Genomic DNA, 56,747 nt, shown 5'->3' with positions numbered 1-56,747 from the left:
TGCGCTCGGCGGGCGTGCCGCTGCTGATCCACCAGCCGTCCTACTCGATGCTCAACCGCTGGATCGAGACCGACCTGCTCGACGCGCTGGGCGAGCTGGGCGTCGGCTGCATCGCGTTCTCGCCGCTGGCGCAGGGCATGCTGACCGACAAGTACCTGCACGGCGTGCCGGCGGGCTCACGCGTCACGCAGGGCAAGTCGCTGTCCGAGGACCTGCTCAGCGAGGCGAACCTGGCGCACGTGCGGGCCCTGGACGAGATCGCGGCGTCCCGCGGCCAGTCGCTCGCGCAGCTCGCGCTGACCTGGGCGTTGCGCGACGACCGGGTCACGTCGGTGCTCATCGGCGCGAGCGGCGTCGAGCAGTTGGAGGCGAACGTGGCCGCGCTGGACGGCCCGCCGCTGACCGACGACGAGCTGGAGCGGATCGACGTGCACGCGGTCGACTCGGGCATCGACCTGTGGGCCGAGTCGTCCAACGCCGGCTAGCGCGGCAACGTCACGGTGAACGCGGTGGAGCCCGGCCGGCTGGTCAGCTCCACCGTGCCGCCGTGCGCGGCGACCAGCGAGTGCACCACCGCCAGCCCCAGCCCGCTGCCGCCGCGGTCGCGCGTGCGCGAGTCGTCCACGCGGTAGAACCGGTCGAAGATCCGGGACCGGTCGGCGGCCGGGATGCCGGGCCCGGTGTCGGCCACCCGCAGCACGGCCGACCCGTCGCGCACCGACACCGAGACGGACACCGCCGTGCCCGGCGGGGTGTGCACGGCGGCGTTGGTGAGCAGGTTGTCCACCACCTGCCGCAGCCGCAGCGGGTCGAACGCCGACCGCACCGGCTCGTCCGGCACGGTCACCGTCAGCGGGTGCCCGGGGTGCGCCGCCCGGAACGCGTCCGCCGCCTCCCGCGCCAACGCCGCCAGGTCGCCGTCGGCGATCCGCAACGGCGTCTCCACCTCCGCCGAGTCCAGCCGGGCGAGCAGCAGCAGGTCGTCCAGCAGCACGCTCATCCGCGCCGCCTCCGACCGCAGCTTCTCCAGGTGCGCCTCCCGCTCCCGCGGCGCGTTCGCCGCCGCGTACCGGAACAGGTCCGCGTAACCCCGGATCGACGTCAACGGGGTGCGCAGCTCGTGCGAGGCGTCCGCGATGAACCGCCGCAACCGCTGCTCGGCGGCGGTCCGCGCGGCCAGCGACGTGTCGATGTGGTCCAGCATCGTGTTGAACGCCGTGCGCAGCTCCTCGACCTCCACACCGCCGCTGCCGCCCTCCGCCCGCACCGGCAGCCGGGCCGAGTCGGTCAGGTCGTGCGACGTGATGTCGTGCGCGGTCCGCGCCATGTCGCTCAACGGCTGCAACCCGCGCCGCAGCACCGCCCGCCCGATCACCACGAACGCGATCAGCGCCAGCAGGAACGCGGCCACCTCGACGATCACGAGCTGCCGCACCGTGGTGGTGATGTCGTTCATCGGCGCCGCGCTCACCAGCACCACCCCGTCGGACACCACGCAGCCGCGCAGCCGGTACGTGCCGTCGCCGTGCAGGTACTCGGTCCGGTACACCGGGGCGCGGCCGTCGACCTCCAGCGCCACGGCGGACAGCTCGTCGGCGTCGGCGGGCAGGTCCTCCCGGTTCTTCGGCGTCGCCGTGCCGTCGCGCACGTCGTAGACGATCGAGTACCAGCCGTACGCCTTGCCCTTGACCGTGCCGTTCTTGGCGAAGTCCTTCTTCAGCGAAACCTGCGTGCTCTCCATGGACGCGTCGAGCCGGTGCTCCAGGTACTCCTGCATGCTCCGCGCCATCACCGTGCCGACGACCGCGAACACCGCCAGCGCCAACGCGCCCAGGCCCAGTGCCAGGCGCGTGCCCAGGCGCAGCCGGCGGCGCGTCACCGAGCGGCTCGCCGCAGCACGTACCCCACGCCGCGCACGGTGTGGATCAGCGGCTCGCCGCCGTCGTCCAGCTTGCGGCGCAGGTGCGAGACGACCAGCTCGACCACGTTGGACCGGCCGCCGAAGTCGTACTCCCACACGTGGTCGAGGATCTGCGCCTTGGTCAGCACGGCGGGGGAGCGGCGCATCAGGTAGCGCAGCAGCTCGTACTCGGTGGGCGTGAGCGTGATCAACCGGCCGCCGCGGCGCACCTCGCGGGTGTCCTCGTCCAGGGCCAGGTCGGACACCTTCAGCACGGACCGCTTCCACGTCGGCCCGGTCGACCGCCGCAGCACGGCCCGCAGCCGCGCCATCAGCTCCTCCACCGAGAACGGCTTGACCAGGTAGTCGTCACCGCCGCGGGTCAGGCCCGCGACCCGGTCGGCCGTGCCGTCACGGGCGGTGAGGAACACCACCGGCACCATCGCCCCGACCGCGCGCAGGCGGTCCAGCACGGTGAAGCCGTCCAGGTCGGGCAGCATCAGGTCGAGCACCACGATGTCCGGGTGGAAGTCGGCCGCGGCCCGCAACGCGTCCTCACCGCTGCCCGCGGTCACCGCCTGCCACCCCTCGTACCGCGCCACCGTCGCCACGAGGTCCGCGATGTGCGGCTCGTCGTCCACCACGAGCAGTCGAACCGAAGTGCCCTTGTCCACGCGTCCATGGTGCGGCAGCCCCGCGCGCCGAGCCGGGCGATGGTCCGGTCGACAGCGAGTCGACAGGTTCCCGACAGCTCGCGCAGCGCGCTCCACGTCCCGTTAGGACAAAGGGGTGGGCCGGGTGTGATGACTCACATGCTCTCTGCTACGGTTCCGCCACGGGTTTTCCCGCTCCACGGCCAGGTCAGCCGGGTTCCGCGCTCGGGGCGTGTCCCTGCGCAGACCGCGTGGAGAGCCGGCCTCGGTCGCACGCTTTCGGGAACGTGCGTGCCGAGGCCGGCTTCACTTCTCCTCAGGAGTACCGGCCGAAGTCGAAGTCCTGCCCGGTGACCGAGCGGCCCAGGTCGGCGCCCAGCTCGGTGAGCAGGTCCACCAGTTCCAGGCCCGCCAGCCAGTCGCGGGGCAGTGCCGAGGTGCCGTGCATCGCGCCCAGGACGTTGCCCGTCAACGCCGCCGTGGCGTCGCTGCCGCCCGAGTGGTTCGCCGCCGCGCGCAGGGCGTCCACGAACTGCGCCCGCTTCGGGTACACCAGCACCGTGTGCACGGCGATGGCCAGCGCCTCCGGGCCCGTCCAGCCGCTGCCCAGCCGGTCGACCCGGACCGAGTCGAAGCCCAGCGCCCGGTGCTCGTCGGCGAAGACGACGGCCCGGTTGAGCGTGTTCGCCGTGTACGGGTCGTCGCGCAGCACCCGCCCGATGACCTGGTCCACGGCCTCCCGGATCGGCCGCCCGCGCACCGCCAGCAGGTGGATGAGCAGGGCGAACGCCCCGCCGGACACCCAGCCGCCGGTGCCGCCATGGGTCAGTGCGGCGAACCGGCAACCCAGGTCGTAGGCGATCTCGGCGCTCGGCGCGAAGCCCGCGGGCGCGGTCCGCGTGACGCCGTTGCAGCCGGACGACTCGTTGTGCGGTTCCTCGGGCGTCGGCGGGGTGTCGGCGGCCAGGGCGCGCAGGCACGTCAGGCCCGGCGACCGGCTGGAGTACAGCCGCTCGTCGCCGACGAGCCCGACGGCGTCGGGCTCGGGCGCGGCGACCTGCTGGGTGATCAACCACCGCCGGTAGCTCTGCCAGACGACCTCGACCGGGTCCCACTCGCCGGTGGTCCGACCGCGCACCCACGCCCGCAGGTAGCCGTCGGCGGTGAACAGGGTGAGCTGCGTGTCGTCGGTGACCAGCGCCGGGCGCGGCGGCGCGAGCACGCCCTCCGGGCCGTGGTCGCGCTGGATGTCGGCCCACCCGAGGTACTGGATGGGCGCGCCCAGGGCGTCACCCAGGGCTCCGCCCAGCAGGCAAGCCGAGCCACGGTCGACCACGGTCATCGGCTCGCGCGGCACTTGCCCTCCTGCACTCGCCCAGAACTCGGCCGGGACGTCCGGGGCCAAAACCCTAGCCGTCGGACGCCCGTCCGGTCATGCGAGCACGACTAGTTGAGCAAGCAACATCTACTCACAGGTATCCAACGGGCCCTCCGCCGCACCTGATCCAGTGACCGAGCCGTAGCGCACGAGGCGGGGGAGGGGCATGGCTGACCGGGGCAAGAACGGCCTGGAGTTCGGCGTCCTCGGACCGTTGCAGGTGCTCGCGGACGGCCGGCAGCTCGTCATCGGCCGCAAGGGGATGCGCGGACTGCTCGCCATGCTGGTGCTGGAGGCCAACCGGGTCGTCCCGATCGACGAGATCGTGGACAGCCTGTGGGCCGACGAACCGCCCGCCACGGCCAGGACCATCGTGCACGGCTACGTGTCGCGGCTGCGCCGGATGCTGGAGGAGGCCGACCCGGCCGGCTCGGCACGCATCCTCACCACGCCGCCCGGCTACCAGCTGTCGGTGGACCCGTGGCGGCTGGACTTCCACCGGGCCCGGCAGCTCGTGTCGAGCGCGCGCGGCAAGCCGGCCCCGATCCGGGCGCAGCTCCTGCGCGAGTCGCTGGGCCTGTGGCGGGGCCCGGTGCTGGCCGACGTGCCGGGCGACCCGGTGACCTCCGACCTGGAGGAGCTTCGGCTTGCCGCAGTCGAGGAGCGCATCGAGGCCGAGCTGGAGCTGGGCCGGCACCTGGAGCTGGTCGGCGAGCTGCGCCAGCTCGTCAACGAGTACCCGTTCCGGGAACGCCTGGTCGGGCACATGATGCGCGCCCTGTACCGGTCGGGTCAGCGCGCCGACGCCCTGGACGCCTACCAGCGCTTCCACCGGCGGGTCGTGGACGAGCTGGGCATCGACCCCGGCCCCGGCCTGCGCGTGCTGCACGAGCAGGTGCTGCGCGACGACCCGGCCCTCAGCTCGCCGCGCCCGGCCGAACCGGCGCCCGTGCCGCCGCGCCCCGGCGTCGTCGTCCCCGCCCAACTGCCCGCCGCGGCCAGCGGCTTCATCGGCCGCGACGAGGAGCTGGCCTGGTTGGACCGCCTGTGCGACTCGCGCGACCTGGCCACGACCACCATCGCCGTGGTCGACGGCGCGGCCGGCATCGGCAAGAGCGAGCTGGCCGTCACGTGGGGCCACCGGCGGGCCGAGCAGTTCCCGGACGGCCTGCTGTTCGCCTCCCTGAACGGCTTCGCCCCCGACCGCGACCCGGTCGAGCCCGCCGAGGTCCTGGCCCGGTTCCTGGTGGCGCTGGGCGTGCCCGCCGACGGCGTCCCCCGCGACCTGGACGACCGCGTCGGCCTGTTCCGCTCGGTGCTCGCCAAGCGGCGCGTCCTGGTCGTCCTGGACGACGCGTGGGACCCCGAGCACGTCCGCCTGCTGCTGCCGCCCGGAGCCGGCTCGGTCGTCCTGGTGACCAGCCGGCGGCGCCTCGGGTCGCTGGTGGTCAGCAACGGGGCGCGCATGCTCACGCTGGACACGCTGTCCGACGACGAGGCCACCCGCCTGGTCGACGAGGTCGCCGGCAAACCCCTGTCCGACCAGGAACCGGCCGCCGTCCGCAAGTTGGTGGAGCTGTGCGGCAACCTGCCCCTGGCCCTGCGGATCGCCGCCGCCAAGCTCGTCTTCAGTCCCGAGTGGACGGTGGAGGCGCTGGTCGCCCAGCTCTCCGACGACGCCGCCCGCCTGCGCACCCTCGACCTGCCCGACACCGGCGTCGGCGTCGAACGCGCCCTCGCCGTCTCCTACCGCAACCTCCCACCGGACCTGGCCGAGACCTTCCGCGCCGCCGGCCTCGTGCCCGGCCGGTGGGTCAGCCCACACGCCATCGCCGCCGTCTGCGGCATCGACCTGGGCACCGCCGCCGCCCGCCTGGCCGACCTGGCCGACGCCCACCTGCTGGTGGAGCAGTGGCGCGGCGGCTTCGTCCTGCACGACCTGGTGCGCCTCTACGCGCGCGGCGTGGTCGAGAACCGGGAGTGCGGCCTGCGCCGCCTGCTGGCCCACTACCTCGCCGCCTGCGACCACGCGCGCCGCCTGGTCAGACCGGTGTCCGACGGCCTGGACTTCCCGGGCGACGCCACCGCACCCCGACCCGCCACCTCGGCGCAGGCGCTGTCCTGGTTCGACAAGGAGTGGCCCAACCTCATCGCGCTGGTGCACGCGGGCGCGGAAGCCGGCCTGCACGAACAGGTTTGGCAACTGGTCCGCCTGGTCCACACCTACTGCGTGACCAGGCTCGTCAGCCGCGAGTGGCACGGCATCGCCGAGTTCGGCCTGGCCTCCGCCCGCGTCATCGGCGACCGCCGGGGCGAGATGCTCGTGCTGCACGCCGTGCACGACATCAACAACCGCGCCGGCACCCTGCGCGGCACCCTCGACCAAGCCCGCCTGGCCCACCGCACAGCCCTGGACCTGGGCGAACCGCGCTACCTCGTGATGACCCTCAACCAACTGGCCCTGGCCCTGACCGCCGAGGGTCGCGTGGACGAAGCCCTGGGCCACCACCGGGAAGCCGTCGACCTGGCCCGGAGGGACGGCGACGCCCTGGGCGAAGCCACCGCCCTCAACAACCTGGCCCAGGCGGAACAACGGCTGGGCCACCGCGAGACGGCCGCCCAGCACCAATTGCTCGCAATGGAGATATACCACCGCAACGGCGACGAGCGCTCCTACGCCGTAGCGATGAACAACCTGGCCGAGCTCTACGCCGAACTGGGGCTGCTCACCGAGGCCGAGGAACACGCCCGGCAAGGCGTGGAACTGGCCCGCGGCGGCTCGATGCAGTTCGAAGAGGCATTCGGCCGACAAGTGCTCGGCACCGTGCTGGCGAAACGCGGAGAACGCGTCGCCGCGCAAGCGGAGCTCGCGGAATCACTTCGGTTGTTCGTACGCCTGGGTTCACCCCGCTCGATGTTGGTCCGAACGGCTCTTGAAGCCTTGACCACCGAGGTTTAGCCGCTGTTTAGCTCGACCCGGCGAAGTCGTGGGAACTTGGAGTCGCGCTGATCACCGAGTCGCGTCAGCGCACGGGTGGCTCTTGGTAGGGGGAACCAGGGGGGAAAGCCACCCAACCCCGGCTGGCCGGCGTTCGGGGGAGAGCGCCGGCCAGCTCTGTTGAATTGCGCCGCCTCGGGCGTCGCGGGCGAGGTCGCCGGGAAGTCGACCGCTCGCGCCTGATTTTTCGACGAAGATCGAAAAGCGTGATCGCCGAAAAATCAGACGCGAACGATCGACGCGACCTCGTGCCAACTGGACCCGGAACGTGCACGACGAACCCGCAGATCCGCCACGCCACGAGCACCAACCGGGCTACAACGGATCGGACAGTGGCCGGACCTGAGGGGCGCCCCGCCTCCCAGCCTCCCGGCTACTCGCACACCGGCAGCAGCTCAGGCCGCTTCGGCGCCAGGCCGTCACCCATCGACTCACCCCGCAACTGCCGCGCGATCCACGGCACCACGTGCTCCCGCGCCCACTTCAGGTCGTGCCGCCGCTGCGTCATCCAATCCTCGTCCAGCAACGGCGGCCAAGGGGTGTTCCACGCCTCGCTCGTCCCGACCCCGAGCACCTCGGCCGCCCGCAACGCCACCCGCCGATGCCCCTCCGGCGACAGGTGCAACCGGTCCTCGCTCCACGCGCGCCGGTCGTGCAGCACGGTCATCGACCACAGGTCCACCACCTTGCAGTGGTAGCGCTCGGCCACCGACCACAGGTGGCTGTTGTAGATCGCGATCTTCCCGCGCAACGACCGCAACAACGGCGTGTGCTTCGGGTCGAACCCGGTGAAGATCAGCACCTCCGAGCCCGCCGCCCGCAGGTCGGCCACCGCGATCTCGTACACCTCGGCCACCGCGTCCGGGTCGCTGCCCGGCACCAGGATGTCGTTGCCGCCGCCGCACAGCGTCACCAGCTTCGGCTTCAACGCCGCCGCCAGCGGGACCTGCTCGTCCACGATCTCCTGCAGCATCTTGCCCCGGATCGCGAGGTTCGCGTACCGGAAGCCCCGCTGCTCCGCCGAGATCATCGCGGCCAGCCGGTCGGCCCACCCCACGTACGTCCCGTTCGGCGCCGGGTCGTCCATCCCCTCGGTGAAGCTGTCACCGACCGCGACGAAACTGTCCAATCCCTCCATAGGTCCCCCTCCGCTCCGTGCGTCACCCCCACGACCGCGCAGAACAGCATGCAACGCCAAGTCGGCCCGACGCCACCGCCCCTTGGCAACGCCGTTACCAAGGTGTCACCCGCTGGTGCGAGCCGGTGTCCGCATTGCGCGTTTCACCCGCGTTCACCCCGACCGGGTGAGGTTCAGATCACGCGCGTAAGCCGCGCGCAGCCTCGACTCGGCCCCCGGTGACGCCCCCACCGCGTCCAGCCCCAGCAACGCCGCCCCCACCACGGGCGGCACGTCCACGACCCGCACCCGTGCCGCCGGCGCGGCCTCGCCCAACCGCGCCGCCACCGCGTCGACCACCACCCCGCCGGTACCGGTCAGCACCCCGCCGCCCAGCACCACGTCCACCGCCTCGTCCAGCAGGCCCAACCGCGTCAACGACACCCGGGCCAGCACCACGACCTCCTCCACCAGCCGCTCGACCACCGACCGGGCCACCGCGTCACCACCTGCCGCGACCTCGAACAGCAACGGGCACAGGGCGTGCGGGTCGAACTCGACCTCCTCGAAGTGCAGCCGCTGCACCGCCTCGGCCACGCTCGGCGTCCCGTAGTGCGCGCGCACCGCGTCCAGCAACGCGGTCGGCTCGCCACGCCCGTCCTCGGCCCGCACCGCGTGCCACAACGCCTCCGACCCGATGTGCCCGCCGCCGCCCCAGTCACCGGAGATCCGCCCCAGCGCCGGGAACCGGTGCGTCCGCCCGTCCGGCGCGACCGCGACGCAGTTGATGCCCGCCCCGCACACCACGGCCACCCCGATGCCGTCCGCCGTGCCCGCCCTGAGCAGTGCGAACGTGTCGTTCCCGACCACGGTCGTGGCCGACCACCCCCGCGCCTCGATGGCGACGCGCAGGTCCTCTTCCTCCTTCGGCAGGTCCGCACCGGCCAGGTAGGCTGCCGTGTGGACGGCGACCGCGTCGCCGTCCGCCAGCCCCGCCGCCCGCGCGGCCTCCCGCACCAGCCCGTCGAACACCTCCAGGCTCCGCGCCAGCCCCACGTTCTGCGGTGACGCCCCCGGTCCGCGCACCCGGGCGAGGAGCCGCCCGTCGGTGTCCACCAGCGCCACGGCCGTCTTGCTGTTCCCGCCGTCGATGGCGAGCACCCGGTCGGTCACGCGGTGCCCCTCGCCCACGGCAGGAAGTCGGCGTTGCGCGCCACGAGCTCGTCGGCCAGCCGCTCGGCCACCGCGTGCTGACCGACCAGCGGGTGCGCGAGCAGCGCGTCCGCGACCCGGTCGCGCCCGCCGCGCACGGCCGCGTCCAGCGCCAGGTGCTCGTAGCCCGTGACGTGCGCGATCAACCCGGCAACCGACGGCGGCACCGCGGGCACCGGCAGCGGGGTCGCGCCGTCGCCGCCCACCACCGCCGGCACCTCGATGACCGCGTCCGCGGGCAGGAACGGCAGCGTGCCGCCGTTGCGGACGTTCACCACGTGCTGCTCCGCGCCCACGCCACCGGTCAGCGCGTGCACGAGCTGCACGGCCGCCTCCGAGTAGTACGCGCCGCCGCGCTGCGAGAGCTGCGCCGGCTTGGTCACCACGGCCACGTCCCCGTACAAGTCCAGCAGCTCCTTCTCCACCGCCGCGACCACCTCGGCCCGCGGCGGTTCGGTCTTCTGCTTCCGCACGACCTCGTCGTGGTCGTAGAAGTACTTCAGGTAGTACGACGGCACCATCCCGAGCCGCCGCATCAACGACGCGGGCAGCCCGATGTGCCCGGCCAGCGCGTCACCGTGCCGGTCCAGCAGCTCGGGCAGGCGGTCGACGCCGTCCACGAACACGCCGGTCTCCCAGCTGAGGTGGTTGAGCCCGACGTGCTCCAGCCGGACCGACTCCGGCTCCACCCCGAGCAGCGCCGACGTCCACCGCTGGAACGTGATCGCCACGTTGCACAGCCCGACCGCACGGTGCCCCTCGGCCAGCAGCGCCCGCGTCACGATCCCCACCGGGTTGGTGAAGTTCACGATCCACGCGTCCTCGCCCGCGACCTCCCGCACCCGCCGGGCGATGTCGAGCACCACCGGCACGGTCCGCAGCGCCTTGGCCAGCCCGCCCGCGCCGGTCGTCTCCTGCCCGACGCAGTCGCACGCCAGCGGGAACGTCTCGTCGGACGCCCGTGCCGCCTGACCGCCCACCCTGAGCTGCAACAACACGGCCGACGCGCCGTCGACCCCGCGTTCCAGACCGGTCGTGGTCGTGACCCGGGCCGGGTGTCCGGCGTGCGCCAGCAGCCGCTGCGCGAACGCGCCCACGACCTCCAGCCGGGCCGGGTCCGGGTCCACCAGCGCGATCTCGTCCACGTCGAGGCTGGTCCGCCGCCCCGCGATCCCGTCGACCAGCTCCGGCGTGTAGGTCGACCCGCCACCGACAACGGTGAGCTTCACCCTTTGACCCCCGTGAATGTGATGCCCTTGACGAACGAGCGCTGCGCGAACGCGAACAGCACGACCGCCGGGACCATGATCAGCAGCGTGACGGCCATCGCCAGGTTCCACTGCACGTGGTGCATGCCCTTGAACGACGACAGCGCCAGCGACAGCGTCCACCGGTCCGGCTTCTCACTGGTGTAGAGCAGCGGTCCGAAGTAGTCGTTCCACGTGTAGAGGAAGCAGAACAGCGCGGTCGCCGCGATGCCCGGCCGCGCCATCGGCACGACGACCCGCACCAGCGCCCGGAACTCGCCGCACCCGTCCACCCGGGCCGCGTCCACGTAGGACTGCGGGATGGTCAGGATGAACTGGCGCAGCAGGAAGATGCTGAACGCGTCGAACAGGAAGTACGGCGCGATCAGCGGCCACAGCGTCCCGGTCAGCCCGAGGCTCGACCACGTGTCGTACAGCGGCACGGCCACGACCTGCGGCGGCAGCATCATCGCGCCCACCACCAGCAGGAACACGACGTTGCGCCCGCGCCACCTGAGCTTGGCCAGCGCGTACGCGGCCGGGATCGAGGAGAGCAGCATCCCGGCCGTCGCCAGCAGCGAGTACAGCAGGCTGTTGCCCAGGTACCCCAGCAGCGGCGCCTTGTCGAACACCTCCACGAAGTTGCCCCAGTGCCACTCGCGGGGCCACAGGTCCGCCGTGAACGCCTGGCTGTCCGACATCACCGCGGTCAGCAGGACGAACACGACCGGCAGCGTGAACATCAGCCCCAGCGCCAACCCGAGGCTGTGCACCGCGACCCAGTCGAGCGTCCTGCGCCACGCGAAGGGCTTGCGCGCCCCGACCGCCGCCGTCATGACTCCTCCTGGTGCGTGGCCTTGCGCATCCGCTGCACCAGCAACGCGGTCGCGGCGAACGAGATCACGAACAGCACCGTCGCCATCGCCGCCGCGTAGCCCATGTCGAAGTACCGGAAGCCCTGCGTGTAGAGCCACATCGGGAACGTCAGCGTGGAGTTCTCCGGGTACCCGAGCACCTTGGTCGCCCCGGTCACCTCCGCCGACCCGCTGGCCGCCGACCCCGCCACCACGGCCTGCGTGAACAGCTGCAACGCCAGGATGATGGAGTTGACCACGCCGAACACGAGCACCGGCGAGATCGTCGGCAGCGTCACGTGCCACCACCGCCGCACCGGTCCGGCGCCGTCCAGCTCGGCGGCCTCGTACTGCTCCTGCGGCACGTCCAGGATCGCCGCCAGGATGATGATCATCAGGTCGCCGGACACCCACAGCACCACCGCGGCGATGCCCGGCTTGGCCCACACCGGGTCGGCGAACCACAGCGGCCCGTCGAGGCCGAACCACCCGAGGAACGCGTCCAGCGGGCCCTCGTTCGGCCGCAGGACCAGGAAGAACACCAGCGTGGCGGCCACCGGCGGTGCCAGCGACGGCAGGTAGCACAACGTGCGCACCAGCCCCACGCCCGACTTCAACCGGGCGATCACCGACGCCACGCCCAACGCGAACACGACGCGTGCGGCGGTCAGCACGACCACGAACCACAGCGTGTTGTGGACGGCGGTGCGGAACAGCTCGTCGGAGAACATGTAGGCGTAGTTCTCCCAGCCGATCCACTCCGGCGGGTTGATCAGGTCGTACCTCGTGAACGAGAACCCGATCGTGGCGACCAGCGGGTAGCCGAAGAACAGCGCGAACCCGAGGATCGCGGGCGCCAGGAACGCCAGCACGGTCAGGCGGTGGCGGACGCGGGCGCGGGACCGCCCCCGGGCCGGGGCGGTCCGCGCCACGTCCACGCGCTCCAGCGTGGCCGTCATCCCTACTTGCCGCTCTTCGCGATCCGGTCGTCGATCTGCCGGTCGACGTCGGCCAGCCCCGCCATCAGGTCCGGCACCGCGCCCGACTGCCACGACGTGGCGAAGTCGCTGATCGCCTTGATGTGCGCGTCACCGATGGGCGTGACCGGGTTGCCCTGGAGCTTGTCCGAAGCGGCCAGGTCGAGGAACGTCTTGAAGTTCTCGTCCACCTCCAGGCGCGGGTCGGTCAGCGCGGCCTTCGTGCTGGGGATGTTCTTGATCCCGTTGGCCAGGTCGACGATGGTCGGGGTGTCGAACGACAGGTGCTTGATCAGCTCCCAGGCCGCGCCGGGGTTCTTCGCGCCCTTCGGGATGCCCATGATCGTGCCGGCGGTGAACCCGGTGCCGTACAGCTCCGGCTTGCTCGTCGGGAACGGCGCGGTGCCGAACCGCACGTCCGGCGCCTGGTCCTCGAGGAACGCCGTGCGGTACTCGCCGTCGATCATCATGGCGATCTTGCGCTGGTGGAACGCGTGGTCGGCGGAGTACTGCTGGCCGAGCCCGGCGCGGAACCGCTCCAGGGCGTCGTGGCCGTAGAAGTCCACCAGCTCCTTCTGGAACGTCAGCATCTCCGCCCACTCCGGCGACGCCAGGCCGGACCCGCCGTCCGGCTTCTCCCACTTCGCGCCGAAGTGCGGCGCCCAGATCTGCGGGTTGTTGGCGTAGAACGGCATGCTCGGCAGGAAGCCCGCGACCTCGATCGAGCCGTCCGCGGCCTTCTTGGTGGTGCGCTTGGCGAAGTCCAGCAGCTCGGCCGTCGTCCTCGGTGGCGACGTGATGCCGGCCTCGGCGAGCATGTCCTTGTTGTAGTACAGCCCGTACACGTCGCTGAGCAGCGGCATCGCGCAGCGGTTGCCCTTGTACTCGGTGTAGGAGCGCACCGCGTCCGTGATCTGGCCGAGGTCCACGTCGTCGCGCGCGAGGTAGGGCTTGAGGTCGGAGAACGAGCCGCTGGAGCAGAACTGGCCGATGTTGTCGGTGGTGAACGACAGGGCCACGTCCGGCGGGTTGCCGCCGCGGATGCCCGCGGTGATCTTGTCGTCGTCCTGGCTGCCCTGGTGCTCGATCTCGGCGTGGGGGAACTTCGCCTTGAAGCTCTCCAGGGCCTTGGTGACCTCGTCCTGCTCACGTCCGGAGTAGTTGCTCCAGACGGTCAGCGAGAACCTGTCCTCCTTGCCCGGCGCCGCCGCCGGTCCCGACTGCTCGGCCTGCCTGCCGGAGCCCGCCGCGCAAGCGGTCAGGGACACCGCCGCGGCCACGCACAACAACGCTGCGCGGTGGAGCTTGCGCATGTGCTCTCCTTCATGTCGACGTGCTCGGAGCGGTCGCGTCCTGGCGGTTCGGACCGCGGAAGGGCTCGGTCGTGGCGGCGGGCAGACCGAACACCTGTTCCCTGGCGACCGAGAGCGCCGCGTGCAGCGCGCCGGAGCGCACCGGCTTCCCGGTGACCAGGGCGAGTCGGACGGGGGTGCGGGGCACCACCAGGCGGCGCAGCTCGGCCGCGACGAGGTCGGCGAGCGTCGTGCCGCCCGCGTGCGCGATGTCGCCGGAGAGCAGCACCAGTTCGGGGTCGAGCACGGCGACGACGTTCGCCACGCCGGTCGCGATGCGGCGGGCCAGGTCGACCAGGAACTCGCGGCCGGCGGTGCCCTCGCTCAGCGCCTTCTCCACGGCGACCCGGCCGGTGCGGGCGGACACGCCGTGCGCGCGGGCCAGGCGGGCGATGCCGGGGCTGTCGAGCAGGTCGCCGTAGCGGCTGCCGGTGCGGTCGGTGCCCGTGTCGGCGTGCGCGTGGTCGGGGACGCGCATGGCGTCGATCTCGCCCGCGCCGCCGGTCGCGCCGCGCAGCAGCACGCCGTTGACGACGACGGCCGCGCCCACCGCGTCGGCGGGCCACAGCAGCACGAAGTCCTTCACCCCCACGGCCCGGCCCGCGACCATCTCCTCCAGCGCGACCAGGTTGACGTCGTTCTCGACCGTGACGGAGGTGTCGAGGAGGGCGGCCAGCTCCGCGGGGATGTCCTTGTCCGCCCAGCCCGGCATGTGGGGCGCGTAGTTGAGGCGGCCGGTGGCCGTGTCGACCGCGCCGGGGCTGCCGACGACGACGTGGTGCAGGGCGTCGGTGGTGAGGCCGGCCTGGGCCGCGGCCTTGGTGACCGCGCCGCGGAACGCCTCCAGCACGTCGGTCTTCGGCATCGGGGCGCGGTGCTCGGTGAGCGTGGCGCCGGAGATGTCGGCGATGGCGACGTCGATCGCGTCGGGCGTGAGGTCGACGGCGGCGACGTGGGCCAGCGCGCCGTTGACCGTCCACAGTTGCGCCCGCGGGCCGCGTCCGCCGCCGCGCAGGCCGTTGCGCAGCACCGTGCCCTCGTCTTCGAGGCGGGTCAGGAGCTGCGCGGTGGCCGGTTTGGACAGACCGATGATGCCTTCCAGCTCCGCCCTGGTCAGCGGGCCGTTGCGGAGCAACGCCTCGATCGCGGCGCGGTCGTTGATCTCGCGCAGCAGCCTGGGGCTCCCGGCTCGCATGGCCTCTCCTGTCCGTGGGGAGTGGTCCTGTCTGTTAACTTTCCAGACGATTTCGCCGAGACGTTAGTGACGGGCCTCACGGGGGTCAATGCCCCGAGACGGGTCCGTTACCTGGGTTAGGTTGGCCTAAGGCACCCTGGAGGTATGACCGACACGCGTCAGGAGTCGCTGGCCGCACTGCTGGGCGGGCGGGGCGGTGCGCTGGACGCCTCGCTGCCGCCGGCGGCGTTCGTCGTGGGGTGGTTGCTGGGCGGGCACTCCGTCGCGGTCGGCGCCGCGTCGGCGGTGGCCGTGGGCGTGGTCGTCGGTGTCGTGCGGGTGCTGCGGGGCGGCCGTCCCCGCGCCCTGCTGGCCTCGGTCGCCCTGGTCGTGCTGGCCGCGTACATCGCGTTGCAGACCGGGCGCGCCGAGGACTTCTTCCTGCTGCAGATCTTCCTGAACGCCGCGTCGGCGTTGGTCTGGGCCGCGTCCATCGTGCTGCGGTGGCCCCTCCTGGGCGTCGTGGTCGGCCTGGTCACGGGCCAGAAGTTCCGCTGGCGACGTGACCCGGACCTGCTCCGCGCGTACCGCTACGCCTCCTGGCCGTGGGTGGGCCAGTACCTCCTCCGCGTCCTCGTCTTCGGCGCTCTGTGGCTGGCCGGCGAGGTCGTCCTGCTGGGCGTCATGCGCGTCGCCCTGACCTGGCCCCTGCAGGTCGCGTGCATCGCCGCCAGCTGGTGGGTCCTCCGCCGCACCCTGCCCTCCGACCACCCCGGCCTCCGCCACCCCCGCCCCACCCCGTGAGTCGAACCTCCAAGCCCCGAGTGTCGAACCTCCAGGTCCCGAGTGTCGAACGCTCAGGACCCCTGAATTCAACGCTCAGGACCCGGGAGGGCTGTCCTGAACGTTGAATTCAGGGGTCCCGAAGGTTCGACACTCGGGAGCTGAGCGTTCGACACTCGGGACTTGAGCGTTCGGCACACGGGGGTCAGGTGGGGCGGGGGGCGGAGGGGCCCAGGATCTTGACGGCGGCGAGCCAGGCGGCGCCGGCGGCGCCCTCGGTGGCGACGGTGACGGGAGCCGGGGTGCGGGTGGACAGTTCGCGCTTGAGGCGCGCGCCCAAGGGGTGTGCGTGGACCAGGCTGCCCATCAGGACGATCGGCGAACGGGCCTCGGCCGGGCGGGCGGCTTCGGCCAGGTCGGCCAGGACGCGCACGGCGGCGGTGACGACGCGGTCGGCGGACGGTGCGGAGGCGTGCGCCGTCACGAGCGGCGCGTAGGTGGCCAGGGCGATCGGCGCGGACGCGTTCGCCGCGGTGATCAGGCGACGCCACCGCTCCCGGCGCGGCACGTCGGGGATGTCCGCACGGGCCAGCACGGCGGCCGCCAGCTCGTCCACCTCGTCCCGCTCCAACGCTAGCAACGTCGCCCGCACGGCTTCCCGGCCCAGCCAGAACGCCGACCCCTCGTCACCCAGCAGCCAGCCGTACCCGCCGGCCGTCGACACCAGCTCGTGGTGCTCGATCCGGGCCGCGATCGACCCCGTCCCGGCCACCAGCACGGTCCCGTCCGGTGACGCCGTGCCGGTCGCGAACGCCGCCTCGCAGTCGGTGATCACGCGCATCGGGCACCGCAGCCCCGCCCCCGCCCACGCGGCCTCGAACAACGCCGCCACCGCCGGGTCGCTGAGCAGCTTGCTCGACCCCGCCATGCCGAGCACGCCCGACTCGACCTTCGCCGCGTCCAGCCCGTCCAACGCCGCCGTCAACGCCTGCCGCACGTGGGCGGCGGCGAGTTCCGGCGGGTGCGAGTTGGGGTTCGCGCCACCCGCGACGCCGGCGCCGAGGCGGGTGCCGTCCAGGTCGAGCACCAACGCCCGGGTGCTCGTGCCGCCCGCGTCCAGACCCACCACGAAACCCATTCGCCCGAGTATGCCCAGCACGAACGAGGTCCGGCACACCCAACCGGGTTGTGCCGGACCTGGCTCTGCGTGACCGGCGGGAAGCGGTCGTCAACGGACGGCGAGCACCTGCGCGCGGTCGCCCGAAGCGTTGTGGTGGTGCAGGAACAGCAGGCCGCCGTCCACCGCGGACCCCGGCCGCACCCGCAGCACCGCGCCGGCCTCCGCCACGAACGACACGCCGCCCTCGACGCCGAGCCCCGGCCGCAGCGGGTCGAACGCCATCGGCGTGCGGATCCGGTCCACGAACCCGTCGGCGTTGCCCGGCGCGGGGTAGTTCCCCGACGTCACGACCGTGTAGGTCAACGGCGCGCTCGCCGCCGCCGGGTCGATGCCCAGCGCGGTCAACGCCACCGGCAGCACGACCACGTTGCTGTCCATCACGTTGGTGTCCACGTCGCCGTACCGGCCGTTGAGCGGCTGCTCGTCCACGACCGCGCCGTCGGCCACGCGCACCGTCCGCGCCAGCCACACGTCCGCCGTGACCACCAAGCCGGAACTCGGCTTCACGGCCTGCACGGTGTAGTCGGGCACGCCGTCGCCGGTGGTGTCGATGCGCACCACGGGGCTGTTCGCGAGGCCGAGCGTGACCCAGTCGTGCCAGGTCACGACCCCGAACGCGAGCATCCCGTCACCGACCGCGGCGCCCACGTACCGCAGGTCGCCCCCGCGCGCCGACCCGTTCACCGCGCAGTCGGTCTGCACGTCGTCCCCGCACGACGCCAGTTCGGGGCTGGAGCCGTGCAGCTCGAACGCGCTCACCAGCGACCGGTACGCCTCGTCGCCCTCGCCCTGGTCCACCGCGCGCCCGCCCAGCTCGACCGTGCCGTCACCGCGGTCGACCGCCTCGACGTCGGCGACCGGTTTCGGGGCCGCGTACACCGGCACCCGCAGCGCCAGGTCACCGGACCGCACGAGCAGCCGCCCGGACGCCTCGGCCAGGAACTGCCGCGCCACGCCCGCCTGCACCTTCTCGATCGTCGGGTCGGCGACCTTGCGCAGCTCCTCCGGCGTCACGGTCAGCGTCACGTCGACCGTCGCCGTCCCGTTCGGCGGCACGACGAGCACCGGCGGCCACACCTCGAACCGCGCGCCGGGCACGGTGGTCGCGGCCTCGTAGGACACCCGCGCGGTGCGCGGCCGGGACGACTTGTTCACCACCTCCACGGTCTTGCCGACCGTCAGCGGTGCGCCGGCCTCGACCGGCCCGAACGACACGCCTACTGTGCCGGGGTCGTCGGCGACCATGGCCAGCAGGTCGACGCCGACCGCGTCGAGCGCGTCCACCCGGCCCGCGCCGACCCGCATCGGCGCCTCGGGTTCGCCGGTGGTGTGGTCGTCGCCGTCGGTCACGTCACCGGTCGCGGTGTTCATGATGGCGGCCTTGACCTCCTCGACCGTCCAGTCCGGACGCGTCTCGCGCACCAGCGCGGCGAGACCGGCGACGTGCGGCGCGGCCATCGACGTGCCGCCCATGCTCACCGCTTCGGAGCCGGTGCCGGAGGACGCGGACAGGATCGTGTCGCCGGGCGCGGCGACGTCGGGCTTCGCCGCCGCCGCGCCGCGCGATCCCCGGGAGGACGAGGGCGTGATCGTGTCGGCGAGGGTCGGCGTCATCGTCGGCACGGCGTTGCGCAGCGAGCCGAGCATGCGCACCCGGAGCGTGCCCCCGGTCAACGCCGGCCGCAGCGCCTCGGTGGACGCGCGGGTGAACTGGAACGCCGGGATGCCGGCGTTGCCCGCGATGGCGGCCTTGAAGTGGTCGCTGGTGGCGGTGAGCAGCACGCCTTCCGCGCCCGCCGCCTCGGCGTTGTCGGTCCGCGCCGCGGAACCGCACTCGCGGGTCGCGTCGTCCTCGTCCCACTCCAGCCAGGCGAACCGGCCGTTGAGGTCCTCGGTGATCGGCGCGCACCCGTCGAGGTTCTCCGGGTCGGACACCGGCACGACGGGCAGCGCCACGTCCAGCGCCGGGTAGGCGGTGTAGCTCTTGCTGTACTGCCCGGCGTGCCGCGCGCCCGCCACCTCGACGCCGTCGAGCAGCGCGAACGCGTCCCGCGTGTTGGCCACCGCCAGCGCCTCGGGCGTGTTCGCCGGCGAGCCGCCGACGTCGTAGAAGTCGCCGCCGTTGCCCGCCGACGCGACGACCACCACGCCGTGCTCGACGACCTTGCGCACGAACAGGCTGTCGGGGTCGTCCTGACCGGCGAAGTCGCTGCCCAGCGACAGGTTGACCACGTCGAGGTGGTCGCCGAAGTCGCCGTCGCCGTCCGGGTCGAGCGACCAGTCCAGCGCCTGGCCGACGAGCTCGGTCGAGCCCGTGCAGCCGAACACCTTCAGCGCGTACAGCGACGCCCCGGGCGCGACGCCCGGCCCGATCTTCATCCCGGCCACGTCCTCGGGCGTCAACGCGGAGTGGTCGCCGGTGAACGGGGTCCCGTCGGCGTTCTCGCCGTACCCGGCGGCGGTGCCCGCGACGTGCGTGCCGTGGCTGTGGCAGTCCAGCGGGTTCGGGTCGGGCACGGGCACGGCCTTCGCGGGGTCCTCGGAGTCGTAGGCGTCGCCCGCGAAGTCGTGGCCCCCGACGACCTTCGCGGTGGGCGTCCACGGCGCGGTGGGGTCGACGGCCTGGTACGCGGCGGTGGTGCCCGGTCCGCCGAAGTCGGCGTGGGTGTAGTCGATGCCGGTGTCCACGATGCCGATGCGCACGCCCTCGCCGTACCGGCCGGTGTCGCGCCACACCTGCGCGGCCCGGGTGAGCTCCACCGCGCCCGCGTTGCGCACGGTCTTCGGCACGGTCAGCCGCACGGACCTGACCTCGGGCAGCGCCGCCAGGTCGCGCAGGCTGCCCGCGTCGGCGTTGACGAGCACGCCGGGGACCGCGTTGCGGGTCTTGGCGACCTCGCGGGTGCCGGCGTCCCGGCCGCGCAGGGCCGCCAGGACCCGGTCGGCCTGCGCGTCGGTGCGCCGCCGCGCCGCCCGTGCCGCCGCGGCCGGGTCGCCGCCGCGTGCCTTCTCGTCGCCGTACGCCTGCGTGGCGGGGGTGGTGGTGAGCTCGACGAACGCCGTCACCGGGCCTCTGGCGCGGTCGAGCGCGCGTTCGGAGGACCCGTCGCCCGAGTGGTCGGCGCGGTCGGGCGGCAGGGGTCTGGCGGGCCGGTCGGCGCCCGAGGCGTTGCCGACGAGGAGCGTGCCGAGCAGTGCGGCGGTGGCGGCGGACGCCCACACCGCGCGGTGGAGTTTCATCGCGACCCTTCGTAACCGGGATTCATCGGACGAATAACCGGACAACCTCTAGACGGTCCCGTCAGCAAGCGCTATACATCCGATCTATCGAGTGGTGGAGGAGGATCTGCCGTGCAGTTGCTGCGCCTGGGACCGTCGGGTTCCGAACGGCCCGCCGTCCGTGCCGACGACGGGGTGACGTACGACCTGACCCCGGTGACCGACGACGTGACCGGCGCGTTCCTCGCCGACGACGGCATCGCCCGCACGCGCGCCGCCCTGGCGGCCGGCGAACTCCACCCGGTCGTGGACGACGGCGTGCGGATCGGACCGCCGGTCGCGGGCGTCGGCAAGCTCGTCTGCATCGGTCTCAACTACCGCGACCACGCGGAGGAGACCGGCCTGGCGATCCCGTCGGAGCCGGTCGTGTTCCTCAAGACCCCCGACACGATCGTCGGCCCGAACGACGAGGTGCTGGTGCCGCGCCGCTCGGTGAAGACGGACTGGGAGGTCGAGCTGGCCGTGGTCATCGGCCGCACGGCCCGGTACCTCGACTCCGCCGAGCAGGCGCTGACCTGCATCGCCGGGTACGCCCTGTCGCACGACGTGAGCGAGCGCGAGTTCCAGCTGGAGCGCGGAGGGCAGTGGGACAAGGGCAAGAACTGCGAGACGTTCAACCCGCTCGGCCCCTTCCTCGTGCCCGCGGACGAGGTCGGCGACCCGCAGGCGCTGGGCCTGCGGCTGTGGGTCAACGGCGTGCCGCGGCAGGACTCCTCCACCAAGAACATGATCTTCCCGGTGGCCGAGCTGGTCCGCTACCTGAGCTGGTTCCTCGTCCTTCGACCGGGTGACGTCATCAACACCGGCACGCCGGCGGGCGTGGCGCTCGGCCAACCGGAGCCCAAGCCGTACCTGAAGGCGGGCGACGTGGTGGAGCTGGAGATCGACGGGCTCGGCCGGCAGCGGCAGACGCTCGGGCAGGCGTGATGGCGGACCGGGTCGTCGCGCTGGACGTGCTGGACATCCGGTTCCCGACCTCGCGGGAGCTGGACGGGTCGGACGCGATGAACCCCGACCCGGACTACTCCGCGGCCTACGTGGTGCTGCGCACGTCGAACGGCCCGGAGGGCTACGGGCTGGCGTTCACGATCGGTCGCGGCAACGACGTGCAGGCCGCCGCGATCCGGTCGTTGGCGCACCACGTGGTCGGCCGGCCCGTCCCGGAGACCGCCGCCGACCTGGCCGCGCTGTCCGCCGACCTGGTCGGCGACTCGCAGTTGCGCTGGTTGGGGCCGGAGAAGGGCGTCGCGCACATGGCGCTGGGCGCGGTCGTGAACGCCGCGTGGGACCTCGCCGCCCGGCGGGCGGGCCTGCCGCTGTGGCGGTTCCTGTCCGGCATGGCGCCGGAGGAGATCGTCGGCCTGGTGGACTTCCGGTACCTGTCCGACGCGCTCACGCCCGAGGAGGCGCTGGACATCCTGCGGCGCGCGGAGCCGGGGCGCGCCGAACGGGCCGCCGCGCTGGTCCGGGACGGTTACCCGGCCTACACGACGTCGCCGGGCTGGCTCGGCTACTCCGACGAGAAGCTGGCCGGGTTGGCGCGGCAGGCGTCGGCCGACGGCTTCGACATGATCAAGCTGAAGGTCGGCGGCGACCTGGCGGACGACGTCCGGCGCATGCGGCTGGCCCGCGAGGCGGTCGGCGACGGCGTGCGCATCGCCGTGGACGCCAACCAGCGGTGGGACGTGGGCACGGCGATCGAGTGGGTGCGCGAGCTGGCGCCGTTCGACCCGTACTGGATCGAGGAGCCCACCTCGCCGGACGACGTGCTGGGGCACGCCGCGATCGCCCGGGCGGTGCGCCCGATCAAGGTCGCCACCGGCGAGCACGTGCAGAACCGGGTGGTGTTCAAGCAGTTGCTGCAGGCCGGGGCGGTCGACGTGGTGCAGCTCGACGCGTGCCGGGTCGGCGGGGTGAACGAGAACGTGGCGATCCTGCTGCTGGCGGCGAAGTTCGGCGTGCCGGTGTGCCCGCACGCGGGCGGCGTCGGCCTGTGCGAGCTGGTCCGGCACCTGGCGATGGTCGACTTCGTGGCGGTCTCCGGCACCGTCGACGGCCGCGTGGTCGAATGGGTCGACCACCTGCACGAGCACTTCACCGACCCGGCCGTGGTGCGCGGCGGCCGGTACGCCGCGCCCGTCGAGCCGGGGTTCTCTGCGCGGCTGCACGACCGGACCGTGACCGACTACAGCTACCCCGACGGCCCGGTGTGGGCGGAACAGGAGGGCCGGTGAGCGAGTTCGAGGGCTTGGTCGCGGTGGTGACCGGCGGCGCGTCCGGCATCGGCCTGGCCACCGCGCGGCTGCTGGCGGCACGCGGCGCGACCGCGGTGGCGCTGGACCTGGACCCGCGGGTCGAGCCGCCGGTGCACGGCATCAGGGCCGACGTGACCGACGACGCCTCGGTGCGCGCCGCGGTCGACGAGGTGGTCGAGCGGTTCGGCCGGCTGGACGTGCTGGTGAACAACGCGGGCGTCGGCGCGCAGGGCGACGTGACCGCGAACCCGGACGACGAGTGGCACCGGGTGCTGGACGTGAACGTGGTCGGCATGGCCCGGGTCGCCCGCGCCGCACTGCCGCACCTGCGCAGGTCGCCGTCGGCGGCGATCGTGAACACCGGCTCGATCGCGGCCTGGGCCGGTCTGCCGCAGCGCGCGCTGTACTCGGCGAGCAAGGGCGCGGTGCACGCGTTGACGCTGGCCATGGCCGCGGACTACGTGCGCGAGGGCATCCGCGTGAACGCGGTAGCCCCCGGCACGGCGGACACCCCGTGGGTGGGCCGCCTGCTCGACTCGGCGCCGGACCCGGCCGCCGAGCGTGCCGCGTTGGAGGCGAGGCAGCCGCACGGCCGGCTCGTCTCGGCGGACGAGGTCGCGGGCGCCATCGCCTACCTGGCCGGCCCGCTCTCCGGCTCCACCGCCGGCACCGTCCTCGCGGTCGACGGCGGCATGCAGGGGTTGCGGCTGCGGCCCAGGGAGGCGTGAGCGTGATCCCCCTGTCCCGCCTGGGGTTCGGCGGCGGCCCGATCGGCAACCTGTACGCGGAGGTGTCCGATGTGGACGCCTTCGGCGCGCTGGAGGCCGCGTGGGACGCCGGGGTGCGGTACTTCGACACCGCGCCGCACTACGGGCTCGGGTTGTCCGAGCGGCGGATCGGCGCGTTCCTGGCGGACCGGCCGCGGGACGGGTTCGTGGTGTCCACGAAGGTCGGCCGGGTGCTGGAGCCCGCCTTCGGCGACGGCGACGACCGGGCGAACGGGTTCGCGGTGCCCGCGACGGCGTGGCGGCGGTGGGACTTCAGCGCCGACGGCGTGCGGCGGTCGTTGGAGTCCTCTTTGGACCGGCTCGGGCTGGACCGGGTGGACGTGGTGTACGTGCACGACCCGGACGCGCACTGGGAGCAGGCCGTGTCGGAGGCCGTGCCCGCGTTGCTGGAGCTGCGGTCGCAGGGCGTGATCGGGGCGGTCGGGGTCGGCATGAACCAGTGGGAGATGCCCGCGCGGTTCGTCCGGGAGACCGACCTGGACGTGGTGCTGCTGGCCGGGCGGTACACCGTGCTGGAGCGGACCGGGGAGCCGCTGCTGGACCTGTGCGCGGCCCGCGGGGTGGCGGTGGTCGCGGCGGGGGTGTTCAACTCCGGGCTGCTGGCGCGGCCGGAGGTCGGCGACACCTACGACTACCGGGCCGCACCCGCGTCGCTGGTGGAACGGGCCCGGCGGATCGCCGCCGTGTGCGCCCGCCACGGCGTGACGCTGCCGCAGGCGGCCGTCTCCTTCCCGTTCCGCCACCCGGCGGTCGTCTCCGTGCTCCTGGGCGTCCGCACGGCGGCCGAGATGCTCTCCAACGCCGCCGCCGCGTCGACCCCCGTGCCGGACTCCCTCTGGTCCGCCCTGCCCTGATCCCGCCCCGTCCGGGCCGGCCGCGTCACGCCAGGTCGGACAGCCACTGCTCGACGCCCGCCACGTGCACCGTGGACCACGAGCGGGCCAGTTCGGGCTGGTGGGCGGCCAGGGCGTCGACGATCGCGCGGTGCTCGGCGACGGTCCGGTCGACCGCGCCGCCCTGCGTGATGCCGCGCCAGGTGCGCACGCGCACGGTCGGCCCGGCCAGCGTGTCCAGCAGTTGGGCCAGGTAGGCGTTGCCCGAGCCGAGCGCGACGGCGCGGTGGAACTCCAGGTCGTGCTCGACGAGCTCCTCCACCGACCGGGCCGACTCGGCGGCGTCGCACAACGCCCGCAGCGCCGCTATCTCCTCCGGTCCGACCCGCTGCGCCGCCATCGCCGCCGCGGCCGGTTCGAGGATGCGGCGCACCTGCAGGACCTCCAGCACGGAGTCCTCGCCGCGGTGCAGGTCCAGCACGAACGACAGCGCGCCGAGCAGGTCGTCGGCCCGCAGGCTGGACACGTAGGTCCCGTCGCCCTGCCGCACGTCCAGCACCCTGACCAGCGACAACGCCTTGACCGCCTCGCGCAGCGAGTTCCGCGACAAGCCCAGGCGCCCGGCGAGGTCGGCTTCGCGCGGCAGACGGTCGCCCGGCTTCAGCTCGCCCGAGACGATCATCTCCTTGACGCGCAGGATGGCGTCGTCGGTAACTGCCACGGCGGCCCTCGACTCGTCAGCTAGACCTCGGATGTCTGGCGCCAAGTATGGGCCACGCCGAAGCGCCGCGCGTCGAACCCCGCCGCGCGGCGAAGTATTAACCCAATCTTACTCTATTCGGTTATCTTATAACCACACGTGACGCCGTCCGCCACTTCCGGCCATAATGGTCTGGACCATTTGAGGAGGGACCTTGGACACGGTTGTCGCAGCTCCGCGAGCACTGCTCGGTCGGACCATCACCGGTCCCGTCAGCCTGAGGATCAGCGCAGGCCGGATCGTGGAGGTCGTCGCGGGTTCACCACCCGACGGCGCCGAGGTGCTGACCGACGGCCTGCTCACCCCGGGCCTGGTGGACGTGCAGGTCAACGGGGCGGTCGGGGTCGACTTCGCCGAGGTGGACCCCGAGGGCATGGCCGCGGTGGCGAGAGCGCTCCCACGAACGGGGGTGACCCGGTTCCTGCCCACGTTGATCACCGCGCCGGTGCCGGTCGCCGTGCGGCAGGCGCACGCCGTGCTGGCGGCGTCGGCCACCCTGCCGCCGCACGCGGGCGCCAAGCCGCTCGGCGTGCACCTGGAGGGGCCGTTCCTGTCGCCGAAACGCGCGGGCGTCCACGACCCGGCGCTGATGGTGCCGCCCGGCGCGGCCGAGATCGACGTGCTGCTGGCCGACGAGGTGCTGCGGCGCGCGTTGCGCATGGTGACGCTCGCCCCGGAGCAGCCGGGCGGCATGGACGCCGTGCGCAGGCTGGCGGCGGCGGGCGTGCTGGTGGCGGTCGGCCACAGCGACGCGACGGGCGAGCAGACCAGGGCCGCCGCCGAGGCGGGCGCGCGGATGGTGACGCACCTGTTCAACGCCCAGCGACCGCTCGGGCACCGCGAGCCGGGTGTGCCGGGAGTGGCGCTGGTGGACGACCGGTTCACGTTGGGCCTGATCGCGGACCTGGCGCACGTCGGACCGGACGTGTGCCGGCTCGTGTTCAACGCGGCCGGGCACCGGGTCGCGCTGGTCACGGACGCCGTGGCCGCCGCGGGCATGCCGCCGGGCCGCTACCAGCTCGGTGGCGCGGACGTGCTGCTGACCGAGGACGGCGTGCCGCGGTCGCCGGAGGGCACGATCGCGGGCAGCGCGCTGACGTTGGACCGGGCCGTGCGCAACATCGTGTCGGTGGGCGTGGACCCGGCGGACGCGCTGGCGGCGGCGACCGTCGTCCCGGCCGACGCGATCGGCGAGCCCACGCTCGGCCGTCTGGAGGTCGGGGCGGTGGCGGACCTGGTCTGGTGGGACGACGACCTGCGTCCGCGCAAGGTGTGGGTGGACGGCGAGGTCGCGTTCGACCGTGAGGCGGCGTTCGAGGGCGCCGCGGTGGGCGTGGCGGCCGCGGGCCAGTAGTGGCGGCGGCGGAAGGGGCCCGGGGGAGTGTTCCCCCGGGCCCCTTCCGCGTTCCGGGCGTTGGATTCAGGTGTTCCGGACGTAGGACTCCCGCGTGGGGGTCAGCGGGTGCGGGTGACCTTGTTCAGGCCGCGGGGGTTGTCCGGGTCGCCGCCGCGGGCCAGGGCCAGGCCGTGGGCCAGGCGCTGGACCGGGAGGATCTCCAGGATGGGGGCGACCTCCTCCGCGGTCTCGGGGACCGGGATGCGCAGGGCGGCCGAGACCTTGTCCGAGGCCGAACCGACCGCCAGGACGTCGGCGCCGCGGCCGTGCACGGCGTCCAGCACGTCGTGCAGCGCGTCACCGCCCTTGCCGGCGCTGGTCACGGCCAGCACGGCCGTCTCCGCGTCGACCGCCGCCACCGGCCCGTGCAGCAGGTCCGCCCCGCTGTACGCCCGCGCCGCCAGGTAGGACGTCTCGGCCAGCTTCAGCGCCGACTCCAGCGCCGTGGGCAGCGAGTACCCGCGCCCGGTCGTCAGCACCCGGTCCACGAACCGGTACCGCTGCACCGCCTCGGCCACCGCGTCCGCCGACGAGTCCAGCGTCGCCCGGGCCAGGTCGCCCAGCCGCGCCGCCGCCGCGCCGTCACCACCCCGGATGGCGTCCACCAGCAGGTACAGCGCCAGCAACGTCGCCGAGTACGTCTTCGTGGCCGCCACCGCCTGCTCCACGCCCGCGCCGACGTCCACCGACAGCTCGGCCGCCCCGTTCAGCGGCGAGGACGCCGTGTTGGTCACCGCGACCGTCAACGCGCCACGCGCCCGCGCCGACTCGGTCACCTCCAGCAGGTCCGGCGACCCGCCCGACTGCGACACCGCGACCAGCAGCACGTCCCGCAGGTCAGGCTGAGCCCCGTACAGCGTGGTCGTGGACGGCGACACCAGCCCGGCGGGCAGCTCCAGCAGCACCTCGGTCAGGTACTTCGCGTACAGCGCCGCGTGGTCGCTGGACCCGCGCGCCGCCAGCAGCACGAACCGCGGCCGGCGCTCGGCGATCACCGAGGCGACCGGGGCGATGGCGTCCCGCCGGGCGTGCAGGTCGGCGAAGATCCCCGGCTGCTGGTCGATCTCGGCCGCCATGTGCCTGCCGGGCTGGTGGTCGGTCATCGGAGTTGTCCCCTGTCGGTTCGGGTGCCTGTCGGTTCGGGTGCTAGAGGGTGGCGGCGATGCGCTCGGCGGCGGCGCGCAGGCAGACCCGGGCTCCGCCGTGGGTGTCCACGCGGGCGCCGGCGCCCAGGTCCGGCCCCGGCACGCCGGTCTCGACGTGCACGAGGTCTAGACCAATAGTACCGAGTGTCGACACCAGCTCGCGAGCCCAGGCGTGGCGGTGTGCCTCACGCGTCACGACCACCACCGGGCGGCCGGCCGCCAGCGCCGCGATCTCGTCCGCCGACGTCGACGCCACCACCGAGGTGCCCGGCACGAGCTCCGCCAAGTACGGCCCGAGGCCCCACGGCACGTCCCCGACCGCGATCGACGGCTCCACCGCGAGGTCCACGACCACCGGCGGCCCGGACAGCCGCAGCGTGCCGCGCACCTCCAGCGCCCGCCGGGCCGCCACCAGCCCCAGGTCCGGGTCGTGCGCCTCCACGGCCGCCGCCGGGGCGCCCAGCGCGGCCGTCCGCCGTGCCGCCTCCTCCAGCCGCTCCACCGGCAGCACACCCGACTCCACGGCCGCCACGATGCTGTCGACCAGCCACCGCAGCCCGTCGTCGTCCAGCGGCTCCCCGCCCAGGCACAACGCGTCCACGCCGGCCGCCAGCGACCGCACGGACCCCTCCGCGAGGTCGCCGCCGACGGCCTTCATGTCCAGCCCGTCGGTGATGACCGCCCCGGTGAAGCCCAGCTCCTCCCGCAGCACGCGCACCGCCCGCGGGTTCAGCGTCGCGGGCGCGTCGCCCCACTCCGGCACGACCAGGTGCCCGGTCATGATCGACCGCACCCCCGCCGCCACCGCCGCGCGGAACGGCACGAACTCCACCGCCGCCAGCTCCGCGGTGGTCCGCGGCAGCACCGGCAGCGCCGCGTGCGAGTCCACAGTGGACGCACCGTGACCGGGGAAGTGCTTGGCGCACGCCGCCACCCCGACCGCCTGCAGCCCCTCCACGAACGCCGCCACGTGCCCGGCCGCCGCCGCCGGGTCCGACCCGAACGACCGCACGCCGATCACCGGGTCGTCCAGCGTCAGCACCAGGTCGGCCGACGGCGCGAGGTTCAGGCTCACCCCGCACGCCGCCAGCCGCGCCCCGATCGACGCCGCCACCGCCCGGGTCAGCCCCAGGTCGTCGGCCGCGCCCAGCGCGTGGTTGCCCGGCACCTCCGACCCGCCGCCCGCGTCGAGCCGGGTGACGTCACCACCCTCCTCGTCGATGCCGATCACCACGTCCGCGCGCACACCCCGCAACTGCGCGCTCAACGCCGTGACCTGGGCGTCGTCCACCACGTTCCGCCCGAACAGCACGACACCGCCGAGCCCGTCGGCCACCCTCTCGAGCAGCCAGTCCGGCGCGGTGGTCCCGTGGAACCCCGGCAGCAGCACACCCGACGCGAGCCGGTGCAACGACATGCGGTCTACCCCTTCACCGCACCGGCCGTGACGCCGGTGACCATCTTGCGCTGCACGATCAGGAAGAACACCAGCACCGGCAGGGTGAACAGCGTGGACGCGGCCATCGTGCCGCCCCAGTCGGTGCCGAACGCCGTCTTGAACCCCGACAGCCACACCGGCAGGGTCTGCTTGGCCTGGTCGTTGATCATCGACAGCGCGAACAGGAACTCGTTCCACGCGGTCACGAACGCGAACACCGACGTGGCCACCAGGCCGGGGCCCAGCAGCGGCAGCGTGACGCGGCGGAACGCGCCCCACCGGCCGCAGCCGTCGACCATCGCCGCCTCTTCGAGCTCCAGCGGGATGCCGTTGACGAACCCGCGCAGCGTCCACGCGCAGAACGGCAGCGTGACCGCGAAGTAGATCAGCGTCAGCGTGGGCAGCCGGTCCAGCATGTCCAGGTCCCGCATCATCAGGAACATCGGGATCAGCAGCGCCTCGAACGGCGCCATCTGCGCCACCAGCAGCATCATCACGAAGCCCTTGCGGCCCCGGAACCGCATCCGGGACAGCGCCAGCGCCGCGAGCAGGCCGATGACGACCGCCGCCGCCACCGCGCTCAACGACACCATGAGGCTGTTGCCCAGGGAGCTGAGGAACCCCGGCTTCGCCCACGCGGTGGCGAAGTTCGAGCCCGTCACGGAGAACGGGATCAGGTCGTAATCGCTGGTCAGCATGTCCTTGCGCGGCTTGAGCGCGGTCGCGACCATCCAGTACGTCGGGAACGCGAAGAACAGCGCCACGACCACCGCGACGACGTTCCCCGTGACCTTCTTGGCGTCGGACACCTTCTTGGCCTTCACAGCTCGCCCTCCTGGGAACGGACCAGCCTGCGCAGGTACTGCGCGGTCAGCAGCGCCAGCAGCGCGACCATCACCACGGACACCGCCGCCGCCACCCCGAAGTGGCTCTTGGAGATGCCCTCCAGGTACTGGTAGACGGGCAACGTGGTGCTGCCGCCGTCCGGGCCGCCCTGGCGCATCGCCCAGACCTGGGCGAACACCTTGAAGTCCCACAGCAGCGACAGGAACGTCACCATCAGCAGCAGCGGCCGCAGCTCCGGCCACGTCACGGCGCGGAACGTCTGCCACGCCGACGCGCCGTCGATGCCCGCCGCCTCGTACTGGTCCTTCGGGATCCCGATGGCGCCGGCGTAGAGCGAGAACGCCAGGAACGGGATCGCCTGCCACACGATCAGCAGCCCGATCACGCCCAGCGTGGACGTGCCGGTGGAGAACCAGGAGAACCCGGCGAACGAGTCGAACCCGAGCTGGACCAGCGTCTTGTTCAGGATCCCGTACTGCTGGTCGAAGATCCACTGGTAGACCGTGGTGGCCGCGAGCAGCGGCATCGCCCACGCCAGCAGCAACGCGACCTGCAACGCGATCCGCACGACCGGGCTGATCTGCCGCATCAGCAGCGCGATCAGCAGACCCGCGAGGACCGACACGACGACCACGACGCCGGTGAACACCACGGTGCGCGCCGCGATGGCCCAGAAGTCGGGGTCGCCCAGGATCTCGGTGTAGTTGTCCAGACCGGTCCACACGACCTCGCCGCGGGTCAGCTCGCGCAGGTTCAGCTTGCGGAAGCTGGTCACCAGGACGGAGAGGACGGGCCAACCGATCAGCCAGAGGATGGCCACCACGGCGGGGGCCAACAGCAGGTAGGGCAGCGCCCGGTCGAAGGCGCTGCCCCGACGGCGCGGCGCGCCGTCCGGTGCGGCACGCCGCGGTGCCGACGAGGAGTTCGTCGGCACCGCGGCGTCGGTCGTGTGCACGGCCGTCATCCGATCGTCATCCGCCCAGCGTCTTCGACAGGGCGGCGTTGGCGTCGGCCGTGGCCTGGTCCAGCGGCTTCGCGCCGGTCAGGTACGCGGTCAGCATGTCCTTCAGCGGGTTCTGGCCCGCCTCGACCGCGGCCCAGGACGGCGTGGTCGGGGTGACCTTGCCGTTCGGGGCGGACTCGGCCAGCGCCTTGCCGATCGGCGTGGTGGCCAGCTTGGTGGTGTCGGTCGAGGTGCCGGGCACCGCGCCGCCCTCGGCCAGCATGTCCTGGTACTTCTTGGACGACAGCAGCTTCAGGTACTCCTTGGCCAGGTCGGCGTTCTTGCTGCCGGCCGGGATGGCCAGGTTGGACCCGCCCAGGAACACCGGGGCCGTCTTGCCCGCGGTCTTCGACGGGATCGGGAACGCGCCGGTCTTCTCCTTCAGGTCCGGGTTGGCCTTGACCGCGCCCGCGAGCTCCCACGGCAGGCCGATCATCATGCCGACCTTGCCCGTGGCGAACACCTCCATCTGCTGCGGCGTGGCCTCGTCGGCGTCCTTCGGCGCCTTCGTGCCGGAGGTGTCGACCAGCTTCTTGTAGAACTCCAGGCCGGCCTTGGCCTGCGGGGTGTCCACCGCGCCCGCCCAGGCGGAGCCCTGCGGCTCGGCCACGTCGCCACCCTCGTCCCAGATGAACGACAGCAGCACGTACCAGGACTGACCGGGCAGGTAGATCGGCTGGAAGTCCGGGTCCGCGGCGTTGGCGGCCTTCAGCTTCTCGATCGCGGAGACCCACTCGTCACGCGACGTCGGCGCGGCGGTGATGCCCGCGGCCTCGAACAGGTCGGTCCGGTAGATGACCGTGCGGTTCGCGGCGTAGAACGGCAGGCCGTACTGCTTGCCGTCCCAGGTCAGCGAGTCCTTGAGGCCGCCGAGCCACTGGTCGCCGTTGAGGCCCGAGGCGTCCGCGGTGAGGTCGGTCAGCGTCTCCTCGGCCGCGAACTTCGCCGTCTGGGTGTTGCCCAGCTCGATCACGTCCGGCGGGTTGTTGCTGGTCAGCGCGGTGGTCAGCTTCTCCTGGATGCCGTTCCACTTCTGCACTTCGTACTTGACGGTGACGCCGGGGTGCGCGTCCTGGAACTCCTTGTTCAGCGCGTCGGTCAGGGTGGTCGGCGCCGAGCCGTCCATCAACCACACCGTCAGCGTCTTGGGTTCTCCGGAGTTGCCGCTGCCGCCGTCGGAGCTCGTGCCACATCCGGCCACGGCCACCGCCACTGCGGCGGCACCTACGGCCAGTCCTCTCCAGCCCTTCACGTTGTGCGCCCTTTCCCCATGCCCCGATCCCAACGACCGGAACGCCAAAGTGGTGTAGACCAATGCGGCCTAGAGTGTGCCTCGCCACAGGGCATGTCAAGGCCGTTGCTGGACCGTTGCAAAGTCATCGGATCATTTTTCGGCCGTTGTCGGGGGTTCGGGCGCACGATCCGGGGAGGACAAGGCATCCTGTGTCTGGGAGCGCTGGCAAGGTCGGCTGGCAAGGGGCGAGGAGGAAGGCATGCTCGAGACGAGCCCTGCGACTGGCGTGGACGCCAGGACTCGCGCGCAGCGCGAGCCGAAGTACTGGGGACTCAAGCGGCACCTGCTCGACCTGCTGCGCGCGTTGCCGCCCGGATCGCCGATCCCGACGGAGCGCTCGCTGGCGGCGGAGTTCGACGTGTCGCGCACGACGGTGCGGCAAGCGCTTGCCGAACTGACCGTGGAGGGTCGGTTGCTGCGCGTGCAGGGCAAGGGCACGTTCGCGGCGGAACCCAAGGTGGCGCAACGGCTCCAGCTGTCGTCGTACACAGAGGACATGAAGGCGCAGGGCAGGCTGCCGTCGTCGCGGTTGATCGAGGCGTCGGAGATGCCCGCGGAGGCCGAGCTGGCCCGGCTGCTGGGCGTGCGGGCGGGCGCGAAGGTGCTGCGCCTGCACCGGCTGCGGCTGGCCGACGGCGAGCCGATGGCGATCGAGACCACGCACCTGGCCCTGGGCCGGTTCCGCGGCCTGCGGCGCTACCTCGCGCCGGGCGCGTCGCTGTACCAGGTGCTGCGGGAGCGGTTCGGCGTCGAGATGGGACACGCCGAGGAGACGATCGAGACGGCGCTGGCGTCGCCGGAGGAGGCCGAGCTGCTGGGCGCGGACATCGGCCTGCCGATGCTGCTGCTGTCGCGGCACTCGTTCGACACGGAGGGCAACCCGGTGGAGTGGGTGCGCTCGGTGTACCGGGGCGACCGCTACAAGTTCGTGGCCACCCTGAACCGCCCCGCCGACTAGTCGCACGACGTCACCCGGCCCGACCCGCGAACGGGTCGGGTGGCGGCCGGGTCGGGAGACCGGCACCGGCTCCGGTCGGCGCGATCACCGATCGCCGGTGGGTCACGTCACCGGCGTCAGCAGCGGATCGGGTCGGGAACCGGGTCGAGGCACGGTCCGGCGTGGCACCGATTGCGCCTCGTCGCCCTGCCCCGGCGATCACGCGCCGGCCGCGGTGCCCGACGCCCCAGCCCGCTGACCAGCGCACTCCGCTCCGCCGGGGCCTTGCCGCACTCTGCCGCGCCTGGCCGCTCCTCGTCGCACCCCACCGACCTTCGCCGACCTCCACCGACCTTCGCAGTGCTTAGCCGGCGTCCCCCGCCCGGGGGGACCCCTGTTCTTGATACTGCCGGCTCCGACCGACGGTTCGCGGCCCGATCACGCCGCCTGTGGACAACCCGGGGCGCAGAATGAGTCGGTGACCGAGACAGTGGTGTGGGGCACCGGGCGGGCCAGGGCCGTGTTGGCGACGACGATCCTCGGCTCGGGCATGGCGATGCTCGACAGCACGATCGTCAACGTCGCCCTGCCCCGCATCGGCGCGGAACTCGGCGCGTCCGTCGCCGGCCTCCAGTGGATCCTCGACGGCTACCTGCTCGCCCTGGCGTCGCTGATCCTCATCGCCGGCTCCCTGGGCGACCGCTACGGCCGCCGGCGGGTCTTCACCTTCGGCGTGCTCTGGTTCGGCGCGGCGTCCTTGCTGTGCGGGGTGGCGCCGACCACCGAACTGCTGGTCGTCGCACGCGTGCTGCAAGGCGTGGGCGGCGCGCTGCTCACGCCCGGATCGCTGGCCATCCTGCAGTCGGTGTTCGTCCGCGCCGACCGGGGACGGGCGATCGGCGCGTGGTCCGGGCTGTCCGGCGTGGCCACGGCGATCGGGCCGCTGCTGGGCGGGCTGCTCGTGCAGGCCTGGTCGTGGCGGCTGGCGTTCCTGATCAACCTGCCGGTCGCGGCGGCGTGCGTGTGGCTGGCCCGCCGCTACGTGCCCGAGTCCCGTGACGACGCCCTCACCGGCCGGCCGAACGTCGGCGAGTCGGTCGTCGGCGCGGTCGGCCTCGCGGGCGTCACGGGCGCGCTGGTCGAAGCGCCGGTCCGGGGCGCGGACGCCCTCGTCGTCACGGCGGGCCTGATCGGCGTGGCCGGCCTGGTGGTGTTCGTGGTGCTGCAACGCCGGGGCAGCGACCCGCTGGTGCCGCCGCAACTGTTCGCCAACCGGACGTTCGTGCTGTCCAACGCCCTGACGTTCCTGGTCTACGCGGCCCTGGGCGGGGTGATGGTGCTGATGGTGCTGCAGCTCCAGGTGTCGCTGCACTACTCGCCCACGGCGTCCGGCCTGGCCGGCGTGCCCATCACGCTGATCATGCTGGCGCTGTCGGCGCGGTCCGGCAGCCTGGCGCAGCGCTTCGGGCCGCGCGCCCAGCTCGTCGGGGGACCGGTCCTGATCGGTGTCGGCATGCTGCTGCTGCGCCGGGTCGAGCCGGGCGCCGGCTACTGGACCGACGTCCTGCCCGGCCTGCTGGTGTTCGGTTTCGGCCTGGCGGCGGTGGTGGCGCCGGTGACGGCGACCGTGCTGGCCGCCGCGCCCGACCGGTACGCGGGGGTCGCCTCGGGCGTGAACAACGCCGTCGCCCGCACCGGCAGCCTGCTCGCGGTGGCCGTGCTGCCCGCGGTGGCGGGGCTGACCGGCGCGCAGTACGCCGACCCGGCCGCGCTCACCGAGGGCTGGCGGACGGCCCTGCTGGTGTGCGCGGTCGCGTCGATCGTCGGCGGGCTGCTGGCCCTCGGCACGGACAACCGCGTGCTCAAACCGGCGCCCGAGTGCCACAGCTGCGGCGTCGACGCCCCGCCCGCGCGCCTGCCCGACTGACTCACAGGTACCGGGCGAACACCTCCGGGTCGACGTTCCCGCCGGACAGCACGGCGACGGTCGGGCCGGCGGACGGTCGCGCGAGGTGGGCGGCGACGGTGACCGCGCCGCTGGGCTCCACGACGAGCCGCGCCCGCCGCGCCAGCACGCCCACCGCCGCGCCGATCTGCTCCTCGGACACCGTCACGATGTCGTCCACGTAAGCGCGCATGTGCTCGAACGTCAGCTCGGACGGCTCGGCGCGCAGGCCGTCGGCGATCGTGCGGGCCCGGTCGTCGGCGGGCCACCGGACCAGCGCGCCGACCCGCAGCGACTCGGCCGCGTCACCCGCGAGCTCCGGCTCCACGCCGATCACCCGCGTGGCCGGGCTGAGCGCCTTCACCGCCGCCGCCACCCCGGAGACCAGCCCGCCGCCGCTGACCGGCACCAGCACCTCGGCCACGTCCGGCAGCTCGGCCACCACCTCCAGCCCGACCGTGCCCTGACCGGCGATGACGTCCGGGTGGTCGAACGGCGGGATCAGCGTCGCGCCCCGTTCGGCGACCAGCTCGGCGGCCCGCGACTCGCGCCGCGCCATGGGCACCTGCACGACCTCCGCGCCGTGCGAGAGGGTCGCGTCGACCTTGACCCGGGGCGTGGTGTCGGGCACGACGATCGCCGCGGGCACGCCGAACAGCTTCGCCGCGTACGCGACGGCCTGCGCGTGGTTGCCGCTGGAGTAGGCGACGACGCCCCGCGCCCGCACGTCCTCGGGCAGCCGCGCCAGCGCGTTGTAGGCGCCGCGGATCTTGAACGCGCCGACGGGCTGCAGGCTCTCCGGCTTGAGCCACAACCCGTCGTCGAACCGCAGCAGGGGAGTGCGGACCGCCGCGCCCACGATGCGGTCGGCGGCGGCCCGGATGTCGGAGATCGTGACGAGTCCCATGCGTCGATCCTCACCCCTGCGGCGGTGTCGCGACTACACGGGTGGTTACCGGAACTCCTCCTGCCTCACCCGCCCGGGCCAACAACATTCACACGTCCGTGGCTTGCTTCACCGAATCGCTTACATCTGGCAAAACCGCCCGAATCGGTGATCGAATCACTACCTTGAGTGAGAGTTAACTGTCAAACGCTACACAGCGCAGTCATATAGGCGTGTCCTGTGACACACTTCGCCCTCAGATGGCTCGGACCGTAACAGGTTACGGAGTCATAACGTCGCTCGAACGGGCGAGTACTGGCCGGTAGGGACCGGGGAGGAGTGCCATGCGAGACGCGCGAGAGCGGTTGTCGCGGTGCGCCTCACTGGGCGCTGCGGCGGATTCGCGGGCCCGAGCGACGACCCGGGCGAGAAGTAAGAGGGTGGGGCGACCCCTGCCGCCGCCCCACCACCCGTCCCCCTAGAGCCCCCGAGAGCGGTCCCTGCAACCAGGCTCTCGGGTTCCCTGCACCCGAAGATGAGGGAGACGCCTAATGAACCGCACGAGTGCGGTCCGCCACGCGACGGCCGTCCTGCTTGCCGTCGGCGCGGCTACAGCTCTCAGCGTACCGGCCATCGCGGCGCCTGCCGCGCCCCAGGGCGCGAGCCCGGCCGACACGGAGAGCTACCCCGCCGAGTTGCTCCAAGCGGTGCAACGCGACCTGGGCCTGAACGCCGAACAGATCACCGCCCGTTTGGCGAGCGACGCCCGCGCGGGTGAGGTCGAGTCCGCGGTGCGGTCCGCGGTCGGCAGCGCCTACGCGGGGTCGTGGATCAACCAGGCGACCGGCAAGCTGGTCGTCGCCGTGGCCGACCCGGCGAAGGCGGGCGCGGCGAAGGCCGCGGGCGCCGACGCCAAGTACGTGGCCTTCTCCCACCAGCAGCTCAGCGGCGCGAAGTCGTCGATCGACACGCTGGCGGCGCCGAAGTCGATCACCGGCTGGCGGGTCGACGAGCAGACGAACTCGGTCGTGGTCGAGGTCAACCGCTCGCAGCGCGACGCGGCGGCGGAGTCGTTCCTGGCGGCGGCCAAGTCGGTCAGCCCGGCGGTGCGGGTGGTCGAGGTCGACCAGAGCCCGACGACCCTCTACGACACGCGCGGCGGCGACGCCTACTACATCGGCAGCGGCCGGTGCTCGGTCGGCTTCGCGGTCAGCGGCGGTTTCGTCACCGCGGGTCACTGCGGGCGCGTGGGCAACGCGACGACCGGCTTCAACCGCGTCTCGCAGGGTTCCTTCGCGGGCTCGTCCTTCCCCGGCAACGACTACGCCTGGGTGCGGACGAACTCCAACTGGACCTCGCGGCCGTGGGTCAACCGCTACAACGGCTCCAACGTCACCGTGACCGGCTCCACCTCGGCGGCGGTCGGCGCGGCGATCTGCCGCTCCGGCTCGACCACCGGCTGGCGCTGCGGCACCGTCCAGGCGAAGAACTCGACGGTGAACTACCCGCAGGGCACGGTGTCCGGCCTGACCCGCACCAACGCCTGCGCGGAGCCCGGTGACTCGGGCGGCTCGTGGGTCGCGGGCTCCGGCTACAGCCAGGCCCAGGGCGTGACCTCCGGCGGTTCGGGCAACTGCTCCTCCGGCGGCACGACCTACTTCCAGCCGGTCGGCGAGATCCTGTCGGCTTACGGGTTGAGCCTGACCCGCGGCTGACCTGGAGCGCGGTCGGTTGCCCCTGCGGGCCGCGCACCGCTTCGAGAACGCCCCCGGGCCGTCGGTCCGGGGGCGTTCCTCGTGCCGGAGGTGTGTCAGGCGAACTGCACGGACCGCTTGGACAGCCCGTACCAGAAGCCCTCGACGGTGGTCGTGGCCTCCTGCGCGGCGCTCGCGCCCAGTGACACGAACAGCGGCGCGAAGTGCTCGGTGCGCGGGTGCGCGACGCCCGCGGCGGGTGCCTTGCGCTCGAAGTCCAGCACCGCGTCCACGTCGCCGGCGGCCAGCGCCCGGCCCGCCCAGTCGTCGAACTCGGCCGACCACGACGGCGGCGCGCAGTCCGGGCCGACGGACATGTCCACGCAGCTCAGGTTGTGCGTCATGAACCCGCTGCCGACGATCAGCACGCCCTGCTCGCGCAGCGGCGCGAGCCGCCGGCCCACGTCGAACAGCTCGCGCGGGTCGAGGCTGGGCATCGACATCTGCAGCACCGGCACGTCCGCCTCGGGGAACATCTCCTTCAGCGGCACGTACGCGCCGTGGTCGAGCCCGCGCGCCTCGTCGCGCGCCACCGGCCGGCCGACCAGCCCCGCGACCTCGCGGGCCAGTTCCGGCGCGCCCGGCGCGTCGTAGGTCACCTCGTAGTACCGCCGGGGGAAGCCCCGGAAGTCGTAGGTGAGCGGCACGGTCGTGGTCGCGCCCAGGGTGAGCGGGTCGTTCTCCCAGTGCGCCGAGACGACCAGGATCGACCCGGGGCGCGGCAGCGTCGCGGACCACGACCTGAGCTCGCCGGTCCACCGTTCGTCGTCGGCCAGCGGGGGAGCCCCGTGGCCCAGGTACAGCACGGGCATCACGCCGACGACTGTACGCCCTTTAGTTGAAGTTTCAACCATGCTGCGGCGGCGTGCGGGTCCTCGGCCTCCGTGATGGCGCGCACCACCACGACCCGCTCCGCGCCCGCGGCCAGCACCTCCGGCAGCCGCTCGGCGTCGATGCCGCCGATGGCGAACCACGGCCGGTCGGTCGTGCCCGCCGTGGCGCGCACCAGGTCCAGCCCCGGCGCGGGACGGCCCGGCTTCGTCGGCGTCGGCCAGCACGGGCCAGTGCAGAAGTAGTCCACGCCCGGCTCGACGGCCGCCGCACGCGCCTGCCCGACGTCGTGCGTCGACCGGCCGATCGCCACGTCCTCGCCGACGACCCGGCGGGCCGACGGCACCGGCAGGTCGTCCTGGCCCAGGTGCAGCACGTCCGCGTCCACGGCCAGCGCCACGTCCGCGCGGTCGTTCACCGCGAGCAGCGCGCCGTGCCGCGCGCACGCCTCCGCGAGCACCTCCAGCGCGGCGATCTCCTGCCTGGCCTCCAAGCCCTTGTCCCGCAACTGCACGACGTCCACCCCGCCCGCGAGCGCGGCGTCCGCGAACTCGGCGAGGTCGGGCCGCGCCGGCGTGCAGAGGTAGAGCCGTGCGTCGGCGAGCCGCCGCCTGATCCGCGTTCCGTCGAGTCCTGGCACGGGCGGCACGGTAACCGGCGGGCCGTCGCGTGCGCTACGGTGGAGAAGGTCCGCACGGGAGCCTGGAGGACACCGGGCTGAGAGGGAGCGTGGTCCGCTCCGACCGTCGAACCTGATCCGGGTCATGCCGGCGCAGGGAGCGTGAGTGCCTTGGCAATGCGAGTGACCGTCCTCGGCGGTGGCGTCATCGGCCTGTCCGCGGCCTGGTACGCCGCCCGCGCCGGGTACGCCGTGCGGGTCGTCGACCGCGGGTCGCCGCACGGCGGTTCGTGGGTCGCGGGCGGCATGCTCGCGCCGATCACCGAGGCGTGGCCGGGTGACGAGGACGTGCTGGCGCTCGGCGTCGAGTCGTTGCAGCTGTGGCCCGGGTTCGCGCGCTCGCTCGGCGTGGAGCTCACCCCGGCGGGCACGTTGGCGGTGGCGGTCGACCGGGCCGACGTCGAGGTGCTGGACCAGCTGCGCGCCTACCTGGAGCGGATGGGCCGGTCGGCGTCGAAGGTGACGGGCCGCGAGCTGCGGGCGCTGGAACCCGGTCTCGGGTCGGTCCGGAGTGGACTGTCCGTGCCGGGCGACGTGGCCGTGGACAACCGGGCGCTGCTGCGCGCCCTGCGGGAGGCCTGCGCCGCCGACGGCGTCGTCTTCGCCGACGAAGCGGACGAGGACCGGGACGTGACGGTGATCGCGGCCGGCGCGTGGAGCCGCGACCTGCACCCGTCGCTGCGGGACGTGATCCGGCCGGTGAAGGGCGAGATCCTGCGCCTGTCGGCCCGGCCGGGCGCGTTGCCGCCGCCCCGGCACACGATCCGCGCGCAGGTGTCCGGCCGCCCCGTCTACCTGGTGCCGCGCGAGGGCGGGTTCGTGCTCGGCGCGACCCAGTACGAGGCCGGGTTCGACGGCGACGTCACCGTCGGCGGCGTGCGGGACCTGCTGCGCGACGCCGAGGTGGTGTGGCCGGGCATCGCCGAGTACGCGCTGACCGAGGCCGCCGCCGGGTTCCGCGCGGGCAGCCCCGACAACGCGCCGGTCGTGAAGTGGCTCGAACCCGGCGTGCTGGCCGCCACCGGCCACCACCGCAACGGCCTGCTGCTCGCGCCCGTCACGGCGCGGCGGGTGCTCGACCTGCTCGGCGAAGGAGGGAACAACCGGTGAAGGCGAAGGTCAACGGTCTGGAGCGGGAACTGGCCGACGGGTCCACCGTCGCCGCCGTGCTCGCGCTGCTCGACGCGCCGCCCCGGGGTGTCGCGGTCGCGCTGGACGGCGAGGTCGTGCCGCGCGCGGCGTGGGCGACGACCGTCGTGCCGGACGGGGCCGCGGTCGAGGTGCTGACCGCCGTGCAGGGAGGGTGACGTGGACGACCCGTTGGTGATCGCGGGCCGCGAGTTCGGCTCGCGGCTGGTCATGGGCACCGGAGGCGCGGCGAACCTGTCGGTGCTGGAACGCGCGCTGGTGGCGTCCGGCACGGAGCTGACCACGGTCGCGATGCGGCGGCTGGACGCGTCCGGCGGCGGCGTGCTCGACCTGCTGGGGCGGCTGGGCGTGTCGGCGCTGCCCAACACGGCCGGCTGCCGCACCGCCGCCGAAGCGGTGCTGACGGCCCGGTTGGCGCGCGAGGCGCTGGAGACGGACTGGGTGAAGCTGGAGGTCGTCGCCGACGACCAGACCCTGCTGCCCGACCCGGTGGAACTGCTGGACGCGGCCGAGAAGCTGGTCGACGACGGGTTCGTGGTGCTGCCCTACACCAACGACGACCCGGTGCTGGCGCTGCGGCTGGAACAGGTCGGCTGCGCCGCCGTGATGCCGCTCGGTTCGCCGATCGGGACGGGGCTGGGCATCCGCAACCCGCACAACATCGAGCTGATCGTGTCGCGCGCCTCCGTGCCGGTGATCCTGGACGCGGGCGTGGGCACGGCGTCGGACGCGGCGCTGGCGATGGAGCTCGGCTGTTCGGCCGTGCTGCTGGCGACCGCCGTGACCAGGGCGCAGGACCCCGAGCGGATGGCGGCGGCGATGCGGGCGGGCGTGGAGGCCGGCCGGCTGGCCCGGTTGGCGGGGCGGATCCCGAAGCGTTTCTGGGCGCACGCGTCGAGTCCGGCAGTGGGGTGATTGCCGGGCACGGCATGATGGACGCTCGCCCGTGTCCGTCTGCCCGAGGAGGAGTGCCGTGACGGCCGACCAGGTCGAGGACGCCACCGCCCGGCTGTACCTCGCGATCGGCAGGCTTTCCCGGCTGCTGCGGCGCACCGGCTCGCCCGGTCTCGGGCCGGGCGCGGTGTCGGCGCTGGCCACGTTGGCGCGGTGCGGCCCGATGAGGCTGGGTGACCTGGCCGCCAAGGAAGGCGTCGCGCCGCCGACGTTGTCGCGGATCGTGGCGGCGCTGGTGGAGGCCCGGTACGTGCGGCGGGAACCGGACCCCCAGGACGGGCGGGCGTGGCTGGCGACGCCGACGCCGGAGGGCGTGACCATGGTGTCCGGGGTGCGGTCGGCGCGGGTGCGGGAGCTGCAGCGGCGGATCGAGGAGCTGAGCCCCGAGCACCGGGACGCCCTGGTGAACGCCCTGCCCGCGTTGGAGGAACTGGTCGGCGAGGCCGGCTGATCCGGGTCGCGCCGAGACCCCTGCCCCTCCGGGCCTGCCCGGCCTGCTGCGAACTTGCCCGTTCCGGACCTGCCCGCACCGCCCGGAATTGTCGGACCCACCTGGCAGAATGAAGAACAGGGGTCCCCTTGCCGGGGACGCCTGCGCAGCGTTCACGCGGTCCGCGCGAGCCGTTCCGCTTCCGCCTTCAGTGCCCGGTTGAACGCGTCGAACTCCCCGGTCAGCAGCTCCCGGCTCGACGCGTACACCGAAGCCGCCAACGGCCCGGTCCACGTCTCCCGGTTCACCAGCCGCGTCACGCCCGGCGCCTCCTCCGCCAGCTCCCACCGGTGCCGGCCGAAGAACAGCTCCGGGTCGCCGCCCTCCGACGCGAGCAGCCGCGGCGGCTCGACGGCCGTGATCCGCCCCTCGAACTCGCGTTCCGCGGGCGACCCCCAAGCGGCCCGCGTGCGCACCTCCGCGCCCGCCACCGCCACCCCCGACACGTACTCGATCAGCGAGTTCCACTCCCGGTACCGCGGGAAGTCCGTCAGCACCGCCCACACCCGCCCGATCGGCGCGTCGATCGAGATCGTCGTCCTCAACTCATTTCCCTGCATGGTCGTGCAGGATAATCATGCGCGCGGTCGGCCGTCACCCCGATAAACTCCCGACCATCGCCGGGGTCAAGGGTCAGGTCCAGCAACGCGGCGTCGAACGGCGTCGCGCGCTGGTCGACGCCGCCATCGAGCTGTTCGGCGCCCAGGGCTACGCGGGCACCGGCGTGGCCGCCATCGCCGCCCGCGCGGGCGTCACGCCGTCCGCCCTCATCCACCACTTCGGCTCCAAGGAGAACCTGCTCAAAGCCGTCCTCGACGAGTTCGACGCCCGCGCCGCCGCCCGCGTCAGCCGGCACGCCGACCAAGGCGTCGAAGGGCTCAAAGCCGCGCTGCTGGCCGACGCCGACTACACGATGGCGCACAAGGGCCTGGCCACGCTCCACGTCGTGCTCCAAGCCGAGCACCTGGCGGGCGACACGGACGTCCGCGCCCGCTTCCTGGCCCGCAACCGGGCCCTGCGCCGGGCCTTCGCCGCACGGCTCGGCGAGGACCGCGCGACCGAGCTGGTGGCGTTCCTCGAAGGCGCGCTCACCCTGTGGCTGCTGGACCCCGGGACGGTCGACCTGCGCGCGTTGTACGAGGGCTACCTGCGGCGGCTGTGACCAGCCACCCCACCAGCACGGCGAAGAACGCGCCCGCGGTGTTGTTGAGGAAGTCCTGCGCCTCGCACACCCCGATCGCGGTCAGGGCCTGCACGAACTCCACCGACGCGCTGAACGCCGCCGACACGCCCAGCACCGCCCACGGCCGCCGCGTGGCCAGCGTGGCGAAGAACGCGAACGGCACCAGCATCACCAGGTTCAACCGCTGCAACGACCCGGTCAGCGAGAACTCGTTCCCCACGCACATCCCGATCGGGTCCGTCGTCACCACCGTGAACGTCCCACCCGGCCGCGCCAGCGTCGCGGCCACCGCCAGCGCCAACCCGAACCCGGCCAGCACCGCGGGCAGCGCCGCCCACCCCCGGTACCGCGCCAGCACGAACCCGACCGCGCCCAGCAGCACCGCCCCCGAGAACAGCGCCGCCACGGTCTCGGGCTGGTTCAACACCAACTCGGCGATGTAGGCGTCCTGACCGACTGCGCTCATGCCCTACAAGACGCGCGAACCCCGCACCGGTGGCTTAGAGCAACCTTAGAACCGGTACCGCGGCACCCGGCCCACGTCCCCGACCTCCGGCAACCGCCCACATCGGGAACCGCCCCACGCACCGCAACCCCGCGTGCCAACCCTCGACGGCGGTCGGGTCGTCCATCCCCCAGCGCGGCGTCGCCCCCGCCCGCCGCACCGCCGGCACGAACCGCTGCACCCTGATCCCGAACGACCCGTACACGTCGGACAGCAGCTCACCGCCCGTGAACCGCCCGGTGACCCGCCGCACGAGCCCCCTGCACCTCGTCCTCGACCAGGTACACAGTCAGCCGCTCTCGCCCGAAACTCGGCCGTCCGGTCGTCCAGCGGCGCTGTGCGCGGGCGTCGAGCGCCCGCGCACAGCATCGCCGGCATCGTCTCCGGAGCGCCGGTCAGGTCGACCGCCACCCCTCCGCGGCTAGCCCTCCAACCGCCACAACGGCGACACGGGACCGACACCAGCACCCAACGGGTAAGCGGCGGCGACCGACCGGACGATGAAGTCCTTGCCGAACCGCACCGCCGACGGCACGTCCGCACCCCGCGCGAGCTGCGACGCGATCGCCGACGCCAACGTGTCCCCGCTGCCGTGCGTGTGCTTCACGTCGTAACGCGGCCCGACCAGCTCGATGAACTCCGCGCCGTCGTACAGCACGTCCAGGCACTCCGGGTCGTCCCACAGGTGCCCGCCCTTCACCAGCACCCACCGCGGACCCATCGCGTGCAGCGCCTCGGCGGCCTTGCGCTGGTCGGCACGGCTGCGCACCTCGATGCCGGTGATCAGCCGCACCTCGTCCAGGTTCGGCGTCACCAACGTCGCCCGCGGGAACAGCAGCGTCCGCACCGCGTCCAGCGCGTCGTCGGCCAACAACTGGTGCCCGTGCATCGACGCGGCCACCGGGTCCACCACGAACGGCCCGACGTCGACCCGGTCCACCGCCGCCGCGACCGCCTCGATGATCGCCGCCGACGCGAGCATCCCCGTCTTCGCCGCGTTCACCCCGATGTCCGAGGCGACCGCCTCGATCTGCGCGGCCACCACGTCCGGCGGGATCTCGGTGTACCCGGTCACGCCCAGCGAGTTCTGCACGGTCACCGCCGTGATCGCGGTCATCCCGTGCACACCGCACGCGAACAACGTCCGCAGGTCGGCCTGGATGCCCGCGCCACCGCCCGAGTCGGACCCGGCGATCGTCAGCACGCGGGGCGGGGTGGCGGCCATCAGTCCACCACCGGCAGGTACACCTTGGCGCCCTGGTCGGCGAACTCGTGCGACTTCTCCGACATGCCCGCCTCGATCGCCTCCACAGTGGACAGACCACGCTCCGCCGCGTACCGCCGCACGTCCTGCGTGATCTTCATCGAGCAGAACTTCGGCCCGCACATCGAGCAGAAGTGCGCCGTCTTCGCCGGCGCCGCGGGCAGCGTCTCGTCGTGGAACGACCGCGCCGTGTCCGGGTCCAGCGACAGGTTGAACTGGTCCTCCCACCGGAACTCGAACCGCGCCCTCGACAGCGCGTCGTCCCGGTCCTGCGCGCCCGGGTGCCCCTTGGCCAGGTCGGCCGCGTGCGCCGCGATCTTGTACGTGATCACGCCCGTCTTCACGTCGTCCCGGTTCGGCAGCCCCAGGTGCTCCTTCGGCGTGACGTAGCACAGCATCGCCGTCCCCAGCCAGCCGATCTGCGCCGCCCCGATCGCCGACGTGATGTGGTCGTACGCGGGCGCGACGTCCGTGGCCAGCGGTCCGAGGGTGTAGAACGGCGCCTCGCCGCACCACTCCTCCTCCAACCGCACGTTCTCCGCGATCTTGTGCATCGGCACGTGACCCGGGCCCTCGATCATCACCTGCACGTCGTGCGACCGGGCGACGTGCGTCAACTCGCCCAACGTCCGCAGCTCCGCGAACTGCGCCTCGTCGTTCGCGTCCGCGATCGACCCCGGCCGCAACCCGTCACCGAGCGAGAACGTCACGTCGTAGGCGCGCAGGATCTCGCACAGCTCCTCGAAGTGCGTGTAGAGGAAGCTCTCCTTGTGGTGCGCCAGGCACCACGCCGCCATGATCGACCCGCCGCGCGACACGATGCCCGTGACCCTCTTCGCGGTCAGCGGCACGTACCGCAGCAACACGCCCGCGTGCACCGTCATGTAGTCGACACCCTGCTCGGCCTGCTCCACGACGGTGTCCCGGTAGACCTCCCACGACAGCTTCGCCGGGTCACCGTCCACCTTCTCCAGAGCCTGGTAGATCGGCACCGTCCCGATCGGCACCGGCGAGTTGCGCATGATCCACTCGCGCGTCTCGTGGATCCGCTTGCCCGTCGACAGGTCCATGATCGTGTCCGCGCCCCACCGCGACGCCCACACCATCTTCTCCACCTCCTCCTCGATCGAGGAGGTCACGGCAGAGTTGCCGATGTTCGCGTTGATCTTCACCAGGAACTTCTTCCCGATGATCATCGGTTCGGCCTCGGGGTGGTTGCGGTTGAGCGGGATGACCGCCCGACCGATCGCCACCTCGTCCCGGACGAACTCCGGGCTCATGCCCTCGCGGGCCGCGACGAACCGCATCTCCGGCGTGACGACCCCCGCCTTGGCGTACGCCAGCTGGGTCACCGCCCCGCCGACCGGCTCCCGTGCCGCGACCCAGTCCGCGCGCAACCTCGGCAGTCCACTGTGGACGTCGATGGTCGCGCTGTCGTCCGTGTACGGACCGGAGGTGTCGTACAGGTCGACGTGCTCGCCGTTGGTCAGCCCCACCCGGCGGAACGGGACCCGCACGCCGTCACCCACCTCGCGGTAGACCTTGCGGGAGCCCGAGATGGGCCCGGTGGTGACGCTGGGCTTGACCGAACGGTCGTCGAGTGCCGTCACGGCATTCCTCCCTACGCCGGCATTACCCGGTCAGGTTCAGGCGGTCGGCGGCACCGGGACCCGTCCGTCCCAGCCGCCCTCTCAGCCCGCTGTGGCGCGAGCTCCCGCGTGTGTTGAGTTGTCGGTGCCTTGCTCCCGGGCCTGACCCTAGCCACGGCCCGGTGCCGTGCCAAGGTCCGGATGCCAAGCGCCACTGTTTGCGCGTACCTTTCTCCGCGTGGCTGATCACCGGCCGTTCCCGCCCGGCGCCCGGCGCGTGGCCCGCCCCGCCGCGGTCTCGCCGTGCCCCTCGTGCGGCGACCTCGCGGGCCGCGGCTACCCGGCGTGCCGGTTCTGCGCCGAGCTCGTCGACCAGTACTGGCTGCTCGACTGGCAGGAACTGCTCGCCGCGGAACAACTGGCCGAAGGCGGCGCCGGCGAGCGCGAACTGGCCGAACTCGTCCTGGCCGACGAGGTCGGCCGGCACCCGTGGACCTGCACCGACTGGGCGATGACCCTGCTCGCGTGCTCCCAGTGCGGCGACGAACTGGCCACCGGACCGGCCGACTGCGTGCGCTGCGCGATGGCCGACGGCCTGCGCTGGTCCTGGGACCACGCCGGCCACCCCACCGCCATCACAGCCGGCGAGCACGCCCTGCGGACCGCCCGCGCCACCGTCCGCGCCCCTCACCGCCACCGTGCCGCCACCGTCGGCGCGTGGCGCCTGCTGCTGCCGTTCCTGCTGGTGGGAGAGCTGCCGACAGCAGGCCAGGTCCGCCGCCTCCGGGCCGCCGTGCTGGCCGGGGCGTACGCGGAACTGGCGGGCTGCGCCACTTACGTCGAACTGACCTCGTTCCCGGAACTGCCGTGGCGCCGCCCAGCACGCCCCGCCCGCCCCGACCACCGCCCCCGAACCCACCTCGACCAGCCCGTTGTCGCTGCGGACGCGGTCGAGGACGCACCACGACCCGGCCCGGGCGAACCTGCCGCGGACCCGGTCTGACCGCACTGCCGGGCCACCCATCCGGGTGATCGTCACCGAAGCCATGAACCAAAACGCCGTTACGAGGCCCCTCGAACGTCGGTTGAAACGAAGAGGCCGCCCTCAACCCCCTCACTCGCCCCGACCCACCCCCGCCCGCCGACCCCGACCGTCCTGTCGCCCGCCACAGCTGCCGAACACCGCAGCCCGCCTCGCCGTCGTCGCCCTCGCCGCCGCACCGCCGCCGCTTCCGCCGTCGCCGGCCTGCCCCGCCCGCCCCGACCTGGCCCGACCGCGCGCCGTCGACCGCACACCCCAACTACGCTCACCCCGTGATCACGCTGACCGCCCGCCTGTCCCCCTCGGCCCTGGACACCCGACGCGGCGTGGTGCGCCTGCACCCCGAGGTGCTGGACGCGTTGGGCCTGCGCGCCTGGGACGCGGTCCGCCTGACCGGTGCCCGGGTGAGCGCCGCCCTCGCCGCCGCGACCGCCGGCGACGGCCCGCCCGGCGTCGTGCTGGTGGACGACGTCACGCTGTCGAACCTCGGCGTGGTCGAAGGCGCGGAAGTGGTGGTGGCGCCGGTGGACGTCGCCGCCGCCCGCACGGTCATCGTGGCCGGGTCGCGGTTGGCCAGCACCGGCCTCACGCCGGAGACGCTCCGCATGGCGCTGACCGGCAAGGTCCTCACCGTCGGCGACGCCGTCTCCCTGCTCCCGCAGGACCTGGCCCCGCCGCCCGGCGCGGACGTGAGCGCCACCCGCCGCAAGCTGTCCAACGCCATCGGCATGACGTGGACCAACGAACTGCTGACCATCACCTCCGCCGACCCCGCCGACGGGCCGGTGGCCGTGCAGCCGTCGACGGTGGTCGGGTGGCGCGACGGCGCGCGAACCGGTGACCCGCCGGCGGTGTCGGGCAGCGGCACGGTCACGGTCGGCGCGGGATCGAGCGCCCAAGCGGTCGTCGCGACAGGCACGGCGGCGGCGAACGCCACGACGAGCGCGGTGGAGGTGTCGGTGCCGCCGGTGCCGGTGGCCGACCTGGTGGGGCAGCAGGAGGCGGCGAAGAGGCTGGCCGAGTGGCTCGACCTCACGTTCAGCCACCCCGAGCTGCTGGCCCGGCTGGGCGCGGCACCCCGACTGGCGGCCCTGGTCAGCGGGCCCGAAGGGGTCGGCAAGGCGACGTTCGTCCGTGCCGTCGCCCACGGTGCCGAAGCGACCGTCATCGAGGTCGCCGCCCCCAGCATCGCCGTGCTCGAAGCCAACGCGGCAGCCCAACGCGTCGCCGACGCCCTCGCCCAAGCCCAACGGCAAGCGCCCGCCGTGCTGCTGCTGACCGACGTCGAAGCGCTGCTGCCCGCGGCTTCCGCACCGCCCGTGGCGACCGTCGTGCTGGACGCGTTGCGCGGCCGACCCGACGGCGTCGCGCTGGCCGTCACCAGCGCGCACCCCGAAGCGATCGACCCCCGGCTGAGGGTCCCCGAACTGGTCGACCGCGAACTCGTCCTACCCCTGCCCGACGGCCACACCCGCACCGAACTGCTCCGCGTCCTGCTGCGCGACGTGCCCGTCGAGTCCGATGTGGACCTCGGGGTGATCGCGGACCGCACCCCCGGCTTCGTCACCGCCGACCTGGTCGCGTTGCGCCGCGAAGCCGCACTCCGAGCCGCCCTGCGCCAGCGGGACGTCGACGAACCACGCGTCGGCCAGGCAGACCTCCTGGGAGCACTGGAGATCGTCCGCCCGATCTCCATGTCCACTTCGGACACGCTGCGGACCGGCGGCCTCACGCTGGACGACGTCGGCGACATGACCGAGGTCAAGCAAGCCCTCACCGAAGCCGCGCTGTGGCCGTTGCAGTACCCGGACTCCTTCGCACGCCTCGGCGTCGCACCCCCGCGCGGCCTCCTGCTGTACGGACCACCGGGATGCGGCAAGACGTTCCTCGTGCGCGCGTTGGCGGGCACCGGCCGGCTCAACGTGCTGTCGGTCAAGGGCGCCGAGCTGATGGACAAGTTCGTCGGCGAGTCCGAACGCGCCGTGCGCGAGCTGTTCCGGCGCGCCGCCGAAGCCGCACCCGCGATGGTGTTCCTGGACGAGGTCGACGCGCTGGCACCCCGACGCGGCCAGTCGTCCGACTCCGGCGTGTCCGACCGGGTCGTCGCGGCGCTGCTCACCGAGCTGGACGGGGTCGAGCCGCTGCGCGACGTCATCGTGCTCGGCGCCACGAACCGGCCCGAACTGGTCGACCCCGCGTTGCTGCGGCCCGGCCGGTTGGAGCGGCTGGTGTACGTGCCGCCGCCGGACGCCGACGCGCGGGCCGAGATCCTGCGGGCGTCGTCGCGGAACACGCCGTTGGCGTCGGACGTGGACCTCGACGCGTTGGCCGAGGAGCTGGACGGGTACTCGGCGGCGGACTGCGCGGCGTTGATCCGCGAGGCCGCGCTGACCGCGATGCGCGAGTCCCTGGCCGCGGCGGAGGTGACGGGCGCCCACCTCGCGACCGCACGTGGAGCCGTCCGGCCGTCGCTGGACCCGGCGCAGCTCGACGCCCTCGCCGCCTACGCCAAGTCCCGCGAGCGGTGAGGGTCACGAGACCTTGCCGGACGGTCCCCTGTAGTCGTTGGTGACGATCACGATGATCCCCGGGTGGGCGCTCTGGATCCCGTCGAACCGGGGCTCCACCCGGGCGTTGAGGATGCGGGCCAGTTCCCGCGCCGAGGCTTCCTCCTCGGTGCCGGGGCGGAAGTAGACCGTGGTCGTCGGGATGTTGCCCGACGAGTAGTTGCCCTTCTCGGCGACCTCCCACCCGGCGCGCTGCACGTCGTCCGACGCGCGGGCGGCCAGGCCCTGGGTGGTGCTGTTGTTGTAGACGCGCACCGGCACCTTCGGCGTCGTGGTCACCGGTGGCGGCGGCGTTTCCGTCGTGGTGGCACCGGCGTTCGCGGACGGCGTCGGCGCGGCGGTCGTGCCGGGCGGTGACGCCGCCGAGGTCTCCGACGACGGCGCTTGCGGCTGCGACGGGGTCGTGGTCGCCTCGCCGGTCGGGGTGCCGGAGCTGTCGGACGTGCCCGAGGTCGTCGACGGCGGGGTCGACTGCGCGGCCGGCGGTTCGTCGTCCGGGCCGCCGGTGAACAGGCTGACCAAGCCGATCACCAGGGCGATGACGGCCACGCCGAGCAGCGCGTAGCCCGCGGCGCGTGCGGGGTGCGCGGGGCCCGCCGGCTGTTCCGGGTTCGTCATCGGCGCTCGACGCCCAGCCGCTTCGCCGCGCGGGCGCGTTGCCTGCCGGAGCGGGACCTGCGCAGTCTCTTGATCAGCATCGGATCGGCGGCCAACGCCTCTTCCTTCTCGATCAACGCGTTGAGCAGCTGGTAGTAGCGCGTCGCGGACATGTCGAACAGCTCCCGGACGGCCTGTTCCTTCGCACCCGCGTACTTCCACCACTGGCGTTCGAAGGCCAGGATCTCGCGCTCCCGGTCGTTCAAACCGTCGTCCGGCCCCTCCGCCGGCGCCAGTGCCTCTGCGGCGTCCATCTGGCTCCTCAGCCGTGTCCCGTGCGTGGGTGCCATTACATCACGTGATCTTGGTGTGGGTCGGCTCATCGGTCGGCGCGTCCCGATCGACGCGCCGTTAGGCTGCACGCCATGGCAGTTCACCCGATCCGGATCGCCGGAGATCCCGTGCTCCACAACCCGACCCGCCCGGTCGAGGTGTTCGACGAGTCGCTGCGCACGTTGATCGACGACATGTACGAGACGATGGCGGCGGCGCACGGTGTCGGCCTGGCGGCCAACCAGATCGGGATCGACCTGCGGCTGTTCGTCTACGACTGCCCGGACGACGAGGGCGTGCGACACCGCGGCGTCGTGGTGAACCCGGTGCTGGAGACCTCCGAGGTCCCCCTGGGGATGCCGGACCCGGACGACGACTTCGAGGGCTGCCTGTCGGCCCCGGGCGAGTCGTACCCGACGGGGCGGGCGACGTGGGCGAAGGTGACCGGGTTCGACGGCGACGGCAAGCCCGTCGAGGTCGAGGGCACCGGGTTCTTCGCGCGGTGCCTGCAGCACGAGACCGATCACCTCAACGGCGTGATCTACCTCGACCGGCTGGTGGGGCGGCACAAGCGGGCCGCGAAGAAGATGCTGAAGGCCAACGGCTGGGGCGTGCCGGGCCTGTCGTGGGACCCGGCGACCTCCGAAGACCCGTTCGCCGACGACGAGGACTAGCCGCGACGAGGGGCCCGGGCGACAACCGGCCAGGGCCCCACGGCTCGCGTGCCGGCCACGGGGGACAGGACTGCGGGAGCGGCTGCGGGTCCGGGGCTGCTGCGGAGTCCGGGCTGCTGCGGACGATCACAGGTGCGGCAGCCGCGGGCGACGCCGGGGGCGCTGCCGCTCTGCGGGGCGCCGGCTGTTCCCCGCGTGACGCTGACGCCCACCGCCGCCGGCCACCGCGCCGCGAACGGCCAACGGTCACCGCCACGGCCGGCCCGTTGCCGACCGTCGATGGTCACCGCCGCCGGCCAGTCGGCCGAGCACCCACCGGCAATGGCCACCGCCACGCCGCTGCTCGTGGCCACCGGGGGTGGTCGGGGCGAGTGGGGGTTGGTTGCCGGCCTCGTTGTTCCAACCGACGTCCGAGCATCCCGATAACGGCGTTTCCATTCATGATCGGACCGAAGATCACCCGATCGTGCACGGAGTCACCGCACGTAACAGCAGGTCAGAGCCGGTGCACCGACCTACGGCCGATCATGCCGGCGCAAGCCGATCTGCCGCCACCCCCGCCGCTTGCCCGGCCTCGCCTGACCGTTCGTCTCCGCCGCCACCTGCGTTGGATCGACAGTCCGCCGAGGCCGCCGCACGGCACGCATCGCCGCTCCCGCCACCCGGCCACCCAACGGCTGCCGCAACCCCAACCGCCGCGCCGCCACGCCGTGCGCCCGCTTGATCGCCCGCCGATCCGCCGCCGGCACCGACCACGCCTCCGGGTGCTTCGCCAGCCACCGGTACCGCCGCACCGAGTACGGCAGGTGCGCCAGGTACACGAGCATCGCCGCGATCAACGCCACCAGCGGGAACGTGATGACGGCCGCCGCCAGCAGGCCGACCAGCACCAGCAGCGGCGCGACGAAGCGCGGCGGCACCTTGATGGTCTTCACCGACAGCGTCGGGATCCGGCTCACCAGCAGCAACGCGATCCCGACCGTCCACGCGGCCACGACCGCCGAACCCGACCACCACCCCGACCGGCCCAGCTGCTCGTCCACGATCAACGGCAGCAGCAGCAACAGGCCGCCGGCCGGCGCGGGCACGCCGACGAAGAACTCCTTCGCGAACGGTGGCTGCTCGACCTCCAGCAACGTGTTGAACCGCGCCAACCGCAGCACCATGCACACCGCGAAGATCAACGCGACGACCCAGCCCTCGCGACCCGGGTCGAACTTCCACACGTAGATCACCAGCGCGGGCGCGACGCCGAACGAGATCGCGTCGGCCAGCGAGTCCAGCTCGGCGCCCATCTTGCTGGTCGCGTCGAGCAGCCGGGCGATCCGCCCGTCCAAACCGTCGAACACGGCCGCCGCCGCGATGGACCCGATCGCGGCCCCGTACATCCCGATGATCGCGAAGTGCACGGCCGACAGCCCCGCGCACATCGCGAGGACCGTGATGGCGTTGGGCAGCAGCCTGATCCCCGGCCCGCTGGGAGCCATCGGCTCAGCCCTCCGACGAGGACGGGGGCAGCTCGGCGAGCACGGTCTCGCCGCCGATCGTGCGCTGCCCGGCTTCCACCAGCACGCGGCTGCCGGTCGGCACGTACAGGTCGACCCGCGAGCCGAACCGGATCAGGCCGTAGGTCTGCCCGACCGCGACCTTGTCGCCCTCGGCGACCTCGCACACGATCCGCCGCGCCACCAGGCCCGCGATCTGCACGACCACCACGTCGTGCCCGGACGGCGTGGTCAGCCACACCGTGTTGCGCTCGTTGTCCTCGCTGGCCTTGTCCAGGTCGGCGGACAGGAACTTGCCGGGCCGGTACGACACCTGCCGCACCAGGCCGGTCACGGGCACGCGCTGCACGTGCACGTCGAACACCGACAGGAACACGCTGATCCGCGTCATCGGCGCGGAACCGAGCCCGAGCTCGTGCGGCGGCACGGCCTCGACCACGTGCGACACGGTGCCGTCGGCGGGCGCGACCGCGAGGTCGGGGCGGGTGGGCGTGGTGCGCTTGGGTTCGCGGAAGAACCACGCGACCCACGCGGTCAGCAGGCCTCCGACGACACCGGCGCGCTTGGAGTACCGGCGCAGCAGCAGTGTCGCGACGGCAGCGCCCGCGACGAAGGGACGGCCCGCGGGGTGCATCGGGGGGACGATCCCCCGGGCGAGCTCGAGGAAGTGGGAGACGGCACCACTGTGCTTGTCGCGATCGACGGTCATGGCTCTTCCGTGTCAGGGCAGTGCTTCCGGCCCGCCACACGCTACGCGTTTGCGCCGGAGCGCGTCCGGCCCGCCCGTGCGTCCCCCGACGAACGCACGGACCGGCCGGAGCTCCGATCATCCCAAGTGTAAGCCGCGTCACACCCGCCTTCAATGTCGGACGGTCAACCCGATGTCACTCTCCGTGCAAGAGGCGGACGGCGACCCGGGCGCCCGCCGCGAGCTCCGTGACGTCCTCCGGCACCTCGATCAGGCAGTTGCTGATCGCCAACGCCGACAGCAGGTGCGACCCCGGCCCGCCCACGGGCGTCACCACCCGCCCCGACTCCGGGTCGTACGCGCCGCGCCGGAACTGCGTGCGCCCCGCCGGCGACGTCACCGGCGCGCTCAACGTGGCCGTCGCCACCGGCCGCTCCACCTGCGCGAACCCCATCGCCGCCCGCAGCGCCGGCCGGATGAACACCTCGAACGACACCTGCGCGCTCACCGGGTTCCCGGGCAGCGTCGCCACCGCCACCCCCTGGTAGCGGCCCGCGCCCTGCGGCCCGCCCGGCTGCATCGCGACCTTCGTGAACTCCACCCCGCGCCCGGTGAACGCGTCCTTCACCACCTCGTACGCGCCCGCGCTCACGCCACCCGACGTCAGCAGCAGGTCCACCGACCCCAACCGGGGCGCGATCGCCGCGTGGAACTGCTCGACGTCGTCGGGCACGAACCGCAGCAGCTCCGCCTCGCCGCCCGCCTCGCGCACCGCCGCGGCCAGCATCACGCCGTTCGACTCGTAGATCTGCCCCGGCTCCAGCGCCACCCCGGGCCCCACCAGCTCCGACCCCGTCGACAGCACCAGCACCCGCGGCCTGCGCCGCACCGGCAGCGACCCGAACCCCAGCGCCGCCGCCAACCCGAGCTGCGCCGGACCGAGCACCACGCCCGCGTCCAGCACCGTGGTGCCCACGGCCACGTCGTCGGCCATCTTCCGCACGTTCTGACCCACCACCACCGGCCGGTCGACCCGCACCTCCGACGTGCCGCCGTCGGTCCACTCCACCTGCACCACGGCGTCCGCGCCCGACGGCACCGGCGCGCCCGTCATGATCCGGTGCGCCGTGCCCGGCGCCAACGGCCCCACCGCCGTCCGGCCCGCCGGGATGTCCTCCACCACCGGCAACCGGACCGGCACCGCCGCCACGTCGGCCGCGCGGACCGCGTAACCGTCCATCGCCGAGTTGTCGAACGGCGGCAGCGGCACCCCCGCGACCACGTCCTCCGCCAGCACCAGACCCAGGCAGTCGGCCACCGGCAGGTCCACCACGGGCATCATTCCGACCAACCCGGCGACGCGGGCCTTGTGATCAGCGACTCGGGTCAGCGCGTTCGACACGCGCCACATCCTGCCGCGCCCGTGGCAGACTGCTCCAACCGGCTGATCACGACAGGGGGAAAGTTGCAGGTCCGGACCCGCCACACCCCCACCTTCGGGGTGGCACGACTCGTCCTGGCACCCGGTGAGCCGGTGGTGGTCGAGCGCTCCGCCGTGCTCGCGACCAGCTACGGCGTCGCCGTCGACGGCCGCACCAAGTCGCCCGGCGTCCACGCCGCCCGGTGCACCGCGGGCCCCGAAGGCGGCTGGGTGGACGTCGCGCCACCCCTGCCCGGGGACCTGCACGTGCTCGACCTCGACACCACCACCGGCTGGTGCGTCGCCCGCGACAGCTGGCTCGCCTGCGCCGCCACCGCCCACCTCGACCCGGCCGCGCCGCCCGTGCGCGCGCTGCACGGCGGCGACCACGGCTTCCTGGCCTACGCCTTCGGCACCGGCCCGGTCGTGCTCAGCTGCTACGGCACGCTCGACGTGGTCACCCTCGAACCCGGCGAGCTGGTCACCGTCGCGAGCGGCCACGTCGTGGCGTTCGCCGACACCGTGCAGTGCCGGCTGCGGGCCGTTTCCCCGGACGCGCCCCAATCCGTGCGGAATGGCGAAGGGCTCGTCCTGGACTTCGCCGGACCCGGTCTCGTGCTCACCCGGACCCGCAGCCCGCGCGGACTCGTCAGTTGGTTGCGCGACAACGGATTCAGCGTCCGCTCATGACTCCATAAGGAGGTATCGGCGAACCCCCTCGTGCCTCTAGCGTGGCGGTTTGCTCAAGGTATTTCTCGAAGGAGGACGTCTTGGCTGTCGGCACGGTCAAGTGGTTCAACTCGGAGAAGGGCTACGGATTCATCGCGGCCGACGGCGGGCCGGATGTGTTCGTGCACTACTCGGCGATCCAGATGGAAGGCTTCCGGACGCTGGCCGAGGGCGACCGCGTGGAGTTCGAGATCCAGGCGGGGCGTGACGGCCGCAGCCAGGCATCGGACGTGCGGAAGGCATCGTGACCTCCGCCCGACCCGCCACGCGGCGGGTCGGGCCGCCTTCCCCTGGTCCGTTTGGCGGGAACCCCCTGTGGCCCCCTGTACGCGGACGTTAGGCTCCGTCGCGTGTCGGAGGACCTGAGCGGGCGACGGCTGGGCCACTACCGGATCGACGGGGTGCTCGGCCGCGGTGGCATGAGCGTGACCTACAAGGCCACGGACGTCAGGCTCGGTCGCAAGGTCGCGCTGAAGGTCATCGGCGAGCACCTCACCGCCGACGCGGAGTTCCGGGAGCGGTTCGTCGACGAGGCGCGCAACACCTCGGCGATCGACCACGCCAACATCGTGCCGCTCTACGACTTCGACGAGGTCGACGGGCTGCTCTACATCGCCATGCGGCTGGTCGACGGCCAGGACCTCGCCTCGCACATCAAGGACGGCCCGCTCTCGCCCGCGCGCACCCTCGCGCTGCTCGGCCAGGTCGCCGAAGCGCTCGACATGCTGCACGGCAAGGGGCTCGTCCACCTCGACGTCAAACCGGCGAACGTGCTGGTCACCACCAAGGAAGCCGCGGGGGAGCACGTCTACCTGGCCGACTTCGGCCTGACCCGGCGCGGCGCCACCGGGCACCGCACCCGCACCGGCGACTTCCTCGGCTCACCCACCTACGCCGCGCCCGAGCACCTGCGCGGCGAACCGCTCGACGGCCGCACCGACCAGTACGCGCTCGCGTGCATGGTGTTCGCGTGCCTGTCCGGCCGGCCGCCGTTCCAGGGTGGCGTGCAGGACGTCATCCAGGGCCACCTCGGCGCGGAGATCCCGTCGTTGACCTCGATGGTGTCGCTGCCGCCCGCGATCGACGACGTGCTGCGCAAGGGCACCGCCAAGGACCCCAACCAGCGGTACGGCTCGTGCGTCGAGCTGATCGCCGCGGCGCGGG

The 56,747-nt window shown here is 73.0% G+C and carries 53 protein-coding genes and 1 riboswitch (2 of these 54 cut by a window edge); of the genes, 22 read left to right on the top strand and 31 right to left on the bottom strand.

The annotated features are described in order from the left end of the window. A protein-coding gene (gene mgrA / locus FHX81_RS19225; RefSeq protein WP_141979481.1) for an L-glyceraldehyde 3-phosphate reductase crosses the window boundary here: on the top strand, nt 1-485 show its final stretch. 544 nt of this gene lie to the left of the window's left edge; only the last 485 of its 1,029 coding nucleotides appear in the window; its start codon lies beyond the left edge, outside the window; it ends in the stop codon at nt 483-485. On the opposite strand, the gene FHX81_RS19220 is transcribed toward mgrA, so the two are convergent. The 3 genes from FHX81_RS19220 to FHX81_RS19210 all read right to left on the bottom strand — a co-directional run bounded on the left by FHX81_RS19220 (nt 482) and on the right by FHX81_RS19210 (nt 3,910). Further along, nucleotides 482-1,879, bottom strand: a complete 1,398-nt coding sequence (locus FHX81_RS19220; protein ID WP_246107885.1) for a sensor histidine kinase — start codon at nt 1,877-1,879, stop codon at nt 482-484. The two genes, mgrA and FHX81_RS19220, sit on opposite strands and share 4 nt — an antisense overlap. Continuing rightward, nucleotides 1,876-2,574 (bottom strand): response regulator transcription factor, encoded by a 699-nt coding sequence (locus FHX81_RS19215; RefSeq protein WP_141979480.1) that lies wholly within the window; start codon nt 2,572-2,574, stop codon nt 1,876-1,878. Before FHX81_RS19215 ends, FHX81_RS19220 begins: the two co-directional genes overlap by 4 nt. Nucleotides 2,575-2,869: 295 nt before the next feature. Continuing rightward, nucleotides 2,870-3,910 (bottom strand): ADP-ribosylglycohydrolase family protein, encoded by a 1,041-nt coding sequence (locus tag FHX81_RS19210; protein ID WP_141979479.1) that lies wholly within the window; start codon nt 3,908-3,910, stop codon nt 2,870-2,872. A 187-nt stretch (nt 3,911-4,097) separates the two neighbouring features. Here FHX81_RS19210 and FHX81_RS19205 point away from each other — a divergent pair, with 187 nt between their 5' ends. Next, nucleotides 4,098-6,890 (top strand): AfsR/SARP family transcriptional regulator, encoded by a 2,793-nt coding sequence (locus FHX81_RS19205; RefSeq protein ID WP_141979478.1) that lies wholly within the window; start codon nt 4,098-4,100, stop codon nt 6,888-6,890. 412 nt (nt 6,891-7,302) lie between these two features. On the opposite strand, the gene FHX81_RS19200 is transcribed toward FHX81_RS19205, so the two are convergent. The 7 genes from FHX81_RS19200 to FHX81_RS19170 all read right to left on the bottom strand — a co-directional run bounded on the left by FHX81_RS19200 (nt 7,303) and on the right by FHX81_RS19170 (nt 14,883). Further along, nucleotides 7,303-8,067, bottom strand: a complete 765-nt coding sequence (locus tag FHX81_RS19200) for an SGNH/GDSL hydrolase family protein (protein ID WP_141979477.1) — start codon at nt 8,065-8,067, stop codon at nt 7,303-7,305. A 153-nt stretch (nt 8,068-8,220) separates the two neighbouring features. Continuing rightward, nucleotides 8,221-9,219, bottom strand: a complete 999-nt coding sequence (locus FHX81_RS19195; RefSeq protein ID WP_141979476.1) for an N-acetylglucosamine kinase — start codon at nt 9,217-9,219, stop codon at nt 8,221-8,223. Next, a complete protein-coding gene (locus FHX81_RS19190) occupies nt 9,216-10,487 on the bottom strand; it encodes a 6-phospho-beta-glucosidase (RefSeq protein WP_141979475.1) in 1,272 nt (423 codons plus the stop codon). The genes FHX81_RS19195 and FHX81_RS19190 overlap by 4 nt, the downstream gene beginning before the upstream one ends. Then, nucleotides 10,484-11,341 (bottom strand): carbohydrate ABC transporter permease, encoded by an 858-nt coding sequence (locus FHX81_RS19185; RefSeq protein WP_141979474.1) that lies wholly within the window; start codon nt 11,339-11,341, stop codon nt 10,484-10,486. Before FHX81_RS19185 ends, FHX81_RS19190 begins: the two co-directional genes overlap by 4 nt. After that, entirely contained in the window at nt 11,338-12,318 is a 981-nt protein-coding gene (locus tag FHX81_RS19180; RefSeq protein WP_141979473.1) for a carbohydrate ABC transporter permease, read from the bottom strand. The genes FHX81_RS19185 and FHX81_RS19180 overlap by 4 nt, the downstream gene beginning before the upstream one ends. Before the next feature lie 2 nt (nt 12,319-12,320). Next, nucleotides 12,321-13,649, bottom strand: a complete 1,329-nt coding sequence (locus FHX81_RS19175; RefSeq protein WP_141979472.1) for an extracellular solute-binding protein — start codon at nt 13,647-13,649, stop codon at nt 12,321-12,323. A gap of 10 nt (nt 13,650-13,659) precedes the next feature. Beyond that, nucleotides 13,660-14,883, bottom strand: coding sequence for an ROK family transcriptional regulator (locus tag FHX81_RS19170; RefSeq protein ID WP_141979471.1), 1,224 nt, complete (start codon nt 14,881-14,883; stop codon nt 13,660-13,662). A 144-nt stretch (nt 14,884-15,027) separates the two neighbouring features. Between FHX81_RS19170 and FHX81_RS19165 the strand changes: the two genes are divergently transcribed. After that, entirely contained in the window at nt 15,028-15,666 is a 639-nt protein-coding gene (locus FHX81_RS19165; RefSeq protein WP_141979470.1) for a DUF3159 domain-containing protein, read from the top strand. A gap of 184 nt (nt 15,667-15,850) precedes the next feature. Here FHX81_RS19165 and FHX81_RS19160 read toward each other — a convergent pair whose 3' ends face one another. Both FHX81_RS19160 and FHX81_RS19155 read right to left on the bottom strand, forming a co-directional pair. Beyond that, nucleotides 15,851-16,783 carry an N-acetylglucosamine kinase gene (locus FHX81_RS19160; protein ID WP_141979469.1) on the bottom strand — a complete coding sequence of 311 codons (933 nt, stop codon included), beginning with the start codon at nt 16,781-16,783 and terminating at the stop codon, nt 15,851-15,853. A gap of 90 nt (nt 16,784-16,873) precedes the next feature. Then, on the bottom strand, nt 16,874-20,065 hold the full coding sequence (locus FHX81_RS19155; protein WP_141979468.1) for a S8 family peptidase: 3,192 nt from the start codon (nt 20,063-20,065) through the stop codon (nt 16,874-16,876). A 111-nt stretch (nt 20,066-20,176) separates the two neighbouring features. Between FHX81_RS19155 and FHX81_RS19150 the strand changes: the two genes are divergently transcribed. From FHX81_RS19150 to FHX81_RS19135, 4 genes are read left to right on the top strand one after another with little or no spacing between them, the layout of a single operon-like run. Further along, the gene (locus FHX81_RS19150) at nt 20,177-21,031 is read left to right on the top strand and encodes a fumarylacetoacetate hydrolase family protein (RefSeq protein WP_141979467.1); all 855 of its coding nucleotides are present in this window, start codon (nt 20,177-20,179) and stop codon (nt 21,029-21,031) included. Beyond that, complete coding sequence (locus FHX81_RS19145) at nt 21,031-22,338, top strand: enolase C-terminal domain-like protein (protein ID WP_141979466.1); 1,308 nt, start codon at nt 21,031-21,033, stop codon at nt 22,336-22,338. Before FHX81_RS19150 ends, FHX81_RS19145 begins: the two co-directional genes overlap by 1 nt. Continuing rightward, nucleotides 22,335-23,087, top strand: a complete 753-nt coding sequence (locus tag FHX81_RS19140) for an SDR family NAD(P)-dependent oxidoreductase (protein WP_141979465.1) — start codon at nt 22,335-22,337, stop codon at nt 23,085-23,087. Before FHX81_RS19145 ends, FHX81_RS19140 begins: the two co-directional genes overlap by 4 nt. Nucleotides 23,088-23,089: 2 nt before the next feature. Next, nucleotides 23,090-24,001, top strand: a complete 912-nt coding sequence (locus FHX81_RS19135) for an aldo/keto reductase (protein ID WP_141984016.1) — start codon at nt 23,090-23,092, stop codon at nt 23,999-24,001. Between the two features lie 25 nt (nt 24,002-24,026). Here FHX81_RS19135 and FHX81_RS19130 read toward each other — a convergent pair whose 3' ends face one another. After that, entirely contained in the window at nt 24,027-24,701 is a 675-nt protein-coding gene (locus FHX81_RS19130; RefSeq protein ID WP_141979464.1) for a FadR/GntR family transcriptional regulator, read from the bottom strand. A gap of 193 nt (nt 24,702-24,894) precedes the next feature. On the opposite strand from FHX81_RS19130, the gene nagA reads away from it, so the two are divergent. Further along, nucleotides 24,895-26,094: an N-acetylglucosamine-6-phosphate deacetylase gene (gene nagA, locus FHX81_RS19125; protein ID WP_141979463.1), complete on the top strand. Its 1,200-nt coding sequence runs from the start codon at nt 24,895-24,897 to the stop codon at nt 26,092-26,094. Nucleotides 26,095-26,195: 101 nt separating this feature from the next. Here nagA and FHX81_RS19120 read toward each other — a convergent pair whose 3' ends face one another. The 5 genes from FHX81_RS19120 to FHX81_RS19100 are packed head-to-tail and all read right to left on the bottom strand — an operon-like array spanning nt 26,196 to nt 31,820. Next, the gene (locus FHX81_RS19120; protein WP_141979462.1) at nt 26,196-27,239 is read right to left on the bottom strand and encodes an SIS domain-containing protein; all 1,044 of its coding nucleotides are present in this window, start codon (nt 27,237-27,239) and stop codon (nt 26,196-26,198) included. Between the two features lie 43 nt (nt 27,240-27,282). Next, nucleotides 27,283-28,698: a glycoside hydrolase family 3 protein gene (locus tag FHX81_RS19115; RefSeq protein ID WP_141979461.1), complete on the bottom strand. Its 1,416-nt coding sequence runs from the start codon at nt 28,696-28,698 to the stop codon at nt 27,283-27,285. A gap of 5 nt (nt 28,699-28,703) precedes the next feature. Beyond that, nucleotides 28,704-29,543: a carbohydrate ABC transporter permease gene (locus FHX81_RS19110; protein ID WP_246107884.1), complete on the bottom strand. Its 840-nt coding sequence runs from the start codon at nt 29,541-29,543 to the stop codon at nt 28,704-28,706. Then, entirely contained in the window at nt 29,540-30,529 is a 990-nt protein-coding gene (locus tag FHX81_RS19105; protein WP_141979460.1) for a carbohydrate ABC transporter permease, read from the bottom strand. The genes FHX81_RS19110 and FHX81_RS19105 overlap by 4 nt, the downstream gene beginning before the upstream one ends. A gap of 7 nt (nt 30,530-30,536) precedes the next feature. After that, entirely contained in the window at nt 30,537-31,820 is a 1,284-nt protein-coding gene (locus FHX81_RS19100) for a sugar ABC transporter substrate-binding protein (protein WP_141979459.1), read from the bottom strand. 241 nt (nt 31,821-32,061) lie between these two features. Here FHX81_RS19100 and FHX81_RS19095 point away from each other — a divergent pair, with 241 nt between their 5' ends. Beyond that, nucleotides 32,062-32,820 carry a GntR family transcriptional regulator gene (locus FHX81_RS19095; RefSeq protein ID WP_141979458.1) on the top strand — a complete coding sequence of 253 codons (759 nt, stop codon included), beginning with the start codon at nt 32,062-32,064 and terminating at the stop codon, nt 32,818-32,820. A 457-nt stretch (nt 32,821-33,277) separates the two neighbouring features. Beyond that, entirely contained in the window at nt 33,278-34,726 is a 1,449-nt protein-coding gene (locus FHX81_RS19090; RefSeq protein ID WP_141979457.1) for an MFS transporter, read from the top strand. 1 nt (nt 34,727) lies between these two features. Here the strand turns inward: FHX81_RS19090 and FHX81_RS19085 are convergent, their stop codons facing one another. Beyond that, complete coding sequence (locus tag FHX81_RS19085) at nt 34,728-35,651, bottom strand: threonine ammonia-lyase (protein WP_141979456.1); 924 nt, start codon at nt 35,649-35,651, stop codon at nt 34,728-34,730. Nucleotides 35,652-36,181: 530 nt separating this feature from the next. Here FHX81_RS19085 and FHX81_RS19080 point away from each other — a divergent pair. Further along, nucleotides 36,182-37,345, top strand: a complete 1,164-nt coding sequence (locus FHX81_RS19080; protein ID WP_141979455.1) for a S1 family peptidase — start codon at nt 36,182-36,184, stop codon at nt 37,343-37,345. 95 nt (nt 37,346-37,440) lie between these two features. Here FHX81_RS19080 and FHX81_RS19075 read toward each other — a convergent pair whose 3' ends face one another. Both FHX81_RS19075 and thiE read right to left on the bottom strand, forming a co-directional pair. Further along, nucleotides 37,441-38,196: a dioxygenase family protein gene (locus FHX81_RS19075; protein WP_211363831.1), complete on the bottom strand. Its 756-nt coding sequence runs from the start codon at nt 38,194-38,196 to the stop codon at nt 37,441-37,443. Further along, nucleotides 38,196-38,855: a thiamine phosphate synthase gene (gene thiE / locus FHX81_RS19070; RefSeq protein ID WP_141979453.1), complete on the bottom strand. Its 660-nt coding sequence runs from the start codon at nt 38,853-38,855 to the stop codon at nt 38,196-38,198. The genes FHX81_RS19075 and thiE overlap by 1 nt, the downstream gene beginning before the upstream one ends. A gap of 44 nt (nt 38,856-38,899) precedes the next feature. Continuing rightward, nucleotides 38,900-39,011, top strand: a riboswitch (TPP riboswitch). Between thiE and thiO the strand changes: the two genes are divergently transcribed. The 4 genes from thiO (at nt 38,997) to FHX81_RS19050 (ending at nt 41,448) form a co-directional block, all read left to right on the top strand. Then, nucleotides 38,997-40,004, top strand: a complete 1,008-nt coding sequence (gene thiO / locus FHX81_RS19065) for a glycine oxidase ThiO (protein ID WP_281291738.1) — start codon at nt 38,997-38,999, stop codon at nt 40,002-40,004. Its footprint overlaps the riboswitch before it by 15 nt. Then, on the top strand, nt 40,001-40,201 hold the full coding sequence (gene thiS / locus FHX81_RS19060; protein WP_141979452.1) for a sulfur carrier protein ThiS: 201 nt from the start codon (nt 40,001-40,003) through the stop codon (nt 40,199-40,201). Before thiO ends, thiS begins: the two co-directional genes overlap by 4 nt. A gap of 1 nt (nt 40,202) precedes the next feature. Beyond that, entirely contained in the window at nt 40,203-40,958 is a 756-nt protein-coding gene (thiG, locus tag FHX81_RS19055; RefSeq protein ID WP_141979451.1) for a thiazole synthase, read from the top strand. 58 nt (nt 40,959-41,016) lie between these two features. Next, nucleotides 41,017-41,448: a MarR family winged helix-turn-helix transcriptional regulator gene (locus tag FHX81_RS19050; protein WP_141979450.1), complete on the top strand. Its 432-nt coding sequence runs from the start codon at nt 41,017-41,019 to the stop codon at nt 41,446-41,448. Nucleotides 41,449-41,600: 152 nt separating this feature from the next. Here the strand turns inward: FHX81_RS19050 and FHX81_RS19045 are convergent, their stop codons facing one another. Beyond that, nucleotides 41,601-42,047 (bottom strand): SRPBCC domain-containing protein, encoded by a 447-nt coding sequence (locus tag FHX81_RS19045; protein WP_141979449.1) that lies wholly within the window; start codon nt 42,045-42,047, stop codon nt 41,601-41,603. A gap of 17 nt (nt 42,048-42,064) precedes the next feature. Here FHX81_RS19045 and FHX81_RS19040 point away from each other — a divergent pair, with 17 nt between their 5' ends. Beyond that, a complete protein-coding gene (locus FHX81_RS19040) occupies nt 42,065-42,649 on the top strand; it encodes a helix-turn-helix domain-containing protein (protein WP_211363511.1) in 585 nt (194 codons plus the stop codon). On the opposite strand, the gene FHX81_RS19035 is transcribed toward FHX81_RS19040, so the two are convergent. The 4 genes from FHX81_RS19035 to thiC form a co-directional block, all read right to left on the bottom strand. Further along, nucleotides 42,576-43,136 carry a VanZ family protein gene (locus FHX81_RS19035; protein ID WP_141979448.1) on the bottom strand — a complete coding sequence of 187 codons (561 nt, stop codon included), beginning with the start codon at nt 43,134-43,136 and terminating at the stop codon, nt 42,576-42,578. The genes FHX81_RS19040 and FHX81_RS19035 overlap by 74 nt on opposite strands. 34 nt (nt 43,137-43,170) lie before the next feature. Beyond that, a complete protein-coding gene (locus tag FHX81_RS19030) occupies nt 43,171-43,428 on the bottom strand; it encodes a hypothetical protein (protein ID WP_141979447.1) in 258 nt (85 codons plus the stop codon). 168 nt (nt 43,429-43,596) lie between these two features. After that, a complete protein-coding gene (thiD, locus tag FHX81_RS19025; protein WP_141979446.1) occupies nt 43,597-44,400 on the bottom strand; it encodes a bifunctional hydroxymethylpyrimidine kinase/phosphomethylpyrimidine kinase in 804 nt (267 codons plus the stop codon). Further along, entirely contained in the window at nt 44,400-46,049 is a 1,650-nt protein-coding gene (gene thiC, locus FHX81_RS19020; RefSeq protein WP_141979445.1) for a phosphomethylpyrimidine synthase ThiC, read from the bottom strand. Before thiC ends, thiD begins: the two co-directional genes overlap by 1 nt. A gap of 217 nt (nt 46,050-46,266) precedes the next feature. Here thiC and FHX81_RS19015 point away from each other — a divergent pair, with 217 nt between their 5' ends. Further along, nucleotides 46,267-47,031, top strand: a complete 765-nt coding sequence (locus tag FHX81_RS19015) for a hypothetical protein (RefSeq protein WP_246107883.1) — start codon at nt 46,267-46,269, stop codon at nt 47,029-47,031. Nucleotides 47,032-47,342: 311 nt separating this feature from the next. Then, nucleotides 47,343-49,598 carry an AAA family ATPase gene (locus tag FHX81_RS19010; protein WP_141979444.1) on the top strand — a complete coding sequence of 752 codons (2,256 nt, stop codon included), beginning with the start codon at nt 47,343-47,345 and terminating at the stop codon, nt 49,596-49,598. Between the two features lie 3 nt (nt 49,599-49,601). On the opposite strand, the gene FHX81_RS19005 is transcribed toward FHX81_RS19010, so the two are convergent. After that, nucleotides 49,602-50,255 (bottom strand): LytR C-terminal domain-containing protein, encoded by a 654-nt coding sequence (locus FHX81_RS19005; RefSeq protein WP_141979443.1) that lies wholly within the window; start codon nt 50,253-50,255, stop codon nt 49,602-49,604. Beyond that, the gene (locus tag FHX81_RS19000; RefSeq protein WP_073887775.1) at nt 50,252-50,548 is read right to left on the bottom strand and encodes a DUF3263 domain-containing protein; all 297 of its coding nucleotides are present in this window, start codon (nt 50,546-50,548) and stop codon (nt 50,252-50,254) included. Before FHX81_RS19000 ends, FHX81_RS19005 begins: the two co-directional genes overlap by 4 nt. A gap of 111 nt (nt 50,549-50,659) precedes the next feature. On the opposite strand from FHX81_RS19000, the gene FHX81_RS18995 reads away from it, so the two are divergent. Continuing rightward, the gene (locus FHX81_RS18995) at nt 50,660-51,241 is read left to right on the top strand and encodes a peptide deformylase (protein ID WP_141979442.1); all 582 of its coding nucleotides are present in this window, start codon (nt 50,660-50,662) and stop codon (nt 51,239-51,241) included. A 515-nt stretch (nt 51,242-51,756) separates the two neighbouring features. Here the strand turns inward: FHX81_RS18995 and pssA are convergent. The 3 genes from pssA to moeA form a co-directional block, all read right to left on the bottom strand. After that, nucleotides 51,757-52,728: a CDP-diacylglycerol--serine O-phosphatidyltransferase gene (pssA, locus tag FHX81_RS18990; protein WP_141979441.1), complete on the bottom strand. Its 972-nt coding sequence runs from the start codon at nt 52,726-52,728 to the stop codon at nt 51,757-51,759. 4 nt (nt 52,729-52,732) lie between these two features. Further along, entirely contained in the window at nt 52,733-53,455 is a 723-nt protein-coding gene (locus tag FHX81_RS18985) for a phosphatidylserine decarboxylase (RefSeq protein ID WP_141979440.1), read from the bottom strand. A gap of 175 nt (nt 53,456-53,630) precedes the next feature. Next, entirely contained in the window at nt 53,631-54,845 is a 1,215-nt protein-coding gene (moeA, locus tag FHX81_RS18980; RefSeq protein WP_141979439.1) for a molybdopterin molybdotransferase MoeA, read from the bottom strand. A gap of 54 nt (nt 54,846-54,899) precedes the next feature. Between moeA and FHX81_RS18975 the strand changes: the two genes are divergently transcribed. The 3 genes from FHX81_RS18975 to FHX81_RS18965 all read left to right on the top strand — a co-directional run. Next, a complete protein-coding gene (locus FHX81_RS18975; protein ID WP_141979438.1) occupies nt 54,900-55,544 on the top strand; it encodes an AIM24 family protein in 645 nt (214 codons plus the stop codon). An 80-nt stretch (nt 55,545-55,624) separates the two neighbouring features. Then, nucleotides 55,625-55,831: a cold-shock protein gene (locus tag FHX81_RS18970; protein ID WP_033432301.1), complete on the top strand. Its 207-nt coding sequence runs from the start codon at nt 55,625-55,627 to the stop codon at nt 55,829-55,831. Between the two features lie 102 nt (nt 55,832-55,933). Next, nucleotides 55,934-56,747, top strand: the 5' portion of a protein-coding gene (locus FHX81_RS18965) for a serine/threonine-protein kinase (protein ID WP_141979437.1). Its footprint extends 431 nt past the window's final position; the window shows 814 of its 1,245 coding nt (coding positions 1-814); the start codon lies at nt 55,934-55,936; the stop codon falls past the right edge of the window.

This window comes from Saccharothrix saharensis, from assembly GCF_006716745.1.
GTDB classification, from domain to species: Bacteria; Actinomycetota; Actinomycetes; order Mycobacteriales; family Pseudonocardiaceae; genus Actinosynnema; species Actinosynnema saharense.
Note: the sequence above shows the minus strand (reverse complement) of the source record. Positions and strands in the feature narration are given on the sequence as shown.

Excerpts from the sequence above, each read along its gene's own strand:
- FHX81_RS19075 (WP_211363831.1), bottom strand. The coding sequence starts at position 38,196 with ATGCCCGTGCTGTACCTGGGCCACGGGGCTCCCCCGCTGGCCGACGAC.
- FHX81_RS18985 (WP_141979440.1), bottom strand. The coding sequence starts at position 53,455 with ATGACCGTCGATCGCGACAAGCACAGTGGTGCCGTCTCCCACTTCCTC.
- FHX81_RS19185 (WP_141979474.1), bottom strand. The coding sequence starts at position 11,341 with ATGACGGCGGCGGTCGGGGCGCGCAAGCCCTTCGCGTGGCGCAGGACG.
- FHX81_RS19175 (WP_141979472.1), bottom strand. The coding sequence starts at position 13,649 with ATGCGCAAGCTCCACCGCGCAGCGTTGTTGTGCGTGGCCGCGGCGGTG.
- FHX81_RS19080 (WP_141979455.1), top strand. The coding sequence starts at position 36,182 with ATGAACCGCACGAGTGCGGTCCGCCACGCGACGGCCGTCCTGCTTGCC.
- moeA (WP_141979439.1), bottom strand. The coding sequence starts at position 54,845 with ATGTGGCGCGTGTCGAACGCGCTGACCCGAGTCGCTGATCACAAGGCC.
- FHX81_RS19085 (WP_141979456.1), bottom strand. The coding sequence starts at position 35,651 with ATGGGACTCGTCACGATCTCCGACATCCGGGCCGCCGCCGACCGCATC.
- FHX81_RS19040 (WP_211363511.1), top strand. The coding sequence starts at position 42,065 with ATGCGCGCGGTCGGCCGTCACCCCGATAAACTCCCGACCATCGCCGGG.
- thiD (WP_141979446.1), bottom strand. The coding sequence starts at position 44,400 with ATGGCCGCCACCCCGCCCCGCGTGCTGACGATCGCCGGGTCCGACTCG.
- FHX81_RS19205 (WP_141979478.1), top strand. The coding sequence starts at position 4,098 with ATGGCTGACCGGGGCAAGAACGGCCTGGAGTTCGGCGTCCTCGGACCG.
- pssA (WP_141979441.1), bottom strand. The coding sequence starts at position 52,728 with ATGGCTCCCAGCGGGCCGGGGATCAGGCTGCTGCCCAACGCCATCACG.
- FHX81_RS19170 (WP_141979471.1), bottom strand. The coding sequence starts at position 14,883 with ATGCGAGCCGGGAGCCCCAGGCTGCTGCGCGAGATCAACGACCGCGCC.
- FHX81_RS19165 (WP_141979470.1), top strand. The coding sequence starts at position 15,028 with ATGACCGACACGCGTCAGGAGTCGCTGGCCGCACTGCTGGGCGGGCGG.
- FHX81_RS19145 (WP_141979466.1), top strand. The coding sequence starts at position 21,031 with ATGGCGGACCGGGTCGTCGCGCTGGACGTGCTGGACATCCGGTTCCCG.
- FHX81_RS19035 (WP_141979448.1), bottom strand. The coding sequence starts at position 43,136 with ATGAGCGCAGTCGGTCAGGACGCCTACATCGCCGAGTTGGTGTTGAAC.
- FHX81_RS19000 (WP_073887775.1), bottom strand. The coding sequence starts at position 50,548 with ATGGACGCCGCAGAGGCACTGGCGCCGGCGGAGGGGCCGGACGACGGT.
- FHX81_RS19115 (WP_141979461.1), bottom strand. The coding sequence starts at position 28,698 with ATGTCGTTGCACCGGCTCGCGTCGGGTGTGCTGCTGCCGGGGTTCCAC.
- FHX81_RS19005 (WP_141979443.1), bottom strand. The coding sequence starts at position 50,255 with ATGACGAACCCGGAACAGCCGGCGGGCCCCGCGCACCCCGCACGCGCC.
- FHX81_RS19045 (WP_141979449.1), bottom strand. The coding sequence starts at position 42,047 with ATGCAGGGAAATGAGTTGAGGACGACGATCTCGATCGACGCGCCGATC.
- FHX81_RS19120 (WP_141979462.1), bottom strand. The coding sequence starts at position 27,239 with ATGACCGACCACCAGCCCGGCAGGCACATGGCGGCCGAGATCGACCAG.
- FHX81_RS19105 (WP_141979460.1), bottom strand. The coding sequence starts at position 30,529 with ATGACGGCCGTGCACACGACCGACGCCGCGGTGCCGACGAACTCCTCG.
- FHX81_RS19095 (WP_141979458.1), top strand. The coding sequence starts at position 32,062 with ATGCTCGAGACGAGCCCTGCGACTGGCGTGGACGCCAGGACTCGCGCG.
- FHX81_RS19155 (WP_141979468.1), bottom strand. The coding sequence starts at position 20,065 with ATGAAACTCCACCGCGCGGTGTGGGCGTCCGCCGCCACCGCCGCACTG.
- FHX81_RS18995 (WP_141979442.1), top strand. The coding sequence starts at position 50,660 with ATGGCAGTTCACCCGATCCGGATCGCCGGAGATCCCGTGCTCCACAAC.
- FHX81_RS19200 (WP_141979477.1), bottom strand. The coding sequence starts at position 8,067 with ATGGAGGGATTGGACAGTTTCGTCGCGGTCGGTGACAGCTTCACCGAG.
- FHX81_RS19160 (WP_141979469.1), bottom strand. The coding sequence starts at position 16,783 with ATGGGTTTCGTGGTGGGTCTGGACGCGGGCGGCACGAGCACCCGGGCG.
- FHX81_RS19180 (WP_141979473.1), bottom strand. The coding sequence starts at position 12,318 with ATGACGGCCACGCTGGAGCGCGTGGACGTGGCGCGGACCGCCCCGGCC.